This is a genomic window from Bradyrhizobium sp. UFLA05-112 (genome assembly GCF_053572325.1).
This window is the reverse complement of sequence record NZ_JBANBK010000006.1, coordinates 113,753-160,315: the sequence shown is the minus strand read 5'-3', so window position 1 is coordinate 160,315 and position 46,563 is coordinate 113,753. Positions and strand designations below refer to the sequence as shown.

The following is a 46,563-nucleotide window of genomic DNA, read 5'->3' as shown; positions in this document are numbered from 1 at the left end:
TCGTTGACGATGCGCAAGTTGCGCTCGCGCTGCTCATGTGGCGCCTTCGGCAGCTCAGCATCGATGATGACGATGTCGATGTCGGGATCGTCGATCATCAGCTTGATCGATCTCATGTACACGGAGGGATCGACCACCGCCGCAAAGCCGGCGTCGAGCGGATTGCCGACGATCGAGCCGGGACCCAACATCTTTGCGAGCTCGCCGCTGACATGCGGGCTCAGCGCCGCAAAATCGAGCCCGGCCGCATAGAAGGCATCGATCAGGAGCCCGCGTTTGCCGCCCGAGAGTGTCACCGCCGCAAGGCGATTGCCTTTCGGCACAGTGCTGTGCACGAAACATTCGGTGGTCTCGATCAACTCGTCGAGACCGCGCACGCGGATCACGCCCTCGCGCGTTGCGATCGCGTCGAAGGTTTCGATGGACCCCGCAAGCGCACCGGTATGCGCCATTGCCGCCGCCCGGCCGCCCTCGGAGGCGCCGAGCTTGAGCGCGATCACCGGCTTGCTGGCGGCACGCGCCGCCTTGCAGGCGTCGCGAAACGCCTTGGTGTTACGCACGCCCTCGAGATAGACGACGATCACGCGGACACTCGGATCCTCGGCGAAATAGCGCATCAGATCCGGCGTCTCGAGTCCGGCCTCGTTGCCGGTGGTCACCATGTAGCCGACACCAACGCCGCGATCCTCCAGCGCTTGGCGGATCGCCATCACGATGGCCCCGGACTGTCCGGCGATCGCCACCGTGCCCCGTTCCATGGTGACGACGCGGTCGTCGATATTGGTGAAGAGTTTTTCGCCCGCGCTTAAGTTTCCCAGGCAGTTCGGCCCGGTGACGGCGAGGCCGGTCTCGCGTATCGCCTGCTGCAATTCGGCTGCGAGTTTCTGGCTCTCCTCATCCTGCAACTCGCTGAAGCCCGAGGTGACGATGGTGGCAGAGCGCGCGCCGGCTGCGGCGGCATCGCGGATCACTTGCACGGCAAAGCGCGCCGGCACCAGCACCAGCACGTGATCGGGCGTTTCGGGGAGGCTTGAAAAGTCCTTGTAGCAGGACACGCCCCAGATCGTTTCGCGCTTTGCGTTGATCGGAAACAACGAGCCTGCGAATCGGTACTTGATCAGGTTGTTCCAGATGCGCTCGGCATAGTTGCCGGGCTTGTCGGTGGCGCCGACCAGCACGATGTTGCGCGGATGCAGCATCGCGTGGATGCCCTTCACGACGTCGCTGGCATCGGGAGCTGGAGACCATGGCAGGGCGGTCGCAGCAGTTACCTTTGCTTCCATGGTTCCTCACCTTGTTCTTCTTGGCGCGCGTTCTTGTCGGCACGTCCGCTTTTGTAGGGTGAGTTCGCATGGGTGGCAACCGTGCGGCCCGCATGCCGCCGCGCGGAATAGGGCGTGCCGCAATCAGTATTTCAGGAGGCCGAACTTGTAGCCGTAGTGATAGGCGATCTGGAGCGCGAGATAAGGCGCGATGACACGGCGGATCTCGGCCTGCGTCGGATCAATACCCAGCACGCGCCGCCGCAGGATTCCCATTTCCTTCACGCCGACCGCATAGGTGGCGGCGGTCTTCTGCGCATCGTGGATGCGGAAGCACGATAGAAAGCGCGGCAGGCGGACGAATTTGAAGCCCGCCGCTTGGGCGCGCAGAATGAAGTCCCAGTCCAGCGCATAATGGAAGTTCTCGTCGATCGGTCCGACCTTGTCCCACACCCGCTTGCGCCAGAACATGGTCTCTTGCGGAATGTAGTCGGCATATCTGAGCGTCTTGCCGTGATAGGGCGGTAGCACGGCGCGGCCGACCTCCAGCCCGTCGCGGTCGACGAACACGCGATGTCCATAGACGATGTCGACGTTCGGATTGGACATGAAATAGTTGGCGACATAGGCAAGCGTGCCGGGCAGCAGCATATCGTCGCTTGTTGAGGTACGCCATGATCTCGCAGTCGACGCCGGAAAAGCCGATGTTGATGGCGTTGGACTGGCCCCTGTCGGGCTCGCTGCGCCAGCTCAGGCTGTTGCCGCGCTTGCTCAGCAGCTCAGCCGTTCCGTCGATCGAGGCGCCATCCTGCACGTGATAGTGCAGGTTCGGATAGTTCTGGTTGAGGATGCTGTCGATGGTGGCGTCGAGATAGTGCACGTGATTGTAGCTCGGTGTCACCATCGCGATCCGCAGTGCGTTCGCAGGTGCCGGTGGCGCGGGCTGAAAGCCGTTCACGTTGAGCAGGCGCGGCGGATATTGCTCGAACGTCCACATCGGCGGCCGCCGCCAGAGGCTGCGCAGCGACTCCCGTCTTTGTCCCGCGGCGATGAGATGCTGGTTTCTCTCGAGAAGTGCGATGCGACTTTCGATCTGATCGAGCTGTTGCAAGACCTTCTGCTTGAATTCGTTGTCCATCAATAAAAGTTCCGCAACAGGAATGCAGTATCAAAATTCGACCGGCCGAGCCGCTCGCTACGAGCCGCTCTGTATACGTCTACGGCCCGAGATGCCAGTTCAGTTCCCCGCTCAAAACGGGTGTCCGGAAGCCATGGTTAGAAGCCACCGTTAATTGTGCGCGACATGAGAAGCTCTCACCAGACCTCCCTGGGTCTTGGGGGCGAGGCGATGCCAGCCAGCAGCACGGCCAGGATGCCCGTCAGGAAGATGCCGTCGAATGTGCCGGCGCCGCCGATCGACGCGACGGGGGCGCCGAGATTGCCGATCTTGTCGAGGTTGAGTAAATCGGCTCCGATCAGGGTGCCCATCGAGCCGCCGATATAGGCGAGCGGTGCGGCATATTCGCGCGACAGCAGGAAGGCCAGGATCGCCGTGACCACGACAGGCGCGAAGACGGGAACCGCAATGCCGACACCCTGCACTGGTGTTGCCATCATGTGGATGACGAAGGCGATCGCGATCACCGCGATCGCAGCCTTCAGCCAGAGCTGGTAGCGCAGCACGAGATAGCTCGACATCAATGTCGGGATCACAGCGCCGCCGACATTCACCGCAAGCACCGTGCCCGGCCATTGCGTCACCAGCGGCACAACATAGCGCATGCCGAAGAAATCGACGATCTCGCCCGAGCGCACCGCCTTGCCGGGCAGCACCGTGACCGGGATGTTGAAATAGCTGCCGATCAGCGAGCCGAACAACAGCAGCAGCGCAACGCCCGGTCCGACGCCAAGCTTCATATAGGCATAGCGCAGGATGCGGAGCTGGATCAGGACGATCAGCCCGGCGAACAGCAGCACCAGGACGGAAAACAGGCCGGGTGTGATCGGCAGGTACTGAACTTGTGAATGCATGGTCACACGGTTGGATCTGGCGCGGTACGGCCTTGCCACCATCCCACGGGATGGCCGCGATGACAAACTCGGAGCATGATCGCGAAAAGTGTGAAGCGGTTCTCCCTCGCGACAAACGCGGAACGCGGAGATTCATGCTCGAACAAGAACCCAAGGCGCGATGATAATTCGCCCTTTAGCTGCCGGTTCCAATCAGCGTCGCGTGCAGGATGTAACGGTCCGGACCCGGCGTGAGCGCGTTGAACGGCCAGCAGGTCGACAGCACGAGCTCGTAGCCTTGCGCGTTGGGATCGATGCCCGAGGCGTCGAAGCGCACAATGGCGGAGGAGTCGGCCCGGTAGTCGAAGCGCTTGCCGTCGCCACGTGTGACCTCGATCTCGTCGCCGATCGCAACATCCTTCAAGAAACGGAAATGCGTGTCGCGGTGTGCTGCGTAGACGGCGACGCCGCGCTCGCCCGCGTCCGCGGTCTGTTCGACATGTCCGGGACCGAAGGCGAGTGCCTGGCCGCTGCTGCCGGCGAGCACGATGGCGCTGGCGCCGATCCGCTTCACCTCGATCCGTGCCACCGGCCACGTATCCGCCCATGACCATGGCTTGATCGGCTGCCCAGTTGCGATGCTCCTGATGAACGCGCGTTCCAGCAGCACCTGCGCCAGCCATGCCTTGGCGTGGATGTAGGCGCCGTCGCCAAGCAGAACGAGACCAACGAGGGCCAGAACGAGGGGGGAGATTAGGCGGGGCATTTGTGTTCACTCCCGGCGTTGCGAGCGTGTGTGAGCTGTCCTGCGTTCGCGAGCCTCGCCTCAGCCACCGTTGTCATTCCCCGCGAAAGCGGAGAATCCAGTACGCCGCAGCCTCTCCGTATCCTCGCACGCTCTCTGGAATACTGGATCGCCCGCTTTCGCGGGCGATGACGATGAGAGTGTGGCGCGTGCGCGCCCCAAACTCGCAATGACGGTGTTGAGACAAAAGGCGCGCGCGGCTGTTTGGGGCGGGTGACGGGCAGCCGCGCGCGCTGAAGAAGAGGAGGTGGCTGAGACCTCCTCTTTCATCCGGCGTCAGTGAGCAAAGGCTGACGCCGGTTGAACACGAACAGGACCAGGCTGAGCAGCAGCACGATCAGTCCCGCGATCATCTTCAACTCGGCCGAGGTTGCCGTCTTCGGCAGGCGGACCGTGTCGGCTGCCGCAGGCGTCGGACGCCGCGCGGTCGGCTTGGTACTCGCATCGGCATGACGCTCGCGGAGCTGCGTCGGCGCTAGTTGCGGTCGTTCGCCGAACACCTTTTCGAAGTCCCAGCCGGCCGGCAGGTTGATCGGCAGCTCACTGAGCCTCAGCGGCTGGCCTTCGGGGCGGCTCGGCGTCTTGTCGACGGCGACGAGGCTGGTCAGTCGGGTGACGATCTGGTGCTGCAGCGCCAGCCGCAAAATGGCCTTGTCGGCATCCTCGGGGCTCATCTGGCGCATCGTCCGCGCCACCTCGGCGTCGCCGATCTTGCGATTGGCCCAGAGCTTTGACAGACCCTTGCCCTCGGCGGCGTTCTGCAGAGGCAGCGTCACTGACCACGGCCGGTCACCGACGCGGCCCTTGATCTCGAGCGAGCCAGCAAGCTTGTCGAGCTTTGCCGCAAGCACCAGCGGCTCGTCGCGATACACGTCGGGAATGATCGCCGGCGTAATATCGGCCGAGGCGTCCGAGAACCTGGCGGAGAGGCCAGTCACGGCCGGATTTTCCAGCTTGGCGAACAGGCCGCGCATGCGTTCCTCGACCTGCTCGACCGAGCCGATATGGGTGAAGGCGCCGCGTCCGAGCTCGGACGCGCGGGTCATCAGATAAGTGTTGGGCGCAGAGCCGATGCCGACCATGAAGATGCGTGAGCGGCCGCGCATCGCCGTGATCGTTTCGAACAATTGCTGCTCATTGCCGATTGCACCGTCGGTCAGGAACACGACCTGGCGGACCATGCTGGTGTCGCCGAGACTGTCGGTCAGCGCGGCGCGCATCGCCGGCACCATCTCGGTGCCGCCGCGGGCTTGAAGCGCGTCCACGAAAGCGGTTGCCTGCCGCACATGCTCGATGTCGGCGGGCACTGATGTCGTGAACAGCACGTCCATGGTGTCGTCGAAGCGGATGACGTTGAAGCGATCGTTCGGCTGGAGGCGCGCGAGGGCGTAGTTCAGGCTCGCCTTGGCCTGGATGATCGACGTGCCGCCCATCGAGCCGGAATTGTCGATCACGAACACGACTTCGCGCGGCAAGGGCTTTTGAGTCGCTTGCTCGATCGACGGCGGGGTCACGAAGGCGAGCAGGTAGTCGGCGTCGCCGACATGCTCGCGGAACAGGCCGACCGATGGCGCCTTCTCGGCAGCGGGCTTCCAGGTCAGCTCGAAATCGCGATCCGCAGGCACGGTGTCGTCTGCGAGACGAACGACCCGCGTTGCATTGTCGGGACTCTCGATCTTGACGGCATGGTGATGGCTCTTGACCTCGCCGAGCGCAAAGCCGCCCTGGAGGTGAACCGTGATGCTGGTCGGATTGACCGGCAGATTCTTGGCGGGATCCAGCACGGGCGGCGATATGCGATCACGATCCGGAACCGGGTCGGTCTTGCTCGCGCCCCAGCCGGAGCCATCGGACTGGAAATCGACGCTCTGTACGATCGGCGCCGGATTGTAGCGTGGCCCGACCACGAGCGGCACGCGCAGCGAATATTCGTTGCCGGACTGGTGCACCGGTTCCTGATATTCGATCTGCACCAGCACGGTTTCGCCCGGGCCGATATTGGCAACCGAGTTGGTAAAGATGTTCGGCCGTTCCTGTTCGGTGAGCGCGGCCTTCTGGCCGTCGCGGCGCGCCTGCTCGTAGATCACGCGCGCCTGTTGCCGCTCCTTGATGTCGCCGACGATGACGCGGTCGCCGACCACCATCTTCAGCGTGTCGACGGCACCGTTGTTGGCCATCGGATAGACGTAGGTCGCCTCGACCCAGTCCTTGGAGGGATTCCTGAACACTTGCGTGACACGGGCCCGCAGCGTCGGGCCGGAGACGGTGATGTCGACGTCGATGCCGAGACGGATGGCCTCTGTGGTGGCACCGTCGTCCTTCAGAAACAGCGTCCCCGAACGGGCCTCGCCGGGTTGCAGCAGGCTTGCCTGCTCTGACGTGGCCGACCAGCTCGGCACGAAGCTCACGAGCAGGGCCACGAAGGCGATCAGGATCACGGCAACGCCCTGCGCCAGCAGAAACAGCCCCAGATTGATCAGCTTTCGCAGCATGGGGTGCTCGTCATTGTCGGTCTCGTCATAAATGCTCATTTCACCTGCTCCCGAAGCACGTTTGGCTGGCCTCTATTTCGGCCGCGGAGGCTTGATTTCGCGAGCAGAATGATCGGCAATGTTCGGCCGCCGGCCACCTGGGCCGGCCGCCGCGGAGACGGCCCCGTACGGTTTTGTGCTGATTTGTCCGGCCTGCTAGAATGTCCGTCTGGAGCAGGAATAACGATGCATACGCCGGACAAGCAGCTTACCGATGAGCAAAGCCGCGAGGTCGCGGAGAAAATCCGCGAGGAGCTTGCCAAACGGCGCATCTCCCGGCAGGCGCTGGCCGAGCAGGCCAAGCTCAGCCTGTCGACGCTGGAGAAGGTGCTGGGCGGCCGGCGCCCGTTCACGCTGGCGACCACGGTGCGGCTGGAGCAGGCCCTGGGGGTCGCCTTGCGGAAAAATCACGCCGCGCCGCCGGCGCCTGCCGCAGGCAACGATGTCGCGCCCGACAGTCTCGGCTCCTATTCGCACCGCGCGGTGACCTGGCTCGAGGACGTCTACATCACGCTGCGGCCGTCATTTGGCGACAAGGATGCGCTCTTTGCCTACCGCACCGAGATCGCCTGGGAGCCGAAGGTATCGTCGCTGGTCTTCCGCGAGGGTGAGCGCACGGACGCTGCCTATGAGCATACCGGCGAGGTCGCCGTTCCCCATCAGTCCGGCTTCATCTATCTCGTCATCAACCGGCACGGGCAGCATCGCGTGATCACGGTGTCGCGGCCGACAGTGGCCGGCGAGATGTATGGCATCATCTCGACGTTGCGCGCCGGACCGGGCTCCCAGCTGACGCCGATCGCGGCACCCATTGCCCTCGTGCCGGCGCGAAACGTCAAGACGCCGACCTTGGGGCGGATTTCTCCCGACAACGTCAATTACGCGCTGTACCGTGACCATCTGCGCCGCACGGTGGACGAATCGTTCGCGCTTTTCCTTCCGGTCTAGCGGCTCTTTCGTTCCGGCGTCGCTTTTTGTTGAATTCATTTGCCCGTGTCATTCATGCCCAGTTCGCAAGCCGAGCCCGACGCCGAGCGTCCGCTGTTCTCCGTCATCATTCCACTCGATGATCACCGCGGGCAGTGGCAGCGATCCTGGTCCGGTTGGAACGCGCAGAGCGTCGATAGATCCTTGTACGAGATCATCTTTGTCGTACCGCCCGACCGGCTGCTCCGTGCCGAGCTCAAGAGTATCGTTGGAGATCAGGCTCATCTCGAATATGCCGAATCCGATCATGATATCGAGCTGAGCGCGCTCGGCGCCACGAAAGCCCGAGGTCGCTTCCTCTTCTTCACGGAATCGCATTGCTGGCCCGAGCCCGACGTCCTCGAACTCTGCATCCGAACTATCGAGGATCAACCCGGCTGGTCGGGCTTCTCCTGCAAATCGATTCCGATTTGCCACAATTCTCTGTCGGAAGCGGAAGCTGCGATGTATCAGGCCGACATCGAGTTCGGTATGAAGTTGCATCCTTGGCTCAAGGTGCTCGACCAATGCTTTGTGACGCGACGTGATGCATACGAGGAGTGCGGAGGCTTGCGCAGCGAGTTCGGCCATTTCGCCGAATGGCTCCTCGCTGCCAGCTATCATACGCGCGGCCACGCGATTGGCTATTTGGAAGAAGCCCGCGTACATCACTATTACATCGGCAGGCTCGATGAGCTCGAGATGTTCACGCGCGATTTCGTGGAAGGTGAGATTCGCTACCTGAGCGAAGGACGGCGTGAACCCGGCAGCGAGCTTCTGGAAATTCCCGTCGAATGGAGCCGCCAGGACAATTTCGATCCCGCGCTTGCGCGGAGAGCGTTTGGCGCGCTGGTGCTTGATGGCCGTTCTTGGTCGAAGCCAACTCACGAGACATGGCGCGGATTCCGGCGCTGGATCGGACCTGCGCTGTTTGGCGACCTCCACTCGCGCAGTGCGGCGCGGTTCGCGGCTGCCTATGACCGCTGCGTCCTGACCGTTCTGACGCGTGTCGGCTCGCGCGAGAGCGTAGCGCGATGGATGAAGCGTTACATCGCGGCCCTGATCGATTTTCAGCGTCTCGAAAGCATCCACCGCGTTCGCAACGCCAAAGGCGCTCCCTTGCAGCGGTTGGGCGATCCCGTGCTTGCGCAGGCCGGCTTCAATGCGGCGGAGATCTGGCAGGGCCGCGCCTTCCGCTGGAGTGAGCCCGAAGCCGCGGTCCGGATCAGCGCACGACCCGGCCGCAATGTCGTCCGTGTTCAATGCCTCAACGTCCGCGGACCGCTCGACCGAATCGGGCTTCGCTTCTATCTCGACGGCGCGCGTATCGCCGACCGATCGATCGCGATCCAGGAGGACGGCTTCGAGCTGCGCCTTCAGCTGCCATCGTCGGGCGAGTCCACGCTGGCGTGGACCTGCCCGCGTTTTGCGGCCGCGGGCGATCCGCGCCGCCTCGGCTTGCCGGTGGTGGCAATCGAAGTGACTAATGACGTTCAGCCGCGCGAGGCCTGAGGCTCAGGCGGTCGCGGGCGTGGCTTTGTCGGCTTCCGAAGCCGCCGAAAATTCCTTGCGCAGCGTCGGCTTGTGGATCTTGCCGGTGGCGTTGCGCGGGAGCGCGTCGACGAAGCGGACCTGGCGCGGGCATTTGAAGCGCGCGAGATTGGCGGCGCAGTGCGCGAAGATGTCCGCTTCGCTCAAGGCTAGTCCGGGCTTGACCGCGACGATGGCAAGGCCGACCTCGCCCCATTGTGCATCGGGAATGCCGATCACGGCGGCTTCCGCGATGGCCGCGATCTGATGCAGGGCGTTCTCGACCTCGGCCGGATAGACGTTCTCGCCGCCGGAAATGTACATGTCCTTCCAGCGGTCGACGATGTAGTAAAAGCCCTCCTCGTCGACGCGGCTGGCATCGCCCGTGTGCAGCCAGCCGTCAGTGAAGGAGGATCTGTTGGCTTCCGGCCGGTTCCAGTAGCCGGGCGTGATGTTCGGTCCTTTCACCCAGAGCTCACCAAGCTCGCCGACAGTGGCATCACTGCCGTCCGGCCGCACGATCCGCACCTCCGTATGCAGCACCGGCTTGCCGGCGGAGCCTGCTTTCCGCGCCGCATCCTCGCGGTCAAGCACCAGCACCGCCGGCGAGGTCTCGGTCATGCCGTAGCCCTGCTGAAGCGCGACACCGCGCGCCTCCCAGACCTTCAGCAGCGGCACCGGCATTGGCGCGCCGCCGACGCCGCAGGTCGCCAGCCGGCCCAGATCGGTGGTCGTAAAGGCTGGATGCTGCGCCATGAACTGGTAGATCGCGGGCACGCCGAAGAACACGTTGATGCCCTGCGCGGGATCGCCGATCAGTTGCAGCGCAAGGCCGGGATCGAAGGCGCGCATGATCAGCACGGTGCCGCCGGCATGCAGCGCAGGGTTGGTGTAGCAATTGAGCCCGCCAGTGTGGAACAGCGGCAGCACGGTGAGCAGCACCGTGGACGGCCCGATGCCGGCGGGGCCGCCGAGGTTGACGCAATTCCAGAACGTCATGCCATGGGTGATCGTCGCACCCTTGGGATGGCCCGTGGTGCCCGAGGTGTACATGATGGTCGAGATGTCATCGAGCGTCACTTGCTCGATCCTGTCGAGCGGCTTTGACGCCGCGATGCCCGCTTCGTACGAGCCCCCAGGGCCAAGCAGCAGCGTCGTGCCAACGCCGCAAAGCTTCGTCACCGCAAGCGCGGTCTCGCCGAGATCGCCGTCATGGACCATCACTTTCGGCGCGCAATCGGTGACGATGAACTGCAATTCCGGAACGGTGAGGCGTGTATTCAGCGGCACGAAGACCGCGCCGAGCCGGAAGCAGGCGAACTGCACCTCGAGCGTATCGGTCGTATTTTGAGCCAGCACGGTGACGCGATCACCGCGCGTGACGTTCAGGCCGTCGCGCAGATGCGTGGCGAGGCGCGAGATCCGCGCGTCGAATTGTTCGTAGCTGAAGCGACGCCGGCTCGCCAGGTCGACGACCGCGATCTTGTCAGGCGCGCGGCGGCTGTGATGAGCGATCCAGTCGTAATGGCGAACGGTCAAGTGTCCCTCCATTTGCGGTCTTGCGCCGTCTGCCTCTCATTGCCTTGCAACATGCCAGGCCGGCCCCGAGGGGCTGGCCTGAGTTTTTTGCAAGTTTCTTTTTTGGTTCGGAGTTGCTCCGCGAGGGGCTAAACTGTCTTGCGTTGAGTTGCTGGAGCATGGCCCGACGGAAGTCGGATGCTCCCGGCCAGCCACTCGACGCAAGTGGGCGGGTGGTGTTCCGGCCATGGTGGCAACAAGAATCGCCGCCAGCGAAAGCGACCACGCGATGACGAGCCCGTTCTATACCGCCGAGCACGACGCTTTCCGCGCCGTGATGCGCCGCTTCGTCGAAAAGGAGATCGAGCCTCACGCCCAGGAATGGGACGAGGCCGGCGAATTCCCGCGCGCGTTGTATCGCAAGGCTGCGGAGATCGGCCTTTTGGGGCTCGGGTTCCCCGAACAATTTGGCGGCAGCCCCGCCGATCAGTTCATGAAGATCGTGGCCAGCCAGGAGCTGGCGCGCGCCGGTGCTGGCGGTATCAGTGCGTCGCTGATGAGCCATACCATCGGCTCACCGCCGATCGCGCGCGCAGGCCGCGCCGAGATCAAGGCGAGGGTGCTGCCGCAGATCCTCGCCGGCGAAAAGATCTCCGCGCTCGCGATCACCGAGCCCAGCGGCGGCTCCGACGTTGCGAACCTGCGCACCAGGGCACAGCGCGATGGCGATCATTACGTCGTGAGCGGCGAGAAGACGTTCATCACCTCGGGCATGCGCGCCGACTATCTGACCGTTGCCGTGCGCACGGGCGGCGAGGGCGCCGGCGGCGTCAGCCTGCTTCTGATTGATGGCGATACGCCCGGCCTGTCGCGCACCAAGCTGAAGAAGATGGGCTGGTGGGCCTCCGATACCGCGACGCTGCATTTCGACGACTGCCGCGTGCCGGCCGAGAACCTGATCGGCGAAGAAGGGCAGGGCTTCAAGATCATCATGCAAAACTTCAACAGCGAACGCATGGGCATGGCGGCCGGCTGCACGGCCTTTGCCCGCGTCTGCCTCGACGAGGCGGTCGCGTATGCCAAAGAGCGCAAGACCTTCGGCAAGCCGCTGGCCCAGCACCAGGTGATCCGTCACAAGATCGTCGACATGGCGCAGAAGGTTGCTGCCAGCCAGGCTATGCTGGAAATGCTGGCCTGGCGGCTCGAGCAGGGCGAGAGCCCGGTCGCTGAAATCTGCATGATGAAGAACCAGGCGACGCAGACGATGGCGTTCTGCGCCTCGGAAGCTGTGCAGATCTTTGGCGGCGCCGGCTTCATGCGCGGCATCAAGGCCGAGCGCATCTACCGCGAGGTCAAGGTCAACGCCATCGGCGGTGGTACCGAGGAGATCATGAAGGATCTGGCTAGCCGGCAGATGGGGTTGTGATCTTCACCGTCATTCCGGGGCGACGCGAAGCGTCCAATCCGGAATCTCGATATGTAGGACTCATCTCTGGATTCCGGGTTCGCGCTTCGCGCGCCCTGGAATGACGAAGGGAAAGAAATGCTGTTCACTGTCGACCACGACGACATCCGCCGCTCCCTGCAGAAATTCATCGCAGGCGAGATCAACCCCCATGTCGATGACTGGGAGAAGGCGGACGTCTTCCCAGCGCACGAGCTGTTCAAGAAGATGGGCAGCCTTGGCTTCCTCGGGCTGAACAAGCCGGTCGAGTTCGGCGGCTCGGGGCTCGACTACTCGTATGCACTGATGATGGCGGAGGAGTTGGGGTCCATCACCTGCGGCGGGGTGCCGATGGCGATCGGCGTGCAGACCGATATGGCGACGCCTGCGTTGGCCCGCTTCGGCTCCGACGAGGTGCGGCGTGAGTTCCTGGCGCCCTCGATCGCAGGCGATTTCGTCGCCTGCATCGGCGTCTCCGAGCCCGGCGCGGGCTCCGACGTCGCCTCGATCAAGACCAATGCGCGTTCCGACGGCGACGACTACGTCATCAATGGCGGCAAGATGTGGATCACCAACGGCACGCAGGCCGACTGGATCTGCCTGCTCGCCAACACCGGCGATGGGCCCGTTCACCGCAACAAGTCGCTGATCTGCGTCCCCATGAAGAGCAAGGGCGTCACGGTGGCACGCAAGCTCGACAAGATGGGCATGCGCTCCTCCGACACCGCGCAGATCTTCTTCGACAATGTCCGCGTGCCCAAGCGCAACCGGATCGGCGACGAGGGCAAGGGCTTTACCTATCAGATGATCCAGTTCCAGGAGGAGCGGCTGTGGGGTGCGGCCGCCTGCCTGAGGGCGCACGAATACATTATCGACCAGACCATCGAATATACCCGCAACCGCAAGGCCTTCGGCCGGAGCATTCTTGACAACCAGGTCGTGCACTACAAGCTTGCGGAGATGCAGACCGAGGTCGAGCTGTTGCGTGCGCTGGTTTATCGTGCCGGCGAGGCGTTGGTGGCGGGTGAGGACGTGACGAAGCTCGCGACGATGGCCAAGCTCAAGGCCGGCCGTCTCGGCCGCGAGCTCACCGATGCCTGCCTGCAATATTGGGGCGGCATGGGCTTTACCAACGAGACGCCGGTCAGCCGCGCCTATCGCGATAGCCGCCTGACCTCGATCGGCGGCGGTGCCGATGAAGTGATGCTGATGGTCTTGTGCAAGATGATGGGAACGCTGCCCGATAGCATCAGAGTCTGAGCATGATCTTTTCGGAAAACCACTGCACACTTTGCGCTGCCGCGGCCCTTCGGGTCCGGATCATGCTCTAGGGGAACCGCCCGATGATCACGCTCTATCACTGCGACGCCGCGCGCTCCTTCCGCCCGCTCTGGATGCTGGAGGAAATGGGTCTGCCGTATGAGCTGAAGATGCTGCCGTTCCCGCCGCGCGTCTTCGCCAAGGAGTACTTGGCGATCAATCCACTGGGCACGATCCCTTTTTTGATCGACGGCGAGACACGGATGACGGAGTCTTCCGGTATCTGCCACTACCTCGGCACCAGATACGGGCCAACTCCGCTGATGGTCGATGCCAATGATCCCGATTTCGGCGCGTTCCTGAACTGGATGTATTTCAGCGATGCGACACTAACCTTCCCGCAGACGCTGGTACTTCGCTACGCCCAGCTCGAGCCGGAAGAGCGGCGCAATCCCCAGGTCGCCGGCGACTATGCAAAATGGTTCCTGGGTCGCCTGCGCGCGGTGGAGGCAGCGACCGCAAATGCCGAGGCCTTGTGCGCCGGCCGCTTCACCGCCGCCGATATCGTGATTGGCTACGCCCTGCGGCTTGCAGAAAGCATCGGGCTTTCGCGCGATTTCGGTCCAAATGTCGCAGCCTACTGGGCGCGCCTGCAACAGCGCGAGGGTTTCAAGCGAGCAGTAGCGGCGGAGCGTAAGGCGGGAATCGAGCAGAACGTCGCGCCAAGGCTGAGGGCGTGAGGGAACCGTCATTCCGGGGCGCCCGAAGGGCGAGCCCGGAATCTCGAGATTCCGGGTTCGATGCTTCGCATCGCCCCGGAATGACGACTATTTGTGACAGCGCTATCCCGTCGTGACACCATGCAAAATTCCGCTAAGGTGGCCACGTCCGCAGCGGCCAAAAGAGCTGTGCGAGGAGGACCGCCGATGGAAGATAAGGGTCGCGAATCCGACCATTTGATGCTGATCACGCCGGAGCGCGTGTTCTATGCGGGGTTACTCGGCCGGCCGCGCCGGCGGACCGCCGGTTGCTGCCACGTCTATGTCGCGATCAAGGGCAGCCTGCATCTGACCATCGACGACGTCCACACCACCGACATCCTCGTCGTGACCCTGCCGAACCAGCGGCACACCATCGCGAGCGACTATCGCACGGTCATCAGCGTGACGCTCGAGCCCGAGAGCATGCCGGACGGCGTGATTGAGGCACTGGCCGAGCGCCTGACCGGACCGGACAAGGCAGCCTACGCGCGAAAGATCCTCGCGGCTTATGCGTTCCTGCGCCAGCGCCGCTATGGCGATGTCACCACCGCCGAATTCGACGAGATGTGCTTTGGCGAGGCATTGTCGCGCCGTGTGCTCGATCCGCGCGTGATCCGGGCGATCGCGCGCATCGAGCGCTTCTCCGGCGAACCGGTGACGGCGGACACCTGTGCGGCGGAAGCCAGCCTCTCGGCTTCGCGCTTCCTGCATCTGTTCAAGGAAGAGACCGGCATTTCCTTCCGCTCCTTCCGCGCCTGGAAACGCGCGCGGCATCTCCTTCATTTCGCCAACCAGGACCTCAACCTCGCCCATCTCGCGCAGGACATCGGGTATCCCGACAGTACTCATTTCAGCCATTCGATTCGCCGCTTCTATGGCCTGAAGCCGCGCGCCATCTTCGTCGGTTCGCGCGATCTTGCGATCTATCGCAGCGGCGAGACGGCGAAGCTTGCGGAAGCAAGCTAGACTCGCTTCGGGTGGGTTAGCCGAAGGCGTAACCCACCACTTCTGCATCCGCGGGACGCGCCTGTGGGTTACGCTTCGCTAACCCACCCTACGCAGCTACTGCTACGGCAGCCATCCCTAGCTTCTCCGCGCAAGAAGCCGCAGCTTTCGCGTCACATGATCGCAGCGTTGCATTCTCAACCTGCGAGAACCCCAACGCATGAGCGACAAGGCCGTCATCACATGTGCGCTCAACGGCGTGCTCACCGACCCCCGGCAGCACAACGTGCCGGTGACGCCCGAAGAGATGGCGCGCGAGGCCCGGGCTGCGTTCGACGCCGGCGCCAGCATCATGCACATCCATCTGCGCCAGCAAGCGCCGAACAAGGGGCACTTGCCGTCCTGGGAGGTCGGCGTCAGCAAGGAGATCCAGCAGGCGATCCGCGAAGCCTGCCCCGGCGTGATCATCAATCACACCTCGGGCGTGTCGGGGCCGAACTACAGCGGCGCACTCGATTGCATTCGCGAGACGAAGCCGGAGATCGCCGCCTGCAACGCCGGCTCGCTGAACTATCTGAAGGTGAAGGCCGATCACACCTGGGCCTGGCCGCCGATGATGTTCGACAACGCAGTCGAGAAGGTGAAGGACTATCTCGACGTCATGAACGCGGTCGGCACCATCCCCGAGTTCGAATGCTTCGACGTCGGCATCGTCCGCTGCGTCGGCATGTACACCCAAGTCGGCATGTACGAGGGGCCGCTCGAATACAATTTCGTCATGGGCGTTGCCTCCGGCATGCCCGCTGATCCCGAGCTGCTGCCGATCCTGCTCAAGCTGAAGCGTCCCGAGGCGCATTGGCAGGTCACGGCGATCGGCCGCGAAGAAATCTGGCCCCTGCATCAGCGCTGCGCCGATCTCGGCGGGCACCTGAGGACCGGCCTCGAAGACACCTTCTATCTCGCTGACGGCAAGAAGGTGACGTCGAACGGTCAATTGATCGAAGCGGTGGCCGCTTGTGCACGTCGCGCCGGCCGCGAGATCGCGAGTCCGGCCGAGGCGCGGAAGATTTTTGGGACGAACCGGTAGGTATTACCCCCACCGTCATTGCGAGCGAAGCGAAGCAATCCACAATGTATCCGCGGAAACAGCCTGGATTGCTTCGTCGCTTCGCTCCTCGCAATGACGGGTAGGATAGAGCTATGTCCATCATCGAAAACACCATTTCCGCCGGCAACGCCGCCTACCACGCCAACCGTGACGGCATGCTGGCGCTAATCGACCGGATGCGTGCGCTGGAAGAGCGCACGCGCGGGGCGTCCGCCGCCGCAAAGGATCGCTTCCACAAGCGCGGCCAGCTGCTGCCGCGCGAGCGTGTCGCGCTGGTTCTCGACCCCGGCGCGCCGTTCATCGAGCTCTCCACGCTGGCCGGCTACATGTTCGACGTGAGCGATGCCAACACGAGCGTGCCCGGCGGCGGCGTCATCGCAGGCATCGGCTTCGTCTCCGGCATCCGCTGCATGGTCAGCGCCAGCGACGCCGGCATCGATGCCGGCGCGCTGCAACCCTATGGCCTCGACAAGACGCTGCGCGTGCAGGAGCTCGCGCTGGAGAACAGGCTGCCCTATGTGCAGCTCGTCGAAAGCGCCGGCGCCAATCTCCTGCGCTACCGCGTCGAAGACTTTGTTCGCGGCGGCAACATCTTTCGCAACCTCGCGCGGCTCTCTGCGGCGGGCCTCCCCGTTGTCACCGTGACGCATGGTTCGTCGACCGCGGGTGGTGCCTATCAGACGGGTCTGTCCGACTACATCGTCATGGTGCGTGGCCGCACCCGCGCCTTCCTCGCGGGACCGCCGCTGCTCAAGGCCGCAACCGGCGAGTTCGCGACCGAAGAGGAGCTCGGCGGCGCCGAGATGCATACGCAGATCTCCGGTCTCGGCGACTACCTCGCCGAGGACGACCGCGATGCCCTGCGCATCGCGCGTGAAATCATGGCAGCGCTGGAATGGGAGCGGCCGGGCCGGGCGAGCGCGCACTACAAGCCGCCACGCTACGATCAGGACGAGCTGCTTGGCATCATGCCGATGGATCACAAGCGCCCCGTCGACATGAAGCAGGTCATCGCGCGCATCGTCGACGATTCCGACTTCACCGAGATGGCGCCGAATTATGGCCCCGCCACCATTTGTGGCCATGCCCGCATCGAAGGTCAGGCGATCGGCATCATCACCAACAACGGTCCGCTCGATCCGGCCGGAGCCAACAAGGCGACGCACTTCATCCAGGCTTGCTGCCAGACCCGCACGCCGTTGCTGTATCTGAACAACACCACCGGCTACATGGTCGGAAAATCCTATGAAGAGGCCGGCATGATCAAGCACGGCTCGAAAATGATCCAGGCGGTGACGTCGGCGACGGTGCCGCAGATCACCATCTATTGCGGCGCTTCCTTCGGTGCCGGCAATTACGGCATGTGCGGCCGCGGCTTCCATCCGCGCTTCTGTTTCTCCTGGCCCAATGCCAAGACCGCCGTGATGGGCGGCGAGCAGGCGGCCGAGACCATGGCGATCGTGACGGAAGCTGCTGCCGCGCGCCGCGGCAAGCCGATCGAGAGGGACAAGCTCGAGGCCATGAAGGCAGAGATCATCGGCGTATTCGACGGCCAGATGGATGTGTTTTCGACCAGCGCCCGCGTGCTCGATGATGGCGTGATCGATCCGCGCGACACTCGCGCGGTCCTCTCCGAAGTGCTCGCGATCTGCCGCGAGGGCGACGCTCGGACGCCCCAGCGCATGCAATTCTCGGTGGCCCGCCCATGAGGAACGGATCAGTGCAGCACCGGCCGTTCTTCAAGGTGTTGGTCGCCAATCGCGGCGAGATCGCGCTGCGGGTGATGCGCAGCGCGCGCCGTCTCGGCCTTGGCGTCGTCGCGGTCTATTCGGATGCGGATCGCGATGCCTTGCATGTGCGGCAGGCTGACCAGGCCGTACGGATCGGCGAAGCCTTGCCGGCGCAATCCTATCTCAACATATCAGCCATCATTGCCGCTGCGAAAGCGAGCGGGGCGGATGCCGTGCACCCCGGCTATGGCTTCCTCGCCGAGAACGAGGCGTTTGCGAAGGCTTGCAAGGATGCCGGCCTCGTCTTCATCGGCCCGTCGACCCAGGCAATCGAGGCGATGGGTAACAAGGCCGGCGCCAAGGAGATCATGAAGAAGGCCGGCGTGCCTATCGTGCCGGGCTATCAGGGCGCCGACCAGAGTGACGAGGTGATGCTCGCGGAAGCCGGGAAGATCGGCTTCCCCGTGATGATCAAGGCGGTCGCCGGCGGCGGCGGTCGCGGCATGCGGCTGGTGGCTGATGCCGCGGCCTTCCCCGACGCGCTGTGCAGCGCGCGCTCCGAAGCGAAGGCCGCGTTCGGCGATCCCACGGTTATCCTCGAACGCGCGATCCAGGACCCGCGGCACATCGAGATTCAGGTATTCGGCGACTCCTATGGCAACGCCATTCATCTCGGCGAGCGCGATTGCTCCGTGCAGCGACGGCACCAGAAGCTGATCGAGGAGGCGCCGTCGCCGGCAGTGACGCCGGAGTTGCGTGCGAGAATGGGCGAGGTCGCGGTCGCAGCCGTGAGGGCGCTGCGTTATGAGGGCGCCGGCACGCTGGAATTCCTGCTCGACGAAAGCGGCGAGTTCTACTTCATGGAGATGAACACGCGCCTGCAGGTTGAGCATCCCGTGACCGAGGCGATCACCGGCCTGGACCTCGTCGAGCTGCAACTGCGCGTCGCCCGCGGTGAGCCGCTGCCGGTCAAGCAGCAGGACATCAGGTTCTCCGGCCACGCCATCGAAGTGCGGCTGTGCTCGGAGGACGCCGCACACGATTTCATGCCGCAGTCCGGCCGCATCGCGCGCTGGCAGGTGCCGGACGGCATCCGCGTCGAGCACGCGCTGCAATCGGGAACGGAGATTCCGCCGTTCTACGATTCCATGATCGCCAAGGTCATTAGCCATGGCGCGACGCGCGAGGAAGCGCGAGGTCGCCTGATCTGCGGGCTGGAACAGCTCACCGCCTTCGGCGTCGCCACCAACCAGGCGTTCCTGATGTCGTGCCTGCGGCATTCCGGCTTTGCCAAGGGCGAGACGACGACGGCGTTCATCGGCGCGCATCGCGATGAGCTTCTGGTGCCGCGCAAGGACGGAGCGTTCGGCGCTGCGCTCGCAGGCCTGTTGCTTTACGTCACCAACCCGCACGCCCCGTCGTGGCGCGGCGGGCGGAGCTTGGCGACGACGTTTCCGCTGCCGGTGAAGATCGAGATCGAGGGGCACACGCATGAGCTCGAAGTCACGCGCGAGCGTGATGGCAGCTACGTGGTCTCCACTGATGGACAAATGCATCGGTTCGAGGTCGATGAGCTAGATTCAGAGACGATTCGTTTCCATCACGCCGGCCTCATGGACACCGCAAAATTCCTGCGCGATGGCGGTCGGCTTTGGCTCCAGCACCGCGGCTTCCCGCTCGTGGTCGCCGATCTTACCCACGCCGCGCCGAAAGCCGCCGCAGCGAATGGCGGCGACGGCAAGGTCCGCGCCGCCATGAACGGCCGCGTCGTCGCAGTGCTGGTCAAGCCAGGCGACCGCGTCCTCGCCGGCCAGCCGGTGATGATACTGGAGGCGATGAAGATGGAGCACGTCCACAAGGCCGGCATCGATGGCGTGGTCGTGGCGATCGATATCGCCGAGGGTGAGCAAGTGAAGACGGGGAAGGTCGTGGTGGAGATCGAGCCGCAAACACCGCAATCGTAGGGTGGGTTAGCCGGAGGCGTAACCCACCACTTCTCTCGACGTAGAAACAAAAGAGGTGGGTTACGCTTCGCTAACCCACCCTACAATTCTATTGCCCTCGCCCCGTTCCCTCATTGAGCAAGCACGCCACCTGGTGCCCCTCGCTGGCCTCCACCAGCGACGGTCGCTCCGTGTTGCATCGCGCCATCGCAAAGCGGCAGCGCGTGTGGAAGGCGCATCCCGATGGCGGATTGACCGGGCTCGGCACGTCGCCGTCGACCAGCGGCGTGAGCCGCTTCGCGTGCGGATTGGCGATCGGGACCGAGGCGAGCAGCGCCTGCGTATAGGGATGGCGCGGATTTCTGAACAGCTCATCCTTGTCCGCGATCTCGACGATGCGACCGAGATACATCACGGCGACACGGTGGCTGATGTGAGCGACCACCGCCAGATCATGCGCGATGAACAGATAGGAGAAGCCGTGCTGGCGCTGCAGGTCGATCAGGAGGTTGATGACCTGCGCCTGGATCGAGACGTCGAGCGCGGAGACGGGCTCGTCGCAGACGATTAGCCGTGGCTGAAGCGCGAGCGCGCGGGCAATGCAGATGCGCTGGCGCTGGCCGCCGGAGAATTGATGCGGGAAATTGCGCATCTGGTCGGGCCGCAGGCCCACCTGCTCGAACAGTTTTGCGACGCGCGTCTCCAGCGCTTTCCCGCTTGCGAGGCCATGCACTGCGAGAGGCTCGCCGACGATGTCGCCCGCTGTCATGCGCGGGTTGAGCGAGGCAAAGGGGTCCTGGAACACGATCTGCATCGAACGGCGATGCGGCCGCAGCTCGGTCTTGGAGAGATGCGTGATATCCTCACCGTCGAGGCGAATCTGGCCCGAGGTCGGCTCGACCAGCCGCAGCACGCTGCGCGCCACTGTCGACTTGCCGCAGCCGGATTCGCCGACGAGGCCGAGCGTTTCGCCCGTATGAAGCGAGAAGCTGACGCCATCGACTGCATGCACGGTGCCGACCCGCTTGCGCAGCACGCCGGCGCGCACCGGATAGTGCTTGAAGAGGTCGGTGACCTCGAGCAACGTCTCGCTCATGCCACCTCCTCCGCGACCTCGGCCGCACGCCAGCAGGCGGCGAGATGGCCGCCACCCCAATCCTGAAGCGGCGGATATTCGGCCTCGCAGCGCTTGATGGCGAGCTTGCAACGCGGCGCGAAGGCGCAGCCTTTCGGCAGCCGCACCAGCGACGGCACGGTCCCGGGAATCTCGTTCAGCCGCGCCTGCGCCGCGACGCCGGATGCCGGGACCGCCGGGATCGAAGCCATCAACCCGCGCGTATAGGGATGTTTTGGTGCAGCGAACAATGCTTCCACCGTCGCTTCCTCGACCTTCTTCCCCGCATACATTACGATCACGCGCTGCGCGGTCTGCGCCACGACGCCGAGGTCATGCGTGATCAGCACGAGGCCGGTGCCGAGCTCCTTCTGAAGGTCGAGGATCAGCGCGAGGATCTGCGCCTGGATCGTGACGTCGAGCGCGGTGGTCGGCTCGTCCGCGATCAACAGCGCCGGCCGGCAGGCCAGCGCCATCGCGATCATCGCGCGCTGGCGCATGCCGCCGGAAAGCTGATGCGGATATTCCTTCGCGCGCCGGGCCGGCTCGGGAATGCGCACCAGCCGCAGCATCTCGACCGCGATGTCTTGGGCCTCTCTGGTCGAGATGCTGCGATGCAGCCGCACGGCCTCCGTGATCTGGTCGCCGATCCGCATCACCGGATTGAGCGAAGTCATCGGCTCCTGGAAGATCATGGAAATGCGGTTGCCGCGAATGGCGCGCATCTTCGCATCATCCAGTGCGAGCAGGTCAGTGCCCTCGAGCGTCACTGAGCCGCCGACGATGCGGCCGGGCGGGTTGGGCACGAGCCGCATCAAGGAGAGCGCGGTGACGCTCTTGCCGCAGCCGGATTCGCCGACGATCGCCAGCGTCTCGCCGCGCCGCACCTGGAATGAGACGTCGTCGACGGCCTTGAAGAGTCCGGAATTGGTGAAGAACACCGTTTTCAGGTTCCTCACATCGAGCACGAGATCGGAGGTGTCGCTCATCAGCCCCGCTGCCTCGGATCCAGGATGTCGCGCAGCGCGTCACCGAACAGATTGGTGCCGAACACGGCGAGGCTGATCGCGATCCCCGGGAAGATCACCAGCCACGGTGCGGTGCGGACATATTCGGCAGCCGATTCCGACAGCATGCGGCCCCAGGACGGGTAGGGCTCGGGAATGCCGAGGCCGAGGAAGGAGAGCGAGGCCTCGGTGAGGATGGTCGAGCCGAGCTGCGCCGTGGCGAGCACGATCAGCGGCGCCAACGTGTTCGGCAGCACGTGGCGGAGCGCGATCCGCATCTCGCTCATGCCGATCGATTTGGCGGCTTCCACGAACGGCTGCTCGCGCAGGGCCAGCGTGTTGGCGCGGATCACGCGTGCCACCGTCGGGATCAGCGGAATGGCGATCGCGATGATGACGTTGGGCAGCGACGGCCCAAGCGCGGCCGTCATCACCAGCGCCAGCACCAGGAGCGGCAGCGCCTGAAGGATGTCGGAGACACGCTGAAACACGAGATCGACCCAGCCGGAGAGATAGCCCGAGGTGAGGCCGACGATCACGCCGATGGAGGCGCCAAGCGCGGTCGAGCCGATGCCAACCGCGAGCGATATCCGCGCACCGTGGATGATGCGGCTGAAGACGTCGCGGCCGAAAGAATCCGTGCCCATCCAGTGCAGCGCGCTCGGGCGTGCCAGCGCATGCGCGGCATCGACGGTGAGGGGATCGAAGCGGGCGAGGAAATTGGCGAAGATCGCCGTGAACACGAACAGCGTCATGATGATCAGCCCGGCCGCGCCCAGCACATGCCGCTGCGCCAGGAACAGCACGCGCCGCCAACCGCCTGTCGCGCCCGCACCGGCGCGCTTCAGTTCGAGATCATAGTCGATCGCGGCCAAGCAATTCTCCTAGTCCGTATACCGGATGCGCGGGTCGAACACGGCGTACAGCATGTCGACGGTGAAGTTCGCGAACACCACGACGACGGCGATGAACATCACGAGGTTCTGCACGATGGGATAATCCCGCCAGCGGATCGCCTCGACCAGGAAGCGCGCGACGCCGGGAATGTTGAACACGGTCTCGGTCACGATGAGGCCGCCGATCAGGAAGGCCGCTTCGATGCCGATCACGGTGATCACGGGCAACATCGCGTTCTTCAGCGCATGCTGATAATTCACGGCGGCATCGGAGGCACCCTTGGCGCGTGCGGTGCGGATATAGTCCTGCCGCAGCACCTCCAGCATCGAGGAGCGCGTGATGCGCATGGTGAGCGCGGCGCTGCGGAAGCCGACCGCGGCAGCCGGCACCGCATAGGTCGCAAACGCCTCCACCCAGGTCTGCGGATTGGGATTGAAGATCGGCATCTGGCCGAACATCGCGACCGACGCGGTGAGGATCAAAAGCCCGAGCCAGAACGAGGGTAGCGACAGCCCGCTGAGGCTGACGACACGCAACGCATAGTCGAGTTTTGTTCCCTGCTTCACCGCGCTGATGACGCCCAAGGGAATGCCGATCGAGGCGGAGAACAGCAATGCGAGCCCGGCAAGCCGCGCGGTGATGGGAATCCGTGGCAGTATCTCCTGGAGCGCCGGCTTCTCCGAGACATAGGAGTAACCAAAATCGCCGCGAAGAAAGCCGCCGATCCAATGCAGATACTGCATCACCAGCGGCTGATCGATGCCGAGCTCCTTTTCCAGATTGGCCTTGTCTGCGGGATCGACGTAACCGGCAGCCGCAAACAGGATATCGACGATGTTGCCCGGCACGATGCGCAGCAGGAAGAAGATGACGATCGAGATCCCGAACAGGGTCACGAGCATCAGGAAGAGGCGGCGCACCAGATAGGCAAACATCCCAACGCCTCCTGCCGAGCCCCTCAGCTGCCCGTCCGCCGCATTACTTGTCCAGCCACAGATCCTCGTAGCGGTAGCCATTATAGGACGAGTTGGTCATGATCGTCACACCCTTGACATAGGGCTGCCAGCAGGTGCCCATGCGGCTGTGGAAGATGATCGGGCGGGCGACGTCCTCCTGCAGCTTCTTGTCGATCTCCCAAACCAGCTTCTTGCGCTTGCCAGCGTCGGTCTCCTGCGACTGCACGTCGAACAGTTTTTCGATCTCCTTGTTGCAGTAGTTGGTGTAGTTGCGTTCGGAGCCGCAGGAATAGTTCTCGTAGAAGGACTGGTCGGGATCATCCACCGCATTGCCGGTGAGGTTGAGTCCGATCATGTAGTCCTTGCGCGCGACCTTCGGGAACCAGTTCGCGGTTTCCACGACGTCGAGCTCACCGTCGATATAGATGCTCTTGAGCTGGTCGATCAGGATCACCGCGGGGTCGCGATAGACGGGAATGTTGCGCGTGGAAACCTTCACGGCGAGATGCTTATCCGGCCCATATCCGGCCTTTTGCATCAGCTTCTTCGCCTCCTCGCGGTTGGCGTTCACGTCCGGGCCGTAGCCGGGAATGGTCTCCAGCATCTCCTTGGGCATCCCCCACAGGCCGTTCGGCGGCGGCAGCATGGTGCCGCCGATGTCGCCCTGGCCCTCGAACATGATCGAGATGAACGCCTTGCGGTCGAGCGCCAGCGCCATGGCGCGGCGGATGTCGCTATTGTCGAACGGCGGCGCGCTGGAGTTGACGATGATGTTGGTCGCGACATTGGTCGACGCGATCTCGCAGATCGCATTCGGCGCCTGCGACTTGACGTCCTTCACCAGCGGGATCGTCACCTCGGTCGGGAAGGTCATGTCGAACTTGCCGGCGACGAAAGCGAGGATTGCGGTCGAACGGTTCGGGATGATGGTGAACTCGATGCCGTCGAGATAGGGCCGGCCCTTCTTCCAGTAGTCGGGATTGCGGGTCAGCTTGATCGATTCATTGGCCTTGAACTCGACGAACTTGAAGGGACCGGTGCCGATCGGATGCGTGCGCATGTCGCCGGGCGTGACGTGGCAGGGATAAACCGGCGTGTAGCCCGAGGCGAGCAGCGCCAGCAGCGAGGGCTGCGGCCGCTTCAGGTTGAACGAGACCTCGAGATCGCCATTCGTCGAGATGTCATTGACCTCGTTGTACCAGGCCTTGCGCGGGTTCTGCCGGAACTTTTGCTGCGACTTGCCCATCAGCATGTCGAAGGTGCATTTGACGTCGGCCGAGGTGAACGGCTTGCCGTCGTGCCATTTCACGCCCTGGCGCAGCTTGAAGGTCAGCGTCTTGTTGTCATTGACCCAGGCCCAGCTTTCGGCGAGCTCGGGGACGATGTCGTCCATGCTGTTCTGCGGCTCGTCCTGCTTGTAGATGACGAGATTGTTGAAGACGGGCATGAAGGGAATGTTGACCGAATAGGTCGCGCCTTCGTGGATCGAAGCATTTGCGGGGCTGTCGCGGTGGTACATCCGCAGGATGCCGCCTTGCTTGCCCTCGTCGGCCAACGCGATGGTTGAGACCGTCAGCACCGAAAGCGCCGCCATCGCGGCGAGCGCCGTCACGCTCCGCATGCTTCTCTCCCTCGAGCCTCAAGGCCTTGTGCGGCCTGTTTGATCACGACGATAGCCATGCGCGCGAGGGCAGGCAACGGCCAAGGCTGGCGGCGGCCTTGGCAATTCGGATGACGTAAAGCCGCATGCCGCAGTCTCTCACGATGTGAGAGAGGCTGATGTCGTCATTTCGATTGGAACCAGATCGTCTTTAGCGTTGCGCCTGCGCGCGGGATGGCAGCAGCGCCAGTGCGATCGAGGGCAACGGAAAGAACAGGGCGCCCAGGACGAACCAGACGCTCCGCGAGCGTCCCTTCTCCGCCGCGAATTTCGCAGTGCAGCGGCCGCACAGGATCAAGATGGCAAGAAGGCCGGCAATGAAGAGAAACGCGGCGAGCATGGGGGCTCCTGTCAATGCCTGCTGAGCATACAGGACCGCGGTCGCGGCGACGACGGGCGACAACATCCCAGCGAAATCAAAATCCAGAGAGTTGCGGACTACACCTGCAACGTGTCGCCACCCTTCAAATGCAGCATCTCGCGCGCCTCGTCGGAGCTGGCGACCTCGAGGCCGAGGCCCTCGATGATCTTGCAGGCAAGGCGCACCTGCTCGGCATTGGAAGAGGCCATGCGGCCGGGCGCGGCCCAGAGCGAGTCTTCCAGGCCGACGCGGATATTGCCGCCCATGGCGGCGGCCATCGCCGCGATCGGAAGCTGATGCCGTCCGGCGCCCAGCACCGACCAGATGAACTTGTCGCCGAACAGTCGCTCCGCGGTGCGTTTCATGTGCAGCACGTCCTCGGGATGCGGGCCGATGCCGCCCTGCAGGCCGAATACGGTCTGAATGAACAGCGGTGGCTTCACCAGGCCCTGATCGAGGAAGTACTGGAGATTATAGAGATGCGCGGTGTCGTAGCATTCGAACTCGAAACGGGTTCCGGTCTCGGACAGCGTCCTCAGCACGAACTCAATGTCCTGGAAGGTGTTGCGAAACACGATGTCCTTGTTCTCGACATGCTTGCGTTCCCAATCATGCTTGAAGGTCTTGAAGCGGTTGAGCATGCCGAAGAAGCCGAAATTCATCGAGCCCATGTTCAGCGAGGCCACTTCCGGCTTGTAGACCGCGGCAGGCCGCACGCGCTCGTCCACCGTCATTGTTGGCGAGCCGCCGGTGGTGAGGTTGATCACGGCGTTGGAACGCTGCTTGATGATCTTGAGGAACGGCGCAAAGGCCTCCGGCGATTGATCCGGCTGACCGGTTTCGGGGTTGCGCGCGTGCAGGTGCACGATCGCTGCACCGGCTTCGGCGGCTTCCACCGCGGCGTCCGCGATCTCCTGCGGCGTCACAGGCAGGGCAGCGGACATCGACGGCGTGTGGATCGCGCCGGTGACGGCGCAGGTGATGATGACTTTGCGGGCCGATACCTTGCTAACCATGGGTTTGCAACTCCGAGGCGGCTGTGATCTACCGTCACGCTTAGCATCAAGACACGATCGGAGCCATCATGGATCTCGACATCAAGGGGTTGCGCGTACTGGTGACCGCGGGAGCGGGCGGCATAGGGCTTGCAATCGCCCGCCGCTTCCTCGCCGAAGGCGCAAAGGTGCATGTCTGCGATGTCGACGAGATGGCGCTTGCCGCGCTTGCGAACAGCGATATCGCAATTACGCGCTCGCAATGCGACGTCGCTGATCGCGCCGCGGTGAAGACGATGTTCGACGAGGCGGTCCGCGCGCTCGGTGGGCTGGATGTGCTCGTCAACAACGCCGGCATCGCCGGCCCGACCGCGAAGGTCGAGGAGATGAATCCGGAGGACTGGGACCGCTGCGTCGAGGTCTGCCTTACCGGCCAGTTCAACTGCACGCGGCTCGCGGTGCCGCTGCTCCGCGAGAGCGAGAACGCCTCGATCGTCAACATCTCGTCCGCTGCCGGAAAGGTCGGCTTCGCCATGCGCACGCCTTATGCGGCGGCGAAGTGGGGCGTCATCGGCCTCACCAAGTCGCTGGCGATCGAGCTCGGCCCCGACAAGATCCGCGTCAACGCCATTCTGCCCGGTCTCGTCGCCGGCGACCGCCAGCGCCGGGTGCTGGAAGCGAAGGCGCAGCAGCGTGGCATCTCCTACGCCCAGATGGAGCGCATCGCGTTCTCCTATACCTCGATCAAGGACTACGTCACGCCGGAGCAGATCGCGGACCAGATCCTGTTGATGGCAAGCCCCCGCGGTCGCACCATCTCCGGCCAGGCGATCTCGATCTGCGGCGATACGCAGATGTTGGGGTAGGGCGTACCGACAAATTCAGTCGTCGTCCCGGCCTTCGCCGGGACAACACAGAATGTGTGGCGCGCACTTTCCCCATCCATGCCGCGCAAGAACGCCTCACACGATCCTGGACGTCTTGTTCCCCCAATAGCGATCCCGTAGCAGGCGCTTGTAGAGTTTTCCGGTCGGCAGGCGCGGCAATTCCTTTTCGAAGTCGACCGAGCGCGGCACCTTTTGCCGCGACAGTGATTTGGCACAGAACACGATCAGCTCCTCGGCGAGCGCCGGCCCCGGCACCACGCCCGGCATCGGCTGCACCACTGCCTTCACTTCTTCGCCGAGATCGCTGTTGGGCACGCCGAACACCGCGGCGTCGGCGACCTTCGGGTGCGTGATCAGCAAATTCTCGCATTCCTGCGGATAGATGTTCACCCCGCCCGAGATGATCATGAAGGTGGCGCGGTCGGTGAGGTAGAGGAAGCGGTCCGCATCGACATAGCCGACGTCGCCGACCGTGCTCATGCTGCCATCGGCCGAGCGCGCTTCCTTTGTTTTCTCGGGATCGTTGAAATATTCAAAGGCCGAGGCCGTCTTGAACCACACCGTGCCGGCCGTGCCCGTCGGACACTCCTTCATGGTCTCGTCGAGAATATGCAGGTCGCCAAAGAGCACCTTGCCGACGGTGCCGCGATGGGCGAGCCACTCTTCAGTGTTGCAGGCGGTGAAGCCGAGCCCTTCGGTCGCGCCGTAATATTCATGAATGATCGGCCCCCACCATTTGATGATGTCGTCCTTCACCAGCGCCGGGCAGGGCGCGGCAGCATGGATCGCTATCTCGAGAGAGGACAGGTCGTGGCGGGCGCGCACCTCCTCCGGCAGCTTCAGCATGCGCGAGAACATCGTCGGCACGAGCTGGGTGTGGGTGACGCCCCATTTCTCCACGAGCTCGAGGTAACGCTCGGGATCAAAACTCTCCATGATGATCACGGTGCCGCCCATGCGGATCGTCAGATTGACCGCGGCCTGCGGCGCGGAGTGATAGAGCGGCGCCGGCGACAGATAGATCATGCCCTCGCGGTAGTGCCAAAGTTTCGTGAGGAATTCGAACAGTGGCATATTGTGCCGCGGCGGCTCCTCCGCCAGCGGCCGCAAGATGCCCTTCGGCCGTCCCGTCGTGCCTGACGAATACAGCATAGCCGTGCCCAGCCATTCATCGGCGATCGGCGTCTTCGGCAGGCCTGCCGTTGCCTGCTCCAGCCCGACGATGCGGTCGCTCTCACCGGGTCCATCGGCGACGACGCAGAGCTCGACCTTTGGACATTCCTTCAGCGCTTCGCGCGCGATGTCGAGCTTGGCCACCGAGGTGATCAGGATACGCGACTGGCTGTTGGTCAGGATGTAGGCGAGCTCGCTCGGCGTGAGGAACGAGTTGACGCACGTATAGTAGAGCCCGGACCGCTCGCCCGCGCCGCAGGCTTCGAGATAGCGCGAATTGTTCTCCATGAAGATCGAATAGTGGTCGAGCCGCTTCAAGCCCTGCTCGCGAAACAGATGCGCCAAGCGGTTGCTGCGCGCGTCGAGCTCGCGATAGGTGACGGTCTCGCCCGTGCCGGCCATGATGAAGGCGGACTGCAGCGGGCGCCGACGGGCATGCGTACCTGTGTACATCGATCCTCCGAGGTTGCGTCATGCGGCGAGAAGCAGGATTTCGCGCACTTGCGCTGGCGTATCAATCTTGCGTGGGTTGCGCGGCACCCAGGGGGTGCGCATCGCCTGCTCGGCGATGCCATCGAAATGCTCGGGCGATACGCGCACATCGGCGAGGCTGCGCGGCATGCCCAGCGAGCGGATGAAGGCACCCAGCACGTCGGCGGCATCTTTACCGGGAAAGCCCATGGCGGCGGCGACGATCGCCTGGCGCTCGGCATTATCGGGCGCGTTCCAGCGCATCACTGCCGGCAGCATGACGCAGGAAGTGTAGCCATGCGGCACGTCGAAGGCCGCGCCCAGCACGTAACCGATGCCGTGGCTCGCGCCCATGGGAACGCCGGCGGCGAGCGCGCCCATCGACAGCCAGGTGCCGATCTGCGCATCCATCCGCGCGTCGAGATCTGAAGGGTTGGCCTTCACCCGCGGCAACGCATCGGCGAGCATCGCAAGCCCCTTTACCGATTGTGCGTCGGCATAAGGGTGCGTCTCGCGCGAGCAGATCGCCTCGACGCAATGGTCGACAGCACGGATGCCGGTCGAGAGGAACAGCCATTCCGGCGTATGCACGGTGATGGCGGGATCGAGGATCGTCGCGCGCGGCACCATCAGCGGATGGCGCAGCATCTGCTTCACATGGGTGCTGCGGTCGGTGACCCCCGCGATGGAGCTGAACTCGCCGCCGGCGATCGTCGTCGGCACGCTGATCTGGCGGACGCTCGGCGCATTCATCTCGGGCACGACGCCCTTGCGAACGCGGATGCGCTCGATGCCATCGGTGCTGTCGATGTCGTTGGCAAGGCAGAGTTGCACCGCCTTGGCGCCGTCGGTGATCGATCCGCCACCGACGGTGACGATCAGGTCCGCCTTCACGTCTCGCGCCATGTTGGCGGCCGCGATCACCGCCTCGCGCGGCGTGTGCGCTTGCATGGCGTCGAATACGCCCGCACAGCGTGCGCCCAGTGCTTCTCTGATCGTTTGGATTTCGTCGGTCTGCCGATTGAGCGTGCCGGAGACCATGAGGAAGGCGCGGTTCGAGCCCAGGCGGTCCATCTGCGCCAGAATCGCGCCTGCGGCCGGATGGCCGAACACGACCTCCTCGATCGCGCCGAAAACGACACGCCCTTGGTGCACGCCTGTCCTCCCGGACAATTCGTCTTTTCTGTTTGGAATAATCTAGCCGAGCTTGCCCCGCGCGTCATGCGCGAAGACGCTGGTGCAGAGAGATGCCGTAGGGCAAAGGCGGACGCTTTGCCCACCCAGCACAGTTGGGCAAGCGGGGAAAAACGAAAACGTCCTGCCGTTCACGAGCCCGGTGAACAATCTATCCGGGTTCGGCCACCTAATCGCCGCCTGCACGACCGACTGTGTCCGCACAACCCGCCATCCGGCTAGGGCACACCGCCCAGGATTGCCTTGTCGTCCGTCTTGAAGAGTTCATCATTGAAACCCATCTTGTGCCCCCTGCGGGTAAGTAAGTACCCTGTTTGCCGGCGCAGCCACCAAGGAAGGGGGCAAGACATGAGCGAGCCGAACCCGAGGCAGCATTCAGTCCGACGGCGATGCGCGCCGCGTTCTTTCCTGGCGGCGCTCGCGCTCACGGCTGCTGGCCTCCTCGTCGGCTGTGACAAGCCGGCCTCGCAGGCGGCAGCTCCGCCGGCGCCCTCCGTCACCATCGCTCAGCCGGTCAAACGCACCGTCACCGATTGGGAAGAATTCACCGGCCGCTTCGAGGCGGTGGAGGAGGTACAGGTACGCCCGCGGGTCGGCGGCTTCGTCACCTCGGTCGAATTCCAGGACGGTGCGATCGTTCACGCCGGCGATCTTCTTTATGTGATCGACTCGCGTCCGTTCGAGGCGGCTGCCGAGCAGGCTGACGGTCAGCTTTCGGACGCGCGCGCCAAGGTGGAGCTTGCCAAGCGGGAGCTCGATCGCGGCCTGAACCTGGTCCAGACCAGCGCCGTCTCCGAACAAGTCGTCGACCAGCGCCGTCAGGCCTTGCAGGCCGCGCACGCCGCCGAGATGCAGGCCGAAGGCGCACTGAAGGCCGCCAAGCTCAATATCGAGTTCACCCATGTGGCTGCGCCGCTCACCGGCCGCGTCAGCCGCCACCTCGTCAGCCCCGGCAATCTCGTCCAGGGCAGCGACACCGGCACGTCGACACTGCTGACCTCGATCGTGTCGCTCGATCCGATCTACATCTATTTCGACATGGACGAGGCGACCTACATCAAGAACAGCAAGCTCTGGTTCGAAGGCAAGCGCCCAAGCTCGCGCGATACGCCGAACCCGGTGCAGGTGACGTTGGCCGGCGAGACCAAGCCGTCGCATGACGGCACGATCAACTTCCTCGACAACCGCCTCGATGTCTCCACCGGAACGCTGCGCAGCCGCGCCGTCATCCAGAACACCGATCTTTCGATCCTGCCGGGGCAGTTCGGCCGTGTGCGGCTGATCGGGAGCGCGCCCTACGAGGCGCTGCTGATTCCGGACGTCGCGGTCGCGACCGATCAGTCCCGCAAGATCGTCTTCGTGGTCAAGCCGGACGATACCGTCGAGGCGCGCCCTGTGACGCTCGGTCCGCTCGATGAGGGGCTGCGCGTCATCCGCGAAGGGCTGAAGGCCGACGACCGCGTGATCGTCGACGGCATTCAGCGTGCGCGCGTCGGCGCCAAGGTCAATCCGCATCAAGCCCAAGCGCCAGCGGGTGGCAAGTCATGAATCTCGGCCGCCTCTCCATCAACCAGCCCATCCTGGCGATGGTGCTGTCGATCGTGCTGCTGATCGTCGGCGCGCTCGCCTACACCACGCTGCCGGTCTCCGAATATCCGCAGGTGGTGCCGCCGACGGTTGTGGTGACCACGCAATATCCCGGCGCGTCCGCGCAGACCGTGTCCGACACGGTTGCCGCTCCCATCGAGCAGGAGATCAACGGCGTCGAGGACATGCTGTATCTCTACAGCCAGGCGACCTCGAACGGTCAGCTCACCATCACCGTCACCTTCAAGCTCGGCACCGATCTCGACAAGGCCCAGGTGCTGGTGCAGAACCGCGTCGCGATCGCGCAGCCGCGTTTGCCTGAGGAAGTCCAGCGCAACGGCGTCACGACGCGCAAGAACTCGCCCGACATCCTGATGGTCGTGTTCATGCTGTCGCCCGACGACACCTTCGACCAGCTCTACATCTCCAACTACGCGCTGCTCCAGGTCCGCGACCAGCTGCTGCGGCTCGACGGTGTCGGCGACATCCAGATTTTTGGCGCGCGCGACTATTCGATGCGGCTGTGGCTTGATCCCGATCGCATCGCCAATCTCGGCCTGACCTCGACCGAAGTGCTGGCCGCGATCCGGTCGCAGAATGTGCAGATCGCGGGCGGCCAGATCGCCGAGCCACCGATCGCGGACCGCGCCTTCCAGCCGAACCTGACCTTCACCGGCCGCCTGAAGGACCAGAGGCAGTTCGAGGACATCCTGATCAAGGCCGGCTCCGACGGCCGCACGGTGCGCCTGCGCGACGTCGCCCGCATCGAGCTCGGCGCGCTGTCCTACACCACCAACAGCTTCCTGCTGCGCAAATCGGCGGTCGCGATGTTGGTCACCCAGAGACCAGGATCGAACGCGCTCGCGACGGCGAAGAACATCTCCGACACCATGGTCCGGCTCAAGGCGAGCTTCCCGAAGGGCCTCGACTACAACATCGGCTACAACCCGACCGAGTTCATCGCGCAATCCGTCCACGAGCTGATCAAGACCATCTACGAAGCCATGCTGCTCGTGGTCATCGTGGTGCTGGTCTTCCTGCAGGGCTGGCGGCCCGCGATCATTCCGATCATCGCGATCCCGGTCTCGCTGGTCGGCACCTTCGCGGTGATGGCGGCACTCGGCTTCTCCATCAACAATCTCACGCTGTTCGGCCTCGTGCTCGCCGTCGGCATCGTCGTCGACGACGCCATCGTGGTGGTCGAGAACGTCGAGCGCCATCTCGAGCACGGCATGAGCCGGCGCGACGCCGCGCTCAAGACCATGGAGGAGGTCGGCGGCGCGTTGGTGTCGATCGCGCTCGTGCTGTGCGCGGTGTTCGTGCCGACGGCGTTCCTGGGCGGCATCTCAGGACAGTTCTTCCAGCAATTCGCCGTCACCATCGCGGTCGCGACCGCAATCTCCTGCTTCTGCTCGCTGACGCTGTCGCCGGCGCTGGCCTCGCAGATCCTGGTGCCTCACGAAGAGAAGCGGCCGCCGGCGCGCTGGAATTTCATCGCGCGCGGCTGGGACGCGTTCACCGGCGTCTTCAACCGCGCGTTCGAGCGGTTGTCGCACGGCTATGCCAGCGTCGCCAACTTCGTGATCCGGCATTCGGTGGTGATGCTGCTGATTTACGTGGGCCTGATCGGCAGCGCCGGCTGGCTGATCGCGACCACGCCGCAAGGTTTCATCCCGGCGCAGGATCGCGGCTATGTCATCGTCTCCGTGCAATTGCCGGGCGCGGCGTCGCTGGCGCGCACCACCGAGGTCGTGCGCGAGATCGAGCGCATCGCGCTGGATACGCCGGGCATCATCCGCGTCGCCGCCTTTGCCGGCTTCTCGGGCGCCACGCGCACGCAGGCCGGCAACGCTGCAGCGCTGTTTCCGGTGTTCGACGAGCCGGAGGTGCGTCTGAAGAAGGGTCTGTCCGCGAACGCCATCACCGCCGAGCTGCGCAAGCGGCTGTCGAGAATCGAGGGCGCGTTCATCATCGTCATTCCGCCGCCGGCCGTGCCTGGCATCGGCACCGGCGGCGGCTTCACCATCCGCATCCAGGATCGCCAAGGCCGCGGGCCGGAATTGCTTGCGGCAGCGACCGACGAGCTCGTGGCTGCCGCACGCAAGACGCCGGAGCTCACTTCGGTGTTCTCGCCCTTCACCGCGAACACACCCCAGGTCTTCGTCGACATCGACCGCACCAAGGCGCAGAAGCTCGGCGTTCCCATCGCCAACATCAACGATACGATCCAGACCTATTTCGGATCGACCTATGTCAACGACTTCAATCTGTTCGGCCGCACCTATCACGTCACCGCGCAAGCCGACCAGCCGTTCCGGAAAGAGACCAGCGATCTCGCGCGGCTGCGCACGCGCAATGCGTCCGGCGATATGGTGATGCTCGGCAGCGTCGTCGATTTCCGCGACGTCTCGGGCCCCGACCGCGTTGCACGCTACAATCTCTACGCGGCCTCCGAATTGCAGGGCGAGCCGGCGCCGGGCACGAGCTCGACCACCGCGCTCAACGCCATCAAGAAGCTCGCGGACGACACCTTGCCGAGCGGCTTCTCCTTCGAATGGACGGACCTGTCCTACCAGCAGGTCACCGGCGGCAATGCCGGCCTCTATGTGTTCCCGATCTGCGTGCTGTTCGTCTATCTCGTCCTCGCCGCGCAGTACGGCAGCTGGACCTTGCCGTTCGCGGTGATCCTGATCGTGCCGATGTGTTTGCTCGCTGCCACCATCGGCGTGCGCATCATGGGGCAGGACGTCAATATCCTCACGCAAATCGGCTTCGTCGTGCTGGTGGGGCTTGCCGCCAAAAACGCCATCCTGATCGTCGAGTTCGCCCGCGACATCGAGCTCGAGGGCAAACCGCGGCTGGAAGCCGTGATCGAAGCCTGCCGCCTGCGCCTGCGGCCGATCCTGATGACGTCCTTCGCCTTCATCCTCGGCGTGCTGCCACTTGTGGTCTCGACCGGCTCGGGCTCGGAGATGCGCCAGGCCGTCGGTGTCGCCGTGTTCTTCGGCATGCTCGGCGTCACGCTGTTCGGCCTGGTCTTCACCCCGATCTTCTACATGATCGTGCGCAACCTCGCCGACGGGCGCGGGAAGAAGCCGGCGGCCGCAACTTGATGGTCATTGTGGCCAAGGGCGTATCCGCGCTCACAGTGTCGTCCCGGATCTGCGCTCTGCTTCGCTGCGCTTGTCCGGGACGACGAGCTGAGTTTGGCACGCCTGCGCCCATACTAACGGCTGAGGCCGAAATGGATGGGCATTGCCGGGGTTCTTCACTAGTATCCGCGCGATTTCAAAACAGAAAACTGCTGGGAGTTAAAATATGAAATCAGCATTTTTGGCCGCCGCCGCGGTGTCCGTGTTGTTGGTGGTGCCGGCCTCCGCGCAAACCGCCAATCAAGGCGTCAAGATCGGCATCCTCAACGACCAGTCCGGCGTATATGCCGATTACGGTGGCAAATGGTCGGTTGAAGCCGCCAAGATGGCGATCGAGGATTTTGGCGGCGAGGTGCTGGGGCACAAGATCGAGCTCGTCACCGCCGATCACCAGAACAAGCCAGATCTTGCCACCTCCATCGCGCGGCGCTGGTACGACGTCGAGAACGTCGACATGATCACGGAGCTGACGACATCGTCCGTCGCGCTCGCGATCCATGAGCTCTCCAAGGAAAAGAAGAAGATCGACATCGTCGTGGGTGCTGCGACATCGCGCCTCACCGGCGATGCCTGCCAGCCCTATGGCTTCCACTGGGCCTATGACACCCGCGCGCTCGCGGTCGGCACCGGCGGTGCGCTGACCAAGGCCGGCGGCGACACCTGGTTCTTCCTCACCGCCGACTATGCCTTCGGCTACGCGCTGGAAAAGGACACCAGCGAGATCGTCACCGCCAATGGCGGCAAGGTGGTCGGCTCGGTCCGCGTGCCCCTCAACTCGTCGGACTTCTCCTCCTTCCTGCTCCAGGCGCAGAGCTCGAAGGCCAAGATCGTCGGCCTTGCCAATGCAGGGCTCGACACCACCAACTCGATCAAGCAGGCCGCCGAGTTCGGCATCGTCACCGGCGGCCAGAAGCTTGCTGGCCTCCTGATGACACTGGCCGAGGTCAATGGCCTTGGCTTGCAGGCCGCGCAAGGCCTGGTGCTCACCGAGGGCTATTACTGGGATCTCAACGACAAGACGCGCGGTCTCGGCGAACGCTTCTTCAAGCGCACCGGGCGAATGCCGAGCATGATCCACGCTGGCACCTATTCGGCGACGCTGAGCTACCTGAAGGCGGTCAAGGCCGCCGGCACCAAGGATCCGGAGGCGGTCGCCAAGAAGATGAAGGAACTCCCGGTTGACGACGCCTTCGCGCAAGGCAAGGTGCTCGAGAACGGCCGCATGGTCCACGACATGTATCTGTTCGAGGTCAAGAAGCCGTCGGAATCGAAGAAGCCCTGGGACTACTACAAGCTGCTCGCCACCGTCCCCGGCGACAAGGCCTTCTTTACCGTCAAGGAGAGCGGCTGCCCGCTGACGAAGTGAGTGGCAAGGGCAACGTCAGCTCCACAACTCCGGTGTCGTCCCGGCGAAGGCCGGGACCCAACCCCAGGGAGTAGTTGCGGCGCAAGATCGCGTTTATCAATCTTCGCCAAACTCCGCCCTGAGGTTATGGAGACCGGATCTGCGCTTCGCTTGTCCGGGACGACGATGGTGATTGTTGCCGCCACCTTGCCTCAATGCACCAGCCGCCACAGCACCGCGACGAGCGATCCTATCCACAGCGCGATGCTGGCGAAGGCCTGGATGGCAAATCCCCGGCCGCGCTTGGCGGCTTCCTTGGAATAGCCGATGAAATAGACGATGCGGCCGATGATCCAGACCGCGCCGATTGCGGCCGCGATGGCGTCACTGACATAGATCGCGAACAGCCAAAGCGATGGCAGATCGGCATCCATTCCAGCGTGTTCATCTGGATGCGGAAGGCGCGCTCAAAGTCGGGATGGCCCGACATCGCTGGCACCTTGACGCCAGTCTTCGCACGCGACCGTGCGACATTGATGGTGGTGTAGAAGCAGAACGCTACGGCGAGCAGCGTGATGAGCGCGGTCAGGTGATACATCGCACGGTTCCCCTCGGATCGGCCGATGCTCAATAGCCCGTCAGCTCGAGATAGCCAACGCCGTCATGGCTGCCGGAAAAGCTGATCGGGCCCTCCCAATAGGAAAAGCCGGTGCCCATCCAGGCCGCGGGGTTGAGCGGCTTGCAGGTGATCGTCAGGGAACGCGAGGGGACTACGATCTGCCATTCCACCGGCAGTTTGCGCCCCGCAACCTCGGCCCATCCCCTCGGCGTCATCCGGATGTCGGCGGCAAAGATTTGCTGCGTGCGGCCGTCGGGCGAAATCCAGTTGCCGAACGGATCGTCCTTGCCGTCCTTCTGCCGCAGCCGGTACAGCATCAGCTTGTCGCCAGATGAGAGATGCAGCGACAGCCAGTCCCAGCCGGTCTGGTCGGCGCCAAGCGGCTGGCTGCTCCATTCGCGGTCCATCCAGGCTTGCCCCGACACATCGACCGCCTTGTCGTCGATGACGAGGCTGCCGTGCGCACGGAAAAACGGCTGGCTGTAGTAATACGACGCCTGGCCGCGCTCGGACTTGCGGCTGAAACCACCGTCGCCTTGCAGCACCACCGGACGATCAGCCTGAAGCGTCAGTGCGTAGCTGAAATCGGTGCCTGACGCCTTCAGCGTCAGCGGCGCCAGCTTGCTATCATCGGTGCTCTCAGTGCCCTTCATCTCCCAGTCGTCGATCCAGGCCGCGAACGGCTTTGCATCCACACCCGCCTGCCCGACGCCGCCGCGGGCGAACAGCTCGTTGAAGCGATGGGTGTCGGCGCGGGTCACCGCGGCATGGCCCATCCAGAGCTGTTGATTGGCCCAGCCCTCGCGCTGCGGCCCAGCCTCGGCGGCCTGGCGAAACAGCGTCCATTGCAGGCCGCAAGCCGCGCCACTGGCATCGATCAGATTCGCCGTGAGGTACCACCACTCGATGCGGAAATCGGGGTGCGGGCCGTGGTCGGCGAGGAAGGAAAACACTTTTCCAGGCGTGACCTGCGCAAAGCCATCTGCGGTCTCGCCGAGGCCGGCGTAACCTTGCGCCGCCGTGCGACGCGACAGCGCCAATGCGGCGAGGGCGCCGGCAAATGCGCGCCGCGATAGTCCGTCAGCGCTCATTGGCAAACACCTTCACGAGATCTGCCGGCTGCATCCGCGCGAGCCGCGCCACCGGCAGCAAGGCGGCCAGCAGCGAGGCGAGTAGCGCCACCGCGACCAGCTCGACCAGTTGCAGCGGAAACACGTGGAACGGCAGGCGCCAGCCGAACGCTTTTACGTTGACGATCGCGATCAGGCACCAGGCCACGACGAGACCCAACGGCAATGCCAGCAGCGCCGTGAACAGCGCAACCGCCAGCGTCTTGGTCAGTTCGATCGCAGCAAGGCGCGACCGCGTGAGGCCGATCGCCCAAAGCGGCGCGAGCTGCGGCAGGCGGGAGTTGGCGAGCGTCAGCAGGCTGGTCAGCAGCGCGATGCCGGCGACGCCGAGAGTGAAGGCGTTCAGTGCTCCCGTCACCGCAAAAGTGCGGTTGAAGATGCGGATCGATTCCGCTTTCACCGTTGCCTGGTCGGCGACGCTGCGGTCGTCGAGAGCAAACTGCTTCTGCAGCGCCGTGATCAGGCCGGGAATCCTGTCTCGGGGAACGATGAGTCCGATCCGTGTCTGCGGCGTCTGGGGAAAGCGCCGGATCAACGCCGCGACGTTCACGGCGAGCTGCCCCTTGGGATTGCCGTAATCGGCATAGATGCCGGCGATGTCGAGCACCCAGCTACCGCCCGGCGCGGGGATCTCGATGACATCGCCGACGCGCAGGTTCAATCGCCGGCTCAATTGCTCGCTGACGAAGGCGGCATCGCCCGGCACGAGCTGCGCCCAGGCGCGCGGCGCGGCTTCGAGTAGCGGCCAGCGCTCGCGATAGAGCGGGTGGTCGGGCAGGCCGAACAGCTCCACCGGCTGTCCTTCGAGTTGCGTCTCCGCCCGCCCGCCGCTCAGGATCGCCTGCACCTCGCCGCGCTCGCGCAGCCAAGTCCGGATCGCAACCGCCTTCGCGTTGTCGGGCGCGCCGATATAGACGTCGGCGGCCAGCCGTCCGTTCAGCCAGGTGACGAATGTGCGGCTGAAAGTTTCCACCATGGTTGAGACGCCGACATTGACTGCGAGTGCGAGCAGCAGCGCCATCAGCGCCAGCGAGAGGCCTGATAGCTGCTGTCGGCTGTCGGCCCAGAACCACAACGCAAGCGGGCGGCGCGCGCGGCGCTGGCCAATGAGCAGGATGATCTCGAGCAGCGCGGGAAGGATCAGCGCCGCGCCCAGCATCAGCGCAGCGAGCACGCCGAAGCCGGCGATCAGCGTATCGCCATAGCGCAACAACAGCAGCGCGATTGCGAACACCGCACACGCTGCCGCACCTTGCAGGATCAGCCAGCGCTGCTGCGCCTGCTGCCAGGCCTGCGGTTGCGCAGTTGCAAGCAGCGGCAGCCGCATCGCCTTGACCAGACTCGTTGCCGCCGCGATCATCGCGCCGATGATGCTGATCCCGATGCCGGCGAGCCACCATTCGCCGCGGAGCGAAAGTTGCCCCGGAATCTGCGCGCCATAGAGCCCGCGCAGCGAGGCCGCGACATCCGGCAGCAGCGCCGCCGCGATGACATAGCCGCAGACGAGCCCGACGAGCCCCGCAGCGAGCGCCAGCACCACCAGCTCGATCACCAGCACCGTGTTGAGCAACCGTGCCGAGGCGCCGCAGGCCCGCAGCGTACGCAGCATCGGCAATCGTTGCTCGAAGGCGAGGCCGACGGCCGAATTGACGATGAAAAGTCCGACGAAGAACGACAGCAGGCCAAAGGCGGTGAGATTGAGATGGAAGCTGTCGGTGAGGCGTTCGAGCTCGGTCTCCGCGCTCGGCTCCATCAGCTGCAAGCGGTCGCCGACGACGCTCGCGAGCGGCGCAGGCTTGCTCTTGGCCTTGCCGATCAGGAGCCGCGAGAGCTGGCCTTGCTTGCCAAGCAGCCGCTGTGCGACGCCGATGTCGACCACCAGCACGTCGGGCACGAGCTGCGGCTGCGCATGCAGTGGTGGCAGCTTTGCGCCGCTGCTGATCAGCGGCGCCGCGCCCTCCGCCGCGTCGAGATCGGCGAGCGTCTCCGGCGCCACCAGTGTCTGGCCGGGCGCGGCGACGAAGGCGCGCAAGTCCGACGCGCCGAGCCGCGGCGCATTGCCGACCTCGGCCGGCAGCGTCACCGGCTCGATGCCGAGCAGGCGGAACGAGCGTCCGTTGATCTGGACGCGGCCCTCCACGACCGGCGACACCGGCCAGCCGGCGCGGCTGAGCGCAACGAACAGGTCCTGAGAGAACGTCGCGGCATCGGGCGCGACCAGCATCGGCGTGCGCACGCCGCCGAACGTCGCCGCAGCGCGATCGTAGGCATTGCGCGCCTGCTGGTTGATCGCCTGCACGCCGCTCCACAGGGCGGTTGCCGCAATCAGGCCGATCAGCAGCGTCGCGAGCTGCATCGGATGTCGCCGCCAATGGCTGAGCAGCACGGCAAGGATCCAGAGCGCGCGCCTCATGTGATCCGCCCCGCATGCAGCGTGACGTGGCGGTCGAGCGTGCCGGCCAGGTGCAGGCTGTGCGTCACCATCAAGAAGCCGCAGCCGGTGCGCGCCACGAGATCGCGCGCCAAGGCGAGCACGTCGTCCGCCGTGGATTCATCCAGATTACCCGTCGGCTCGTCCGCGAGCAGCAGTGACGGCTTGATCGCGAGTGCCCGGCCGATCGCGACCCGCTGCTGCTGGCCGCCAGAGAGCTGCTCGGGGTAGCGTCTCAACAGCTTGCCGAGGCCGAGTCGCTCGATCAGCTCGCCGTGCCAGGCGGCATCGTGCCGGCCGGCGATCCGCGCCTGGAAGGCGAGATTGTCCTCGACCGACAGACTCGGGATCAGGTTGAACTGCTGGAAGACCAGCCCCAGCCGGTCGCGCCGCAGCGCTGCCCGCCCTGCATCCGGCAGCGCCGTCATATCGGTGCTTTCGAGCATGATCGTGCCGCCGTCGGCGCCATCCAGCCCCGCGATCAGGTGCAGCAGCGTGCTCTTGCCGCTGCCGGATTCGCCGGTCAGCGCGACACGCTCGCCGGGGCGCACGTCGAGATCGACGCCGCGCAACACATGAACCGGCTCGCCGGCCGAGGAGAAGCTTTTGGAGAGGTTTTTGATGCTCAGCACGATGAATGGCGCCGCACGGAATTAACTGGAATGTTGCGTAGCATAGTTGATGCGGAAATGTCGGGGTTGTGTTGCCGTTCAAGCCGTTGTTAGCTCGCAAGACGGCCAGATCAAAAGCGCCGAAAAACGGCGAGACGGGGAGAAATATGAGCGCTCAGGGAACGCCCAAAGCGGCGGGCAGCACGACAGCCAAGGCAACGCCGAAGGGCGCCTGGACCGTCACCTTTCTCCTGTTTCTCTTCATGGTGGTGAATTTCGCCGACAAGATCGTCGTGGGACTCGCCGCTGTGCCGATCATGACCGACCTGAAGCTCGCGCCGGAGCAGTTCGGCCTGCTCGGCTCTTCCTTCTTTGTCCTGTTCTCGATCTCGACCATCGTGGTCGGCTTCATCGTCAACAAGGTGCCGACGCGCTGGGTGTTGCTGACGCTCGCGGTCATCTGGTCGCTGGCGCAGTTTCCGATGGTCGGCACCGTCAGCTTCGCCACGCTCGTGATCTGCCGCATCGTGCTCGGCGCGGGCGAGGGGCCGGGCTTCTCGGTCGCCGCACACGCGATCTACAAATGGTTTCCAGACGAGAAGCGCACGCTGCCGACCGCGATCCTGTCGCAGGGTTCGGCCTTCGGCGTCATTCTCGCGGTGCCCGCGTTGAACTGGATCATCGTCAACCACTCCTGGCACTATGCCTTTGGTGCGCTCGGCGTCGTCGGCCTGATCTGGGTCGCGGCCTGGCTTGCGCTCGGCAAGGAGGGGCCGCTGGAGGACACGCAACTGCTGGCGGCCACCGAGCCGAAGATTCCCTATGTCCAGCTTCTCACCTCGCGCACCTTCATCGGCTGCGTGGCGGCGACCTTCGGAGCCTATTGGGCGCTGTCGCTCGGTCTTACCTGGTTCACGTCCTTCATCGTCAAGGGACTCGGCTTCTCGCAGTCGGATGCGGGCTGGATATCTATCCTGCCGTGGGTATTCGGTGCCACCATCGTCATTCTCACGGGCTGGATCTCGCAGGTGATGATGGTGCGCGGCGCGACCACGCGCGTTGCGCGCGGCGTGCTCGGCTCGGTGCCCCTCGTGGTCGGCGGCCTCATCCTCGCGGCGATGCCGCACGTGCAGGGGGCGGGGTTGCAGATCGCGCTGCTCGTGGTCGGCTCGGGCCTGTGCGGGGCGATCTACGTCGTCTGCCCGCCGATGCTTGGCGAGTTCACACCGGCTTCGCAGCGCGGCGCCGTCATCGCGATCTACGGCGCACTCTACACGCTCGCCGGCATCATCGCGCCGGCCGTAATGGGCAGCGTGATCCAGCGCGCCGGCTCAATGGTCGACGGCTACTTGACCGGCTACACCATCAACGCCGTGGTCATGATCGGTTCTGGCGTGCTCGGCCTGCTGCTGCTCTGGCCGAACACGGAAAAGGCGAGGCTAACGCGTGGGGCCGGCACTCAGGCCGGTGTGTTGAAGGGCGTGGTGTCGCCGACGTAACGCGCCGCCACCACCACTGTCGTCCTGGACCAGCGAGCGTAGCGAGTGCTGATCCAGGGCCCATGATCACAGGACAACGGAATTGGCACGCTGGTCGCTCCAGCGTGTTTCAAACAACTGCCATTCGGGGTAATGGGTCCTGGCTTTCGCCGGGACGACAGCGGAGAGAGCGCTACTTGGCGCCTTCCGGTCGCCGCTCCGTCAGCAGCGACAAGAACACCGTGGCCACCATGAACACCACCGACGCGCCGAATACCCAGTGCGGCGCGTTCTGGTCCATGATCCAACCGAACAGCAGCGGGCTGATGATGCCGCCGAGGTTGAAACCGGTTGAGACGATGCCAAAGGCGCGCCCGGCTGCGCCCGCCGGCGCCGCATTGCGCACCAGCATGTCGCGCGAGGGTGCGATCACGCCGGAGAGGAAGCCCGCAACAGTCATCGCAACCGTCAGCAGCAAGCCGGGCAGTGCGACGAGCGCAATCAGAAGCACGATCGCCGCGTTCACGGCAAAGCAGGCGGCGGCGAGCTGGCCGTGGCGTTCGGTGCGGTCGGCGAGAAAGCCGCCCGCGAGCACGCCGACGGCGCTTGACCCCAGAAATGCCGTTAGCGCGACATTGGCGGCGGAGTAGGACGCGGCATAGCCGCTCATCAGCGCGACCACGCCGAAATTGCTGATGCCGGCAACTGACAGGCTGAGCAGCATGAACAGCACGGTCAGCATGATCAGCGCCGGCGTGATGACCGCCTGTCTTGGCGCGGCTTCGTTTCCCGGCTTCTTCCTGTGCGCGCCGGCGTCGGGAATGTTGATCACGATGAGCAGCAGCGCGCAGAGCACGCCGATCGCGCCCGATGCGATCAGCGCGCCGGTGCCGCCCGAAACCGTGACGAGCGCAGCCACGATCGCCGGTGCCACCGCGCCACCGAGATAGCCGGCAAATGTGTGGACCGAGAAGGCGCGGCCCATCCGCGCCTCGTCCATGTGCTCGGCGAGGATCGCATAGTCGGCCGGGTGATAGACGCTGTTGGCAAGGCCGAGCAGCACCGCGCAGATGATCAGAGAGACGTAGCTTAAGTGCAGGCCGAGCAGTACGAGGGAGAGTCCGCCGATTACGAGCCCGGTCAGCAGGATCTTTCGCGCGTCGAAATGGTCGACGAGGTAGCCGGTCGGTGCCTGGGTCAGGCCGGACACGACCGCAAACACGGTGAGCGCAAAGCCGAGCTCGATATAGCCGACGCCGAGCTGGCTTTTGAGGAACGGAAACAGCATCGGCAGAACCAGGATGTGGAAATGGCTGATCCAATGCGCGATCGAGATCCCCGTCAGCGTGCGTAGCGCGCTGTCGGTCTTTCCCTCTTGCGGTGCGGCGAGAACGTCGGCCATCGCAGTTCCGTTTCACTTCCTACTATCGAAGCGCAAACTATCGGCGCGCGCGGTTATTTGTCCATGAATGCCCGCGCATGGCAGGTAGTGCGGGCATAGTGCGTCCCCACAGTCGTTCTGGCGTAAGCCAGGACCCATTACCCCAGGGCGTAGTTTGGCGAAGACTCGTCGTTCGGTACCGCGACCGATCACAATCGAGAGATCACGCGGTATGGGTCCTGCTTTCGCCAGGACGACATTGGAGTGCGTTGCCGCCCTCACAACGGCTCGTCATCGGTGCCGTAGCGGTCGCGTTTGGGGGTGGCGATGTCGCCGTCTTCATCGTCGTCGTCGGTATCGGGCGGCGGCTGCGGCTTTCTCTTGGTGTCGTCCGCTTTCTTCGGCGGCGGGTTCTTGTTGCCGGCCTTGGCCATGACCTTCTCCGGATGGTGATGCGTCAGCGCATGTTAGCCGGCTTGGGACCAATTTTCTTGACCTCTCTCAAATGGCGAGGCGCTAAGCGGCGCCACCTGGATGGCATCACACCCGTACCACCGGCCCGCCCGCCTTCTTCCAGGCGTCGATGCCGCCCGCGATATGCGCGGTGTTGGCGAGCCCGGCCTGTTTCGCCGCGGCAACCGCCATCGCCGAGCGCTCGCCGAAGGCGCAGAAGAACAGCACGCGGCGACCAGTGGCGGCCGCCACCTCGCGCAGCATGCCACCGGGTTTCAGGCTCTCCTCGATCGACGGATAGGGTGCATGCAGCGCGCCCTCGAGCATGCCGTGCTTGGCGCGCTCATTGCTCTCGCGCAGATCGACCAAGAGGATGTCGGGCCGGCCGAGTGCGCGCATCGCATCGACGGCGCTGAGCGCGCGGCCTTCCTTCTCAAGCTCCTCCTGATGCAGGCCGACATGCATGTTGGCCGGCACCGCCACATCCATCATCTTCGGATTGGGCAGCTTCAGGTTGGCCATCAGCTCGATATATTCGTCGACCGAGCGCACCTGGAGACGGGGATTGTGGCGCTTCTCCTCGCCGATGGTGGAGACGGTATCGCCCTTGTAGTCATGCGCGGGGAAGACCAGCGTCTCCTCCGGCAACTTCAAGAGGCGATTGAAGATCGAGTCGTATTGTGCGCGCGAAGAGCCGTTCTGGAAGTCGGTGCGGCCGGTGCCGCGGATCAGCAGCGTGTCTCCGGTGAAGACGCGGTCGCCCATGAGATAGGAGTAGGAGTCATCGGTATGGCCGGGCGTATACATCACGTCGAGCGACATGCCCTCGATCGTCACTTTGTCGCCGTCGGAGACCCGCATCGCCACCACGTCGGCCTTGCTCTGGTCGCCCATGATGGTCATGCAGTGGGTGCGGTCGCGTAGTTCGCCAAGCCCGGTGACGTGGTCGGCATGCAGGTGGGTGTCGACGGCCTTGACCAGCTTGAGGTCGAGCTCGCGCAGCAATTGGCAGTAGCGGTCGACCTTCTCCAGCACGGGATCGAGGATCAGTGCCTCGCCGCCGGCGCGACTGGCCAGCAGATAGCTGTAGGTCCCGGAAACGCTGTCGAACATTTGGCGGAAGATCATGGCGGAACCCCCGGCGTGAACTGGCTTCCAAGATTCTACTACGGCGCGGGTCAAAAAGAGAAGTAATTCACTGCCTAAACAGGAAGATTTAGAAAATTTTTATTCCGCGTGATGAGGGGGCAAGAGGCCGATTTGGGGCCGGCAGGGCCCAAGAGACGTTAGGGTCATGTTGCCTCAATTACCGCTGTCATTCCCCGCGAAGGCGGGGAATCCAGTACGTCGCAGCTTCTCCGTGTCCCCTGGCCAACCTGTCAGCGATGTGTCCGAACAGGTGTCAGCCATGTCCCCGGGCTAAACACTTCGCGGGCGATGACACCGAAGGTGTCGCGACGCTGTGCCACGGCAACAGGCTTACGGCCTTACCAGCGTGTAGCCATTCTCGGTCAGGAACAGGATCTGGCCGACCCCGACCTGAACGGGCGTCGCGGATGGGATGAAATCCGGCCGCCGGCCGCTCTCCCGCTCGATCGTGTCGACGGTGTTGAGGCAGATGTCGAAGCGGACGCCTTGCGCGATCAGGCTTTCGACCTGCTTGCGGTGGTCGTTGGCGCTGAGCAGGAGGTCGATGCCGGGACCGAACGCGACCACCTCGATCGCAACCTTGTCGGGGTCATAGGCTTTCAGGAGATTGTTGGCGACGCTGAGCACCAGCGCCTGCTTCTTCGCATCACCATCGGAGAGCTGGAGCACGATCTTGTGCTCGGCAAACGGCTTGTCCTG

Annotated in this window: 36 protein-coding genes and 2 pseudogenes (1 of these 38 running past the window's edge); 14 read left to right on the top strand and 24 right to left on the bottom strand. The window is 64.2% G+C overall.

The window, feature by feature from the left end; genetic code table 11:
- The 5 genes and pseudogenes from SO180_RS05690 to SO180_RS05670 all read right to left on the bottom strand — a co-directional run.
- Positions 1-1,283, bottom strand: a 1,283-nt coding sequence (locus SO180_RS05690; RefSeq protein ID WP_449377836.1) for a CoA-binding protein, incomplete at its 3' end; no start/stop codon positions are given.
- A 123-nt stretch (positions 1,284-1,406) separates the two neighbouring features.
- A pseudogene (locus tag SO180_RS05685) lies at positions 1,407-2,400 on the bottom strand (glycosyltransferase family 2 protein).
- A 176-nt stretch (positions 2,401-2,576) separates the two neighbouring features.
- Positions 2,577-3,293: a DUF1614 domain-containing protein gene (locus tag SO180_RS05680; protein ID WP_449377835.1), complete on the bottom strand. Its 717-nt coding sequence runs from the start codon at positions 3,291-3,293 to the stop codon at positions 2,577-2,579.
- 175 nt (positions 3,294-3,468) lie between these two features.
- Positions 3,469-4,038: a class GN sortase gene (locus tag SO180_RS05675; protein ID WP_449377834.1), complete on the bottom strand. Its 570-nt coding sequence runs from the start codon at positions 4,036-4,038 to the stop codon at positions 3,469-3,471.
- 305 nt (positions 4,039-4,343) lie between these two features.
- Positions 4,344-6,608 carry a marine proteobacterial sortase target protein gene (locus SO180_RS05670; protein WP_449377833.1) on the bottom strand — a complete coding sequence of 755 codons (2,265 nt, stop codon included), beginning with the start codon at positions 6,606-6,608 and terminating at the stop codon, positions 4,344-4,346.
- A 186-nt stretch (positions 6,609-6,794) separates the two neighbouring features.
- On the opposite strand from SO180_RS05670, the gene SO180_RS05665 reads away from it, so the two are divergent.
- A complete protein-coding gene (locus SO180_RS05665) occupies positions 6,795-7,556 on the top strand; it encodes a helix-turn-helix domain-containing protein (RefSeq protein WP_449377832.1) in 762 nt (253 codons plus the stop codon).
- Between the two features lie 48 nt (positions 7,557-7,604).
- On the opposite strand, the gene SO180_RS05660 is transcribed toward SO180_RS05665, so the two are convergent.
- The gene (locus SO180_RS05660; protein ID WP_449377831.1) at positions 7,605-8,078 is read right to left on the bottom strand and encodes a hypothetical protein; all 474 of its coding nucleotides are present in this window, start codon (positions 8,076-8,078) and stop codon (positions 7,605-7,607) included.
- On the opposite strand from SO180_RS05660, the gene SO180_RS05655 reads away from it, so the two are divergent.
- The gene (locus SO180_RS05655; protein WP_449377830.1) at positions 8,067-9,086 is read left to right on the top strand and encodes a glycosyltransferase family 2 protein; all 1,020 of its coding nucleotides are present in this window, start codon (positions 8,067-8,069) and stop codon (positions 9,084-9,086) included. The two genes, SO180_RS05660 and SO180_RS05655, sit on opposite strands and share 12 nt — an antisense overlap.
- Positions 9,087-9,089: 3 nt before the next feature.
- On the opposite strand, the gene SO180_RS05650 is transcribed toward SO180_RS05655, so the two are convergent.
- Positions 9,090-10,643, bottom strand: coding sequence for an acyl-CoA synthetase (locus SO180_RS05650; RefSeq protein WP_449377829.1), 1,554 nt, complete (start codon positions 10,641-10,643; stop codon positions 9,090-9,092).
- Between the two features lie 268 nt (positions 10,644-10,911).
- On the opposite strand from SO180_RS05650, the gene SO180_RS05645 reads away from it, so the two are divergent.
- The 7 genes from SO180_RS05645 (at position 10,912) to SO180_RS05615 (ending at position 19,834) form a co-directional block, all read left to right on the top strand.
- Positions 10,912-12,048 carry an acyl-CoA dehydrogenase family protein gene (locus SO180_RS05645; protein WP_449377841.1) on the top strand — a complete coding sequence of 379 codons (1,137 nt, stop codon included), beginning with the start codon at positions 10,912-10,914 and terminating at the stop codon, positions 12,046-12,048.
- 117 nt (positions 12,049-12,165) lie between these two features.
- A complete protein-coding gene (locus SO180_RS05640) occupies positions 12,166-13,326 on the top strand; it encodes an acyl-CoA dehydrogenase family protein (RefSeq protein ID WP_449377828.1) in 1,161 nt (386 codons plus the stop codon).
- Positions 13,327-13,409: 83 nt separating this feature from the next.
- Entirely contained in the window at positions 13,410-14,066 is a 657-nt protein-coding gene (locus SO180_RS05635; RefSeq protein ID WP_449377827.1) for a glutathione S-transferase family protein, read from the top strand.
- A 186-nt stretch (positions 14,067-14,252) separates the two neighbouring features.
- The gene (locus SO180_RS05630) at positions 14,253-15,053 is read left to right on the top strand and encodes a helix-turn-helix domain-containing protein (RefSeq protein WP_449377826.1); all 801 of its coding nucleotides are present in this window, start codon (positions 14,253-14,255) and stop codon (positions 15,051-15,053) included.
- Positions 15,054-15,252: 199 nt separating this feature from the next.
- Positions 15,253-16,119 carry a beta-keto acid cleavage family enzyme gene (locus SO180_RS05625; protein ID WP_449377825.1) on the top strand — a complete coding sequence of 289 codons (867 nt, stop codon included), beginning with the start codon at positions 15,253-15,255 and terminating at the stop codon, positions 16,117-16,119.
- 113 nt (positions 16,120-16,232) lie between these two features.
- Positions 16,233-17,849 carry an acyl-CoA carboxylase subunit beta gene (locus SO180_RS05620; protein WP_449377824.1) on the top strand — a complete coding sequence of 539 codons (1,617 nt, stop codon included), beginning with the start codon at positions 16,233-16,235 and terminating at the stop codon, positions 17,847-17,849.
- Positions 17,846-19,834, top strand: coding sequence for an acetyl/propionyl/methylcrotonyl-CoA carboxylase subunit alpha (locus SO180_RS05615; RefSeq protein WP_449377823.1), 1,989 nt, complete (start codon positions 17,846-17,848; stop codon positions 19,832-19,834). The genes SO180_RS05620 and SO180_RS05615 overlap by 4 nt, the downstream gene beginning before the upstream one ends.
- Positions 19,835-19,922: 88 nt before the next feature.
- On the opposite strand, the gene SO180_RS05610 is transcribed toward SO180_RS05615, so the two are convergent.
- The 7 genes from SO180_RS05610 to kce all read right to left on the bottom strand — a co-directional run bounded on the left by SO180_RS05610 (position 19,923) and on the right by kce (position 26,824).
- Positions 19,923-20,909: an ABC transporter ATP-binding protein gene (locus SO180_RS05610; protein WP_449377822.1), complete on the bottom strand. Its 987-nt coding sequence runs from the start codon at positions 20,907-20,909 to the stop codon at positions 19,923-19,925.
- Positions 20,906-21,916, bottom strand: coding sequence for an ABC transporter ATP-binding protein (locus SO180_RS05605; protein ID WP_449377821.1), 1,011 nt, complete (start codon positions 21,914-21,916; stop codon positions 20,906-20,908). The genes SO180_RS05610 and SO180_RS05605 overlap by 4 nt, the downstream gene beginning before the upstream one ends.
- Positions 21,916-22,809, bottom strand: a complete 894-nt coding sequence (locus SO180_RS05600) for an ABC transporter permease (RefSeq protein WP_449377820.1) — start codon at positions 22,807-22,809, stop codon at positions 21,916-21,918. Before SO180_RS05600 ends, SO180_RS05605 begins: the two co-directional genes overlap by 1 nt.
- A 9-nt stretch (positions 22,810-22,818) precedes the next feature.
- Entirely contained in the window at positions 22,819-23,766 is a 948-nt protein-coding gene (locus SO180_RS05595) for an ABC transporter permease (protein WP_449377819.1), read from the bottom strand.
- A gap of 43 nt (positions 23,767-23,809) precedes the next feature.
- Positions 23,810-25,408, bottom strand: a complete 1,599-nt coding sequence (locus tag SO180_RS05590; protein WP_449377818.1) for an ABC transporter substrate-binding protein — start codon at positions 25,406-25,408, stop codon at positions 23,810-23,812.
- Positions 25,409-25,598: 190 nt separating this feature from the next.
- A complete protein-coding gene (locus tag SO180_RS05585) occupies positions 25,599-25,787 on the bottom strand; it encodes a hypothetical protein (RefSeq protein WP_449377817.1) in 189 nt (62 codons plus the stop codon).
- Positions 25,788-25,885: 98 nt separating this feature from the next.
- The gene (gene kce, locus SO180_RS05580) at positions 25,886-26,824 is read right to left on the bottom strand and encodes a 3,5-dioxohexanoate:acetyl-CoA acetone transferase (RefSeq protein ID WP_449377816.1); all 939 of its coding nucleotides are present in this window, start codon (positions 26,822-26,824) and stop codon (positions 25,886-25,888) included.
- A 68-nt stretch (positions 26,825-26,892) separates the two neighbouring features.
- On the opposite strand from kce, the gene SO180_RS05575 reads away from it, so the two are divergent.
- Positions 26,893-27,669, top strand: a complete 777-nt coding sequence (locus tag SO180_RS05575) for an SDR family oxidoreductase (RefSeq protein WP_449377815.1) — start codon at positions 26,893-26,895, stop codon at positions 27,667-27,669.
- A 96-nt stretch (positions 27,670-27,765) separates the two neighbouring features.
- Here SO180_RS05575 and SO180_RS05570 read toward each other — a convergent pair whose 3' ends face one another.
- Positions 27,766-29,316 (bottom strand): AMP-binding protein, encoded by a 1,551-nt coding sequence (locus tag SO180_RS05570; RefSeq protein ID WP_449377814.1) that lies wholly within the window; start codon positions 29,314-29,316, stop codon positions 27,766-27,768.
- A gap of 18 nt (positions 29,317-29,334) precedes the next feature.
- Positions 29,335-30,489, bottom strand: a complete 1,155-nt coding sequence (locus tag SO180_RS05565; protein WP_449377813.1) for an iron-containing alcohol dehydrogenase — start codon at positions 30,487-30,489, stop codon at positions 29,335-29,337.
- Between the two features lie 387 nt (positions 30,490-30,876).
- Between SO180_RS05565 and SO180_RS05560 the strand changes: the two genes are divergently transcribed.
- From SO180_RS05560 to SO180_RS05550, 3 genes are all read left to right on the top strand, one after another.
- Positions 30,877-32,076 carry an efflux RND transporter periplasmic adaptor subunit gene (locus tag SO180_RS05560; RefSeq protein WP_449377812.1) on the top strand — a complete coding sequence of 400 codons (1,200 nt, stop codon included), beginning with the start codon at positions 30,877-30,879 and terminating at the stop codon, positions 32,074-32,076.
- The gene (locus SO180_RS05555) at positions 32,073-35,228 is read left to right on the top strand and encodes an efflux RND transporter permease subunit (protein WP_449377811.1); all 3,156 of its coding nucleotides are present in this window, start codon (positions 32,073-32,075) and stop codon (positions 35,226-35,228) included. The genes SO180_RS05560 and SO180_RS05555 overlap by 4 nt, the downstream gene beginning before the upstream one ends.
- Before the next feature lie 205 nt (positions 35,229-35,433).
- The gene (locus SO180_RS05550; RefSeq protein WP_449377810.1) at positions 35,434-36,633 is read left to right on the top strand and encodes an ABC transporter substrate-binding protein; all 1,200 of its coding nucleotides are present in this window, start codon (positions 35,434-35,436) and stop codon (positions 36,631-36,633) included.
- Between the two features lie 191 nt (positions 36,634-36,824).
- Here the strand turns inward: SO180_RS05550 and SO180_RS05545 are convergent.
- The 4 genes and pseudogenes from SO180_RS05545 to SO180_RS05530 all read right to left on the bottom strand — a co-directional run bounded on the left by SO180_RS05545 (position 36,825) and on the right by SO180_RS05530 (position 41,424).
- A pseudogene (locus tag SO180_RS05545) lies at positions 36,825-37,210 on the bottom strand (MAPEG family protein).
- A gap of 29 nt (positions 37,211-37,239) precedes the next feature.
- A complete protein-coding gene (locus tag SO180_RS05540) occupies positions 37,240-38,322 on the bottom strand; it encodes a lipocalin-like domain-containing protein (protein ID WP_449377809.1) in 1,083 nt (360 codons plus the stop codon).
- On the bottom strand, positions 38,312-40,774 hold the full coding sequence (locus SO180_RS05535; RefSeq protein WP_449377808.1) for an ABC transporter permease: 2,463 nt from the start codon (positions 40,772-40,774) through the stop codon (positions 38,312-38,314). Before SO180_RS05535 ends, SO180_RS05540 begins: the two co-directional genes overlap by 11 nt.
- Positions 40,771-41,424 carry an ABC transporter ATP-binding protein gene (locus SO180_RS05530; RefSeq protein WP_449377807.1) on the bottom strand — a complete coding sequence of 218 codons (654 nt, stop codon included), beginning with the start codon at positions 41,422-41,424 and terminating at the stop codon, positions 40,771-40,773. Before SO180_RS05530 ends, SO180_RS05535 begins: the two co-directional genes overlap by 4 nt.
- Positions 41,425-41,570: 146 nt before the next feature.
- On the opposite strand from SO180_RS05530, the gene SO180_RS05525 reads away from it, so the two are divergent.
- Positions 41,571-42,902 carry an MFS transporter gene (locus tag SO180_RS05525; protein ID WP_449377806.1) on the top strand — a complete coding sequence of 444 codons (1,332 nt, stop codon included), beginning with the start codon at positions 41,571-41,573 and terminating at the stop codon, positions 42,900-42,902.
- Between the two features lie 172 nt (positions 42,903-43,074).
- On the opposite strand, the gene SO180_RS05520 is transcribed toward SO180_RS05525, so the two are convergent.
- The 4 genes from SO180_RS05520 to SO180_RS05505 form a co-directional block, all read right to left on the bottom strand.
- A complete protein-coding gene (locus SO180_RS05520) occupies positions 43,075-44,283 on the bottom strand; it encodes an MFS transporter (RefSeq protein WP_449377805.1) in 1,209 nt (402 codons plus the stop codon).
- Between the two features lie 257 nt (positions 44,284-44,540).
- On the bottom strand, positions 44,541-44,696 hold the full coding sequence (locus SO180_RS05515) for a hypothetical protein (RefSeq protein ID WP_449377804.1): 156 nt from the start codon (positions 44,694-44,696) through the stop codon (positions 44,541-44,543).
- 106 nt (positions 44,697-44,802) lie between these two features.
- Positions 44,803-45,843, bottom strand: a complete 1,041-nt coding sequence (locus SO180_RS05510; protein WP_449377803.1) for an MBL fold metallo-hydrolase — start codon at positions 45,841-45,843, stop codon at positions 44,803-44,805.
- A gap of 351 nt (positions 45,844-46,194) precedes the next feature.
- Positions 46,195-46,563, bottom strand: partial view of a DsrE family protein gene (locus SO180_RS05505; protein WP_449377802.1) — the 3' portion only. The gene runs 90 nt beyond the window's last position; 369 of the gene's 459 nt are visible here — the last part of the coding sequence; its start codon lies off the right edge, out of view; it ends in the stop codon at positions 46,195-46,197.

Excerpts from the sequence above, each read along its gene's own strand:
- SO180_RS05680 (WP_449377835.1), bottom strand. The coding sequence starts at position 3,293 with ATGCATTCACAAGTTCAGTACCTGCCGATCACACCCGGCCTGTTTTCC.
- SO180_RS05675 (WP_449377834.1), bottom strand. The coding sequence starts at position 4,038 with ATGCCCCGCCTAATCTCCCCCCTCGTTCTGGCCCTCGTTGGTCTCGTT.
- SO180_RS05670 (WP_449377833.1), bottom strand. The coding sequence starts at position 6,608 with ATGAGCATTTATGACGAGACCGACAATGACGAGCACCCCATGCTGCGA.
- SO180_RS05665 (WP_449377832.1), top strand. The coding sequence starts at position 6,795 with ATGCATACGCCGGACAAGCAGCTTACCGATGAGCAAAGCCGCGAGGTC.
- SO180_RS05655 (WP_449377830.1), top strand. The coding sequence starts at position 8,067 with ATGAAGTTGCATCCTTGGCTCAAGGTGCTCGACCAATGCTTTGTGACG.
- SO180_RS05660 (WP_449377831.1), bottom strand. The coding sequence starts at position 8,078 with ATGCAACTTCATACCGAACTCGATGTCGGCCTGATACATCGCAGCTTC.
- SO180_RS05645 (WP_449377841.1), top strand. The coding sequence starts at position 10,912 with ATGACGAGCCCGTTCTATACCGCCGAGCACGACGCTTTCCGCGCCGTG.
- SO180_RS05640 (WP_449377828.1), top strand. The coding sequence starts at position 12,166 with ATGCTGTTCACTGTCGACCACGACGACATCCGCCGCTCCCTGCAGAAA.
- SO180_RS05635 (WP_449377827.1), top strand. The coding sequence starts at position 13,410 with ATGATCACGCTCTATCACTGCGACGCCGCGCGCTCCTTCCGCCCGCTC.
- SO180_RS05630 (WP_449377826.1), top strand. The coding sequence starts at position 14,253 with ATGGAAGATAAGGGTCGCGAATCCGACCATTTGATGCTGATCACGCCG.
- SO180_RS05625 (WP_449377825.1), top strand. The coding sequence starts at position 15,253 with ATGAGCGACAAGGCCGTCATCACATGTGCGCTCAACGGCGTGCTCACC.
- SO180_RS05620 (WP_449377824.1), top strand. The coding sequence starts at position 16,233 with ATGTCCATCATCGAAAACACCATTTCCGCCGGCAACGCCGCCTACCAC.
- SO180_RS05615 (WP_449377823.1), top strand. The coding sequence starts at position 17,846 with ATGAGGAACGGATCAGTGCAGCACCGGCCGTTCTTCAAGGTGTTGGTC.
- SO180_RS05610 (WP_449377822.1), bottom strand. The coding sequence starts at position 20,909 with ATGAGCGAGACGTTGCTCGAGGTCACCGACCTCTTCAAGCACTATCCG.
- SO180_RS05605 (WP_449377821.1), bottom strand. The coding sequence starts at position 21,916 with ATGAGCGACACCTCCGATCTCGTGCTCGATGTGAGGAACCTGAAAACG.
- SO180_RS05595 (WP_449377819.1), bottom strand. The coding sequence starts at position 23,766 with ATGTTTGCCTATCTGGTGCGCCGCCTCTTCCTGATGCTCGTGACCCTG.
- SO180_RS05590 (WP_449377818.1), bottom strand. The coding sequence starts at position 25,408 with ATGCGGAGCGTGACGGCGCTCGCCGCGATGGCGGCGCTTTCGGTGCTG.
- SO180_RS05585 (WP_449377817.1), bottom strand. The coding sequence starts at position 25,787 with ATGCTCGCCGCGTTTCTCTTCATTGCCGGCCTTCTTGCCATCTTGATC.
- kce (WP_449377816.1), bottom strand. The coding sequence starts at position 26,824 with ATGGTTAGCAAGGTATCGGCCCGCAAAGTCATCATCACCTGCGCCGTC.
- SO180_RS05575 (WP_449377815.1), top strand. The coding sequence starts at position 26,893 with ATGGATCTCGACATCAAGGGGTTGCGCGTACTGGTGACCGCGGGAGCG.
- SO180_RS05570 (WP_449377814.1), bottom strand. The coding sequence starts at position 29,316 with ATGTACACAGGTACGCATGCCCGTCGGCGCCCGCTGCAGTCCGCCTTC.
- SO180_RS05560 (WP_449377812.1), top strand. The coding sequence starts at position 30,877 with ATGAGCGAGCCGAACCCGAGGCAGCATTCAGTCCGACGGCGATGCGCG.
- SO180_RS05555 (WP_449377811.1), top strand. The coding sequence starts at position 32,073 with ATGAATCTCGGCCGCCTCTCCATCAACCAGCCCATCCTGGCGATGGTG.
- SO180_RS05550 (WP_449377810.1), top strand. The coding sequence starts at position 35,434 with ATGAAATCAGCATTTTTGGCCGCCGCCGCGGTGTCCGTGTTGTTGGTG.
- SO180_RS05540 (WP_449377809.1), bottom strand. The coding sequence starts at position 38,322 with ATGAGCGCTGACGGACTATCGCGGCGCGCATTTGCCGGCGCCCTCGCC.
- SO180_RS05535 (WP_449377808.1), bottom strand. The coding sequence starts at position 40,774 with ATGAGGCGCGCGCTCTGGATCCTTGCCGTGCTGCTCAGCCATTGGCGG.
- SO180_RS05525 (WP_449377806.1), top strand. The coding sequence starts at position 41,571 with ATGAGCGCTCAGGGAACGCCCAAAGCGGCGGGCAGCACGACAGCCAAG.
- SO180_RS05520 (WP_449377805.1), bottom strand. The coding sequence starts at position 44,283 with ATGGCCGACGTTCTCGCCGCACCGCAAGAGGGAAAGACCGACAGCGCG.
- SO180_RS05515 (WP_449377804.1), bottom strand. The coding sequence starts at position 44,696 with ATGGCCAAGGCCGGCAACAAGAACCCGCCGCCGAAGAAAGCGGACGAC.
- SO180_RS05510 (WP_449377803.1), bottom strand. The coding sequence starts at position 45,843 with ATGATCTTCCGCCAAATGTTCGACAGCGTTTCCGGGACCTACAGCTAT.